Source organism: Amycolatopsis minnesotensis (assembly GCF_039529815.1).
Taxonomy (GTDB): Bacteria; Actinomycetota; Actinomycetes; order Mycobacteriales; family Pseudonocardiaceae; genus Amycolatopsis; species Amycolatopsis minnesotensis.
Map to the genome: position 1 here is coordinate 57,183 of NZ_BAAANN010000005.1, position 55,898 is coordinate 113,080.

Below are 55,898 nucleotides of genomic sequence, written 5' to 3' on the forward strand. Positions count from 1 at the left end.
TAACAGAATCATCCCGCGCGACGCTCCCTGCATCCGCGCCGCGCGTCAGTCGAGGGCATTCGAAAGGACCAACGATGAGAACCGGGAATCCAGGGCGCCGCCTCGCGTGCGCTGTGGCGGCGGTTTCCGCCTGCCTGCTCGCCACGACCACCGCGACCGCGACCGCCGCGCCGGCACCAGCGCAGCCGTCGGCCGAGCAGCCGTCCGAGGACAACCATGCCATGGGCGCGGCGATCGCGAAGCACGACGGCATCAGCCAGGCCTCAACCGCGGGCATCACGCCCGCTGCCGATCCCGCCATCGCGGCGAGCGTCGCCGGTATCGACGTGAGCGGCTACCAGGGCAACGTCAACTGGCAGTCGTACTGGAACGCCGGGAAGCGCTTCGCCTACGTGAAGGCGACCGAAGGCACCGGGTACCGCAACCCGTACTTCACCCAGCAGTACAACGGTTCCTACAACGTCGGGATGATCCGCGGCTCCTACCACTACGGGCGCCCCGACGTCTCCGGCGGCGCCGCGCAGGCCGACTACTTCGTCGCGCACGGCGGCGGCTGGTCGAAGGACGGCAAGACGCTGCCCGGCACGCTCGACATCGAGTGGGGCCCGAACAACGCCTGCTACGGGCTGAGCCAGGCCGCGATGGTGTCGTGGATCAAGGCGTTCAGCGATCAGTACCACAAGCGGACCAGCCGCTGGCCGGTGATCTACACGGCGACGAGCTGGTGGACCCAGTGCACCGGCAACAAGGGCGACTTCAGCTCGACCAACCCGCTGTGGGTCGCGCGCTACGCCTCCGCACCCGGCGCGCTGCCGTTCAAGTGGGGCTTCTACACCTTCTGGCAGTACAGCTCCTCGCCGATCGACCAGGACAGCTTCAACGGCTCGATCGACCGGCTGAAGGCACTGGCAACCGGCTGATTCCCACTGTCCACATCGGCCGGTCGAAAAGACCGGCCGATGTGGACGGACGGCGATCAGCTCAGGTGGCGCACCTCCCGCAGCGAATATGCCGTGACTGGTGCAGGTTCGCGGCCGTGGAACCACGGCCGCGGACAAGGGGTGCGGCCCGTCGCACCGCCGCCGGGTCACCCGGTCAGAGCAGGCCGAGCCCGCGCAAATCGTCCACGTACTTGCCGATGAGCCGCGCCGAGAGGTGCGGGATGTCCTTGTCCGGCCCGATCCCGGCGTCCCGCGTCGCGGCCCGGAACCGCTCGGCGGGGATGACGGACCCGCGGACCGGCTCGTCCGGCTGGCGGAAGGCGTGCAGCAGGGGCAGCAGCGAATGCCGCCGCTGGCGTTCCGGCAGCGCCCTGATCGCCGTCTCGAAGCGGGCGAACCAGTCGTCGTAGTCGTCGATCCGCTGGATCGGGTGTCCCGCCTCGGTCAGCCAGTCCACGAACACGTCGAGCGAAACGCCGTCGTCGTGCGGGTTCAGCACGTTGAACGTCCGATATCCGTCCACTGTGGACTCGCCGAGGGTGGCGACGGCCGCGGCGGTGAAATCGGCAGGCAGCCCGTCGTAGTGCGCGCGCAGCCGCTCGCCGTGCTCGTCGGTGCGGTAGAACGACCGCGGCGCGATCCCGGTGGCGACGAGGCTCAGCAGTAGGCGCGTGAACATGTCCGGCACGTTCAGCTGACCCGCGTACCGGCTGTGCGCCAGGATCATGTCGGACCGGAACGCCGCGACGGGCAGCCCGCACAGGTCGTGCGCCTCCCTGAGCAGGACTTCGCCGGCCCACTTGCTCGTCGCGTAGCCGTTCGCGTAGCTCTCGTCGATCCGCCGCGCCGGGCTGGCGGAGCGGATGTCGGCGTCCTCGTCGAGCGACGACGGCGAACCCTGCCCGCTGCCGACGGCGACCGTCGACAGGTAGGTGAACGGCTTGACCCGTCCGGTGATCGCCAGCCGGACCAGCTCGGCCGTCCCGACGACGTTGGGGCCGAAGAGCTGGTCGTAGGGCAGCACGTGGTTGACCAGCGCGGCCGGGTGCACGATCAGGTCGACCTCGGCGGCCAGCCGGTCCCAGATCCGCTCGTCGAGGCCGAGGTTCGGCTCACCGATATCGCCGGCGAGCACCTCCAGCCCGTTTTCGGCGAGGCTCCGGAAATGCCGGGACAGTTCCGCGTCGCCGGAGTCGAAGACCTCGTCGAGCCGTTTCCGCGCCGCGACGGCGTCGCTCCCCCGCACCACGCAGATCACCTTGCCGCCGACCGGCGCCAGCCGTTCCAGCCATTCGAGGCACAGGAAGCGGCCGAGGTAGCCGTTCGCGCCGGTCAGCAGCACGGTGCGCGCTTCGCCGCTCGCGTGCGGGATCGCCTTGGCCGCGGCGAGCGTCCCGGCGTCGATGAACTTGTCCAGCGTGAGGTCGCCCGCGGTCACCTCCGTGGCGCCTTCGCCGTGCACCGAGGCGAACGTCGGCCGCGCCGCGCCCGAATCGCGTGCCGCCGCGATGTGCTCCGCCACCCGCCGCAGATCGTTGGCGGGGCTGATCAGCACGCCCACCGGGACGTCGACCTCGAAGATCTCCCGCAGCAGGTTCGAAAACGAGAGCGCGGACAGGGAATCGCCGCCGAGTTCGGTGAAATGCACCCCCGGGCCGAGATCCGCCGTCGAGCAGCCCAGCACCGCGCGGGCGGCCCTGCCGACCGTTTCCAGCACCGGGCGGTCACGACCGGCTCGCCGGAGCGCGCGCAGTTCGTCGGCCTGCCCCGCGGCCAGTTCCTGGTACAGGCTTTCGAGCCGCTCACCGTAGCGGTCCTTGAGCCGCGGCCGCAGCAGCTTCTTCGCGTCCGAAAGCAGGCCGTCCTCGGTGGTGAACGGATTGGTCTCGAGCAGGAAGTCGCGCGGGATCTCGTACGAGTTCAGCTCGGCGTCCTTCGCGATCCGCTGCACCGACTCGCCGACCGACCGCTTGAGCGCGTCTTCGTCGCCGCCCGCGCGCTCGATCGCTTCCGGGGTCGGCACGACCACCGCGAGCAGGAACGAGCGCTCGCTGCTGCCGTAGACGAAGATCTGCCGGATCACCGGGCTGGCGGCGAACACGGCTTCCAGGTGCGAGACGGCCACGAATTCGCCCTGCGAAAGCTTCAGCACGTTCTTGCGGCGATCGACGTAGACGAGCCGGTCCGTCCCGATCTCGGCCATGATGTCGCCGGTCCGGTAATAGCCGTCTGAGTCGAAGATCTCGGCGGTGACCTCGGGGCGCCGGTAGTAGCCGGGAATGATGTTCTCGGTCTTCACCAGCAGCTCGCCCCGCGGATGCGGCGAGTCGGTGCGGAAGTAGCCCAGCTCCGGGACGTCGACCAGCTTGTAGTCGAGCACCGGCGGCCGCACCACGTGCGTGTCGAGCACGACGCCGCCCGCCTCCGTCGAGCCGTAGCCGTCGTGCAGCTCGACGTCCAAACAGGACTCCACGAAGGCGGTCATCTCGGCGGAAAGCGGTGCGGTGCCGCAGGTCGCCCGCACGACGCGGCCACCGAGGAACTCGTTCCGCAGGTCCGCTTTCACCTCCGCGCCGGCCGCGGCCCCCCTGCGGTCCAGCTCACCGGCGTACCGCTGGAAGAGCATGTCGCACACCCTCGGCACCAGGCTCAGCTCCGTCGGCCGGATGAGCGCGATGTCGTCGAAGAACGTGGACAGGTCACTGGTCGCGGCGAAGTACCCGGTGCCGCCGCGGGTGAGGCCGTTCAGCAGCGAAAGGCGCCCGGCGAGATGGCTCATCGGCATGTAGTTGAACCCGATGACCGGCATTTCGGAAATACCGGGCCACAGCCCGCCCCACACCTTGCGGACCAGCCGCTCGGTGTACATGGCGCCCTTGGGCGTGCCGGTGCTGCCCGAGGTGTAGATCAGCAGGGTCAGCGGGTCCTCGTCCTCGGCGGGGGCGAACAACGGCGCCTGCGGCAACGCCCTGCCTCGCTCGACCACGTCAGCCAGCGAATCGACGGCCACGGACGAGCCTGCTTCCGCGAGCCGCCGCCGCGCCGATTCGACCTTTTCGCGCTCGTCGTCGACCTCGTCGTGGTGGTCGAAGACGACCAGCCGTCGCAGCGACGTGCTCACCAACGCGATTTCCACCGCGGTGTCGAGCAGTTCCACGCTCGAGGCGAGAATCCGGGGCTCGGTTTCGGCGACGATCGGTTTCAGCTGCCCCGCCGAAGCGCTGGACTGCAGCGGCACGGAAACCGCGCCGAGGTGCACGCAGGCGAGGTCGAGGGTGAGGTAGTCGACACTCGTGAATCCCAGTATCCCGACGAATTCGCCCGCTTCGAGCGCATATCCCGGATCGTGGTGCCAGGTACCGGCGACGGCGCCGGCCCGCGCCCACAGCTCGCGGTAGGTGATGGTGCCGAACTCCGGCGCCAGCCGGAGGGAAGTACGTCCCGTGGCGGGATCCACCACCGGCTCCCGCACCCGTTCCCCCAGCGCGGGACGGTCGGCGTAGGCATCCATGACCGTCGCCACCATCCGCGCCAGCCCGCCGTTCTGCGCTTCCACCACCGCTTTGACCGAGGCGAGTGGTTTCGCCGCCCGAATCTGCGCGTCGCGTTCGGCCAATTCGTCGACGCGGCGTTGCTCGCGATTTTCGGGAATCTCGCCCGCCACGGTCTTTTCGCCATATTCAGGACGCGAACCAGTAGCCATTGATCAGCCCTCCGTAAATCACAACTGCGCACTCGCGCGCCGGGGACGTCGGCGGTCCCCGCGGTGAGACGATCGCTTAGATGCTTGTACTAACTAAAGATACCGTCAGTACGGCAACGCGGACAGTGACGAAGCTGTGAGTTACGCCGCAGTACGCAGTCGTACCGTCGCTCTCAGTACGCGAGACGCAGGACGAGCGCGGCAATGGCCAGCGCGCGGGCGAAGTCGACGACGGCCGCGGCGAGGTTCGCCGCGGCCGTCAGTCCGGTGATCACGAGATAGGCGGTATGGGTGGTCGCGCGCCACACCTCCGGCGTCCGGTCTTACCCCGGAGACACGGACGCGGACCCGGGATGGTGACCGCCCAGTGCGAAGTCACGGGGCTTCCCCTTGGACGCGCTCCAGCACGACGACGGGGACCTGCCTGCCGGCGGCCGCCTCGAACTCGGCGAACTTCGGGACGATCGCTACCTCGTTCGCCCAGAGCCGCTCGCGCTCGGCGCCCTGCGCGAGCCGAGCAACGACCGGCACTCTTTCCGCACCCGCCTCGACCGCGGCCCGCGGATTCGCCATGAGGTTGTGATACCAGGCCGGATGCCGCGGACTGCCACCATGGGTCCCGAAGATCGCCCAGCCGTCACCGACCGGCTGGAAGAACAACGGGCTGATCCGCTCGCGCCCGGTCGTGGCCCCGATGTGGTGCACCAGGATCAGCGACATTCCTCGCTCGTCGAACCCGGGCATCCGGGGCGGGACGGGACGCCCCGCGGCGAACTCCTCTTCGCTGCTCCAACGCACGTATCCGGCGTTCGCCCTGAACTCGGCGATGATCCGCTCGTTCCAGCCTGCGCCGTCGAGGGTCTCGGTTGCGGACGGGTCGGACATGACATCCCCTTTCGCTATACGGAGCACTTGCTCCGCAAAGTAGCACAGGGCGGAGCAAGTGCTCCGGATAAGGAGTACGCTCGGCCGCATGGCAGTGGCTGAACCGGAAAGCCCCACCCGGCGCCGCGCGCCGCGCGTGGACGCGATCCGCAACCGGGAAGCGATCGTCGAGGCCGCCACGGCCGTGCTGGCCGAGCAGGGCACCGCGGTGGACGTGCGCGAGATCGCCCGCCGCAGCGGAGTGGGCATGGGCACCCTGTACCGGCACTTCCCGAAGAAGGAAGACCTCGTCCACGAGGTCCTGCGCCAGGAGTTCACGGGCTGGGCGGAATCCGCGCGCCGGGAGGCGATCGGCGCCGAGGACCCCTGGGCGGCGCTGACCGGCTTCTACCAGCAGGCCCTCACCGGCTACGCCCGCCACCGCGCGATCATGGAGAACTTCGCGCTCGCCTGCTCGTCCCCCGATCTGGACGGCATCCGGCAGCTCCGCCTCGTCATCGAGGAGCTGTGCGCCCGCGCCACGGACCTGCTGCGTCCCGGCGTGACCACCGACGACCTGCTGCTCCTGCTGGTCTCACTGGGCCACGCCGTCCAGGTCACCGACGAGCACCACCCGCAGAGGTGGCACCGGCTGCTGCACATCTCCCTCGACGGCCTGCGCGCCGACCACCGCTCACCACTTCCCGCCGACGCCGCACCGGGCACAGACCGGAAACCCGATAGCGAAAGCCCGCCCGCCGTGCGGCGTCCGTCCACTCAGGACTCATCCGCCGCCCCGCGCAGTTCCCACGAACCGCGGCGCCGGAGGACGAACAGGTAGTAGGCGGCGAAGAGCACCGCGATCCCGGCGGTGATCGCGAGGCTGGGCCGTCCGACCTCGGGATCGGTGAAGTTCTGGTAGGCCACGTAAGCGATCGCCGCGATCGCGAGGAGCGGGGCCACCGGGAACAGCGGCATCCGGTAGGCGGCGTGCGCGGTCGAACCGTTGCGACGGCCCAACAGCACGGAAACGCAGAGCACCGCGTAGATCGCGATGAGCGTCGTGGAGGTGACGACGAGCAGGACCTGTTCGTCGGCGAAGCAGAACGCGGTGCCGATCGCCCCGGTCACCAGCGTCGCGATCCACGGGCTGCCGAAGCGCGGGTGGATCGCGGAAACCGCCTTGCTGATCGGTGCGGGCCAGGTGGTGTCGCGGCCGGTGCTGAAGATCATCCGCGCGGTCACCAGGATGATCGCGAGCACCGCGTTGAAGATCGCGACGGCGACGGCGAGGCTGACGATGTCGTTGACCGTCGATCCCGCGCGGTCGGTGATGAAGTGCTCCATCATGTTCGACGCGCCGAACAGGTCGGGCAGCGACGGCGAGCCCAGCAGCACGGCCGTCACCGGAACCAGTTCCGCCAGCACGGTGATGCCGAGCGCCCACAGCACGGTCTTGGCCACGCTGCGGTGCGCGTCATGGGTTTCCTCGCCGAGGTACACCGCCGCGCCATAGCCGTTGTAGGCGAACAACGCGACCGCGCTGGCGCCCGCGACCACCCCGAACGAAGCCGCGGCGACCGTGCCGCCCGCCCCCGCGGTGACCGGGTGCACCACCAGATCGGCCAGCGACCGCTGCGGGTTGACCAGTCCCAGCGCGCTCACCACGGCCAGCGCGATCAGCTCGATCGCCAGGAAGATCCCGGTGACCCAGGCGTTGAGCTTGATGTCGAAGACGGCGAGCACCGTCGCGACGACCACCGTGACGGCGGCGACCGTCGGCGCGTGCAGGCCGGGCAGCAGCACGGACAGGTAGGTGCCTACCCCCAGCGCGATCACCGCGATGATCAGCAACTGGCTGACCAGGAACAGGCCGAGCACCACGAAACCGGGCAGCCTGCCCGAGGTGCGGGCCACGATCGCGTACTCGCCCCCGCTGAGCGGGTAGGCCGAACCGAGCTCGGCGTAGACGAAGGCCATGAAGACGCCCACGACGGCGGCGATCACGAACGCGAGGAACGCGCCGGTACCCGCCTGCGTGATCACGCCCGGCGCGACGATGAACACCGAGGACGCGGGGGTGATGGCGGAGAGCGTGATGAACAGGGTCCCGACGAGCTTGAGGCCCCGGTTCAGGCGGGGGTGCCCGTCGTCCGCGCCCGGTAGCGGCGTGGGCTGGGCCGGCTTGCGATCGACCATGGTTGCGCCTCCTCAGCGTTGAGGATTATTTGACTGCACATCAAAGAACCAACTGTGTCCTACGTCAATACCTTTGGGGGTAACGGACTGATCTGGTTGCGTTTTCTGATCGTTGTGTAGAGAATCCGAAGCATGGCCAGACCCAGCAGGGCGCGGGAGAAGCGCGCGGACCTCGTCGCCGCCGCCCGTGACGTGGTGTTCCAGCGCGGGGTCGTCGACCTCCGCCTCCGCGACGTCGCCGAGCGCGCGGGGATGTCGACGGGTTCGGTGCTCTACTACTTCCCCGCGCTCGCCGACCTGCTGCGCGAAGTGCAGCGCGACGCCGTCGAACGGTTCTGCGTCGACCGCGAGGAGGCCGCCCGGCGCGAGCCCGATCCGCGGCGGCGCCTGCTCGGGATGATCCGCGCCGGCCTGCCCACCGGACGCGATGACGAACTCTGCGTCCTGCTCTACGAACTCGGTGCCTACGCGCGCCGCGACCCCGCCTACGCCGCCGAGCACATCCGGCTGTGCGAACGGCAGGTCGCGCTGTACGCCTCGGTCCTCGAAGCGGGTGCCGCGACCGGGGTGTTCACCCTGACCAGGGACGCCACCACCCTCGCCCGCACCTTCGTGATGCTCGAAGACGGCATGGGCCTGCACCTCACCCAGGCCGTGCCGACCCTCGACCGGCGGCAGGCCGAACGGCTGCTGCTGGCCGCCGCCTCGGACGCGACCGGTGTCGACCTGGAAGCGGTTCCAGGCACCACGGAAGGAGTTACCGGCGGATGACCCGCGCACGTGAACTGGGCCTGCCCCTGTCCGGCCGCACCGGCCCCGGCAATGCCATCACCGACGTACCCGGTGTGGAAGTCGGCTACACGACGCTGATCGAAGGCGACGCCGTCCGCACCGGGGTCACCGCGATCCTGCCCCGCGGCCGCGCGGGCTTCGAGGTCCCGTGCGCCGCGGGCTGGTCCTCCCTCAACGGCAACGGCGAGATGACCGGCACCGCCTGGTTGAGCGAAACCGGCTCCCTGCGGCTGCCGGTGCTGATCACCAACACCCACGCCGTCGGCCCCTGCCACCGCGGCGTGATCGACTGGGCCACCGCCGCGAGCCCGTCGATCGCGGAACAATGGCTGCTCCCCGTGGTCGCCGAAACCTGGGACGGCTACCTCAACGACATCAACGGCCCGCACGTCCAGCCGACCCACGCCGTCGCGGCCATCGAAGCCGCACACGGCGGCCCGATCGCCGAAGGATCGGTGGGCGGCGGCACCGGAATGAACTGCTACGCCTTCAAGGGCGGCAGCGGCACCTCCTCCAGGCTGGTCCGCTACGGCACCGACGAGTACACCGTCGGCGCCTTCGTCCAAGCCAACTTCGGCTCCCGCAAGGAACTCACCGTCTGCGGCGTCCCCGTCGGCGAAGCGCTGGCCGACGACAACCCGATGGAGAACACCGACTGGCGAACCCCACCGTCAGCGGGCTCGGTGATCGTCACCATCGCCACCGACGCCCCACTGCTGCCCCTGCAGTGCTCCGCACTGGCCCGCCGGGTCCCGCTGGGCCTTGCCCGCACCGGCACCACCGGCTCGCACTTCTCCGGCGACATCTTCCTGGCCTTCTCCACCGGAAACCCCGGCGCGCTCACCATCGGCTTCCCCGACGGCGAACCAGGATACGAGCAGCTCCGCTTCATCCCGTGGAGCCGCCTGGACGACCTCTTCGAAGCCGTCGTGCAATCCGTGGAAGAGGCCGTCCTGAACGCGCTGGTCGCCGCGGAACCGATGACCGGCCGCAACGGCCACCACTCCCCCGCCCTCCCCGTGGAACGCCTCCTCGGCCTGCTCGCGCGATAGGACCTTCCTCGGTGTAGTTGTGCCCGCTGGGTGTGGTGACCACGATCTGTCCATTGTGGCCGGTGGCGAACGTCCACCCGGTTTCGTTGCGCAGCAGGTCCTGGCGGCGGCACATCGGCCGGAGGCTGGCTTTGCCGGTGCCGCCGCCGTCGGACCAGGCTGTTGCGTGGTCGAGGTCGGTGAACCGGGCTGGCCGGGTCAAGGTGCATGATGATCGGGTTCACCACCCGCCGCAACGCCGAGGCGTTCCGCACTTCAAACCGCCCCACCAGCAACGAATCCACCTCACGAGCCAGCACCTCAGACGAACACGCGGTCGCATCAAACACCCGCGAGGCCGAATACTCGTCAATGAGCCCGCCTCCAGCGTGCAAGGCAAGTACGAGCTCAACGCGACAGCGAGCGCCGCCCTTCTCCCCGCCACCACCGAAGCCCTACGAACGAAAGCCGACCACCGTGTCCGGTCCGTGGGGAACTACCGCACCCCGAAGAGGACCCACCTCAATACAACCCATACCGATACTCGTGCTCCAGACGATCCCCCAACTCCCCCACCATCCCCCCGAAACTGGAAGCCATCTTCCCCGCACTCTCAGCCACGATCATCGCCGCCGTCTCGCCCCCCAACGTCATCGCCTCAGCCAGCCCCCGCCGATCCCCTTCCCACAGTTTCGCCCGGACAACCGCCTTCCCGCACTGGGAAAACACCTCCCGCACCCGCACCACGGTAGCGAGCACCGCAGGTTTCCCCTCCGCTCCCAGCATGGCCAGCAGCTCGGGGTCGTCGGAGAGGAACGCGTCCCCGTTGACCCGCACCGCCTCCCGCACACCCGGCACGAAGAACACCAGCCCGACGGCGGGATTGCGGCTGATGTTCTCGAAGGTGTCGGCGAGCTTGTTGCCAGGCCGATCCGGAACGGCCAGCGTCCACGGGTCCAGTATCCGCACCGATCCGGGCGGATCACCCTTGGGACTGTTGTCCAGCCGTCCCGACTCGTCGGTGGTGGCCACGCAGAAGAACGTGCTGTGCGCGATGAACCTGGCCACGAACTCGCCGATGAAGGACTGCTTCTTCTCGGCGATGAACGGCGACGGAAAGCCGATGATCTCCCGCACCCGCGCCAGGTCGACGGGCCGGTACTCGTCGGCGGCCGTCCTGGCGGGAACAGTTTCGGTACTCATGTCGATTCTCCTTGTCCCGTAACGATCAGACGTCGAGCACGAGCCGGCCACCGCACGCCCGCGAGACGCACGGGAACATGCGGTCGCCCGCGGCGCGGTCGTCCTCGGAGAGAATGTCGTCGCGATGCTCGGGGACGCCATCGAGCACGCGGACTTCGCACGTACCGCAAATCCCCTCACGACAAGAGCCCGCCACTGGCAACCCTCCGTCTTCGAGCGCGCTCAGCACACTGCGCTCGGCGGGCACGGTCACGGTCCGCTCGGATCGGGCGCACACCACTTCGATCTCGGCGTTGGGCAGAACCGGTTTCGCGCGCGCCTTGAACCGTTCGCCGTGCACGGTGCCGGGCCCCCAGTGCGCGGCGGCCTCCTCGACGGCGGTCAGCAGTGATTCCGGTCCGCACGCGTAAACCGCCGTACCCGGCCGTGGCCGGTCGAACCAGTCGCCGAGCGGAATCCGGCCGCCCTGGTCCTTGGGGTAGAGCCGAACCTGATCCCGGTAGTGGCGCAGTTCGTCGAGGAAGGCCATCGAGGCCGCCCCGCGCCCGCCGTACAGGAGCTGCCACGGCACTCCTTCGGCGGCGGCCTGCCGCACCATCGGCAGGATCGGTGTGATCCCGATCCCGCCCGCGACGAACAGGTACGCCTCGGCCGGGCCGAACTGGAAGTTGTCCCGCGGTCCGCGCACGCGCACCGGCTGCCCCGGCCGCAGGAACGCGTGCACGTATTCCGAACCGCCCCGGCTCGCCCGTTCCCGCAGGACGCCGATCCGGAAGCAGGACCGGTCTTCCGGTGTCCCGCACAGCGAATACTGCCGCGCGATCCCGGTGGGCAGCACCAGCTCGATGTGCGCACCAGGCCGCCACGGTGGCAGTTCGCCGCCGTCGGGTGCGCACAGCTCGACCGAGACCACGCCCGCGGCCTCCCAGCGCAACTGGCGAACCACCATCGAGAGCTCGGTGATCTTGGCGCCCGGCCGCACCGGAGCCGTACTCGTCATGACAACTCTCCAACTGTTAACAACGTTATCATCTACGAAAATCAATGTAGTGGTAACATCGTTAACGTGCAAACGAGAGCCAAGGGCAAGCGGACCGACGGCCCGGCGCGGGCGGAGACCGTGGCGCGCGCCGCGCTCGCGCTCGTCGACTCCGGCGGACTGGAGTCGCTGACGATGCGGCGGCTCGCGACCAGTCTCGACGTGCAGCTCCCGACGATCTACCGGTTGTTCGACGGCAAGCAGGCCCTGCTCGACGCGATGGCCGAGACGATTCTGTCCGGGGTGCCCGCCGAGATCGCCGTCGACGAGGACGCCGGCTGGGCGAAACGCGTCACAGCCTTCGCGCACGGACTGCGAAAGACCCTGCTGACCCAGCGCGACGGCGCCAGGATCGTCGGCGGCAACTACGCGGCCCAGCAGCACACCCACACGCTCGCCGAAACACTGCTGGGAGGTCTGCACGACGCGGGCTTCCCGGCGGAGAGCGCGATCTGGGCCGGCACCACGGTTTTCTGCTACGTGCTCGGCGAGGTGCTCGAACAGCAGGGCGCGACTGGCAACGAGGTCGAGGTGCTCGCCAATTCGTTGCGCGGCAACGATTTCCCCCGGCTAGCGAAGATGCCGGTCGAACAGTTCGTCGCCTTCGACGCGCGCTTCGAATTCGGCCTGCACGTCGTGGTGTCCGGGCTGCGCACCGCGCTCGCCGAACTCACCTGACCCGTCTCGTGGCCCCGGCCACATCGCGTCGATCTTCGTCAATCCCCGCCTTGACGTGAGGTTATGGTGGCGCGACCACCCCCATGACACGCCTTCCAAAGCACGCGAAGGCGACCCCGAGCACGACAGGCTGTTCCTTGACGACGTCTTCTCGCACTGCCGGGCGGTTTTCGCTGCCCTCTCCGAAGATCCTGCGCACCGAGGTCCTCGCCGGTCTCGTCGTCGCGCTGGCGCTGATCCCGGAGGCGATCTCGTTCTCGATCATCGCCGGGGTCGATCCGAGCGTCGGCCTGTTCGCGTCGTTCACCATGGCGGTGGTCATTTCCGTCGTGGGTGGCCGCCCGGCGATGATCTCGGCGGCAACGGGCGCCATCGCGCTCGTCGTCGCCCCGCTGGCCCGCGAACACGGTTTCGGGTACCTGATCGCGACGGTGATACTGGGCGGGCTCGTCCAGATCGCGCTCGGCGCACTCGGCGTCGCGCGGCTGATGCGGTTCGTCCCGCGCAGCGTGATGGTCGGCTTCGTCAACGCGCTGGCGATCCTGATCTTCCTCGCCCAGGTCCCGAACCTGATCGACGTGCCGTGGCCGGTGTACCCCCTGGTGGCGCTCGCGCTCGCGGTGATGGTGTTCTTCCCGCGCCTGACCAAGGTCGTCCCGGCGCCGCTCGCCTCGATCGTCGCGCTGACCGCGCTCACGATCGGCGCCGGGATCGCCGTGCCGACCGTCGGCGACAAGGGGAAGCTGCCGTCGTCCCTGCCGGTGCCCGGCCTGCCGGACGTCCCGTTCACCTTCCACACCCTCGGCGTGATCGCCCCGTACGCGCTCGCGTTCGCGCTGGTCGGGCTGATGGAATCGCTGATGACCGCGAAACTGGTCGACGACATCACCGACACCCGGTCCGGCAAGACCCGCGAATCGATCGGCCAGGGCGTGGCGAACATCGTCACCGGTTTCTTCGGCGGCATGGGCGGCTGCGCGATGATCGGGCAGACCATGATCAACGTCAAGACCGCGGGCGCCCGCACGCGCTTGTCCACGTTCCTGGCCGGGGCGTTCCTGATGGTGCTGTGCATCGCGTTCGGGCCGCTGGTGTCCAAGATCCCGATGGCCGCGCTGGTGGCGGTCATGGTGCTCGTGTCGGTCAGCACCTTCGACTGGCATTCGATCGCCCCCGCGACGCTCAAGCGCATGCCCGCAGGCGAAATCTCGGTCATGGTCATCACGGTGGCCGCCGTGGTGGCGACGGACAACCTCGCGGTCGGCGTGGTGGCGGGCACGATCACCGCGATGGTGATCTTCGCCAGGCGCGTCGCGCACCTGGTCACCGTCACCCCGCTCGTCGACCCCGGCGGCGACCGGGTCGTCTACACCGTGACCGGTGCGCTGTTCTTCGCGTCCAGCAACGATCTCGTCTCCCAGTTCGACTACGCGAACGATCCGGGCGAGGTGGTCGTCGACCTGTCCGCGGCGCACGTCTGGGACGCGTCCTCGGTAGCCGCGCTCGACGCGATCACGACCAAGTACGAAAGCCGGGGCAAGACGGTCGAGATCGTCGGCCTCAACACCCCCAGCGCTACCATGCACCGCAGGCTCTCCGGCGAACTCGCGGGCGGGCAGTAGGCCGGACGGCGCCTGGTCGAAGCACAATCGACCGTTCGGGTGGAGGCCGTTCTCCACCCGGAATACAGCCTGGACCTCACGACTTCCGCCCTTTCCCGCCATAGCGTCGTTCACGTCAACAGGAGCGACGACGAGGAGCAGGAAATGGCACAGGAAAACATCGCGGCGGGTCATCGGCTCCGGCTACCGGTGGCCATGTTGTGCTGGGACATCGGGCTTCCGGTGATCGCGTACTTCGCGGCGAAGCTGCTCGGCGCGAGCGCCTACACGGCGTTGCTGTCCGGCACGGTCGTCTCGGGTCTCCGCGTCGGGTGGGTGGCCCTGCGGCAGCGCCGCCTCGACCCGTTCGCGTCGTTCCTGCTCGTCCTGTTCGGCGCCGGTCTCCTGCTGACCTTCGTCACCGGGGACGCGCGGTTCGTGCTGGCGAAGGACGCCGCGGTGTCCCTCGCCGCGAGCCTGGTCATGCTCGGCAGTTGCCTGATCGGCAGGCCCATCGCCTACTACGCGGCGAAGCGCTTCGCCGCGTCGTCGGGGCGCACCGGGTTCGATCGGATGGCGAACACCGACGCCATGCGCACGCGCTGGTACCGGGTGACGCTCGTCTGGGGGTGCGGGTTGCTGGCCGACGCCGCGCTGCGCATCGCCTGCGTCTACCTGCTCCCGATCGACACCGCGGCCACCGCGTCCCAGGCGCTCATGCTGGTCGTCTGCGCGGCGCTGCTCATCTGGACGATCCGCTCCGCCAAGACGAAGTCCACTGTGGACGCGTGAATCAGGCGCCTGTCCCGCCAACGTGGGTGAGCAGCTCGCCGACGGGTTTCCGGCCGGTCGGCACGGCGGACCGGCCCACGACGGCGGGCCCGGGATGCCCGATCGCGACCGCATGCCTTGCCAGCCACGGCGGCGGGAACCCGGCCAGCCGCGCGGCTTCTCGCGCGTTGTCGTCGGGGTACAGCGTCACCGGGCAGGTCGCCAGCGCGCGGGCGTGCGCGCAGAGCAGGACCGACTGGCACACCCGGCCGAGGTCGAATTCCGTGTCGGCACCGGCACCGGGGTCGGACAGCAGCAGTAGTGCGGTCGGCGCGCTCGCCAGCGGCCGCGCGTACTGCCCGAGCTTGGCGAGCGCCTCGCGCAGGGCGGGGTCGGTCACCGCGGCGAACCGCCACGGCTGCCGGTTCCGCGCCGATCCCGTCCACCTGGCTTCGTCGACGATGGCTTCGATCTCGGCGCGCGGCACCGGAGTGCCGTCGAACGCGCGGATCGCCCGCAGCGTGGTGATCAACTCGGCCATCGAGCCATTTTCGCCCGGCCGCGGTACGGGAGGGGCGGCGGGGTCGATCCGTCCGGACGGGGGAATTCGGCCGCAGATTCCGATCTTTGTGGAACTGTGGGGAGATGCGACGGATCGTGCTCGCGGCGCTGGCCGCCGTACTGGTGTTCTCGGGTACCGCGGTCGCGGCGCCGCCTGGCCGGACCCCGGTCGTACTGTTCCCCGCCTTCCACCTCACCAAACTGGCGGTGACCGTCGACGGTCAGACGTCCGCACCGGGTTGCCCCGCCTCCGGCTCCTTCGAGGACTGGTACCAGAACGACCGGCCGAGCACGACGTTCTCCCAGGTCTGCCAGGACCGGTTGCGCACGCTGCGGTACGACGCGAACCCCGCGGTGCCGATGGCGGCGCGGTTCTCCGAGCAGCCCGGTGTCCACGTCCGGATCCGCGACTACGGCCGCACCACCAGCGCGCCGTATTACGAAGCGCTGTACCGCAAGCTCGAAGCGAACGGGTACCGGCGGGACCACGACATCCGCGTCGCCGGGTACGACTCCCGGCTCACCCCCGATCAGGACGATTTCCTCCGGCGCACCCGGCGGCTCGTCGAGGACACCTACCTCGCCAACGGCAACCGGCCGGTCCAGCTCGTCGGCCACTCCAACGGACCGATCTACGCGCAGTACCTGCTCACCCACTCCAGCCACTCCTGGCGGCGGAAGTACGTCCACGGCTTCACCCCGATCGCGGGCAACTTCCCCGGCCAGGGCCTGCTCTACCCGGTCCTGTTCACCGGACTGGACATGCAGGACTTCGGGTACCCGGTGCACGAGGAGAACGCGAGGAGCAGCGCGGAAATGTACCTGTCCGCGCCTTCGACGTACCTCAGCGCCGCCGATCCCGCGGTGTTCGGCGACCGCGAGGTCGTCGTCGAAGACGCCTCCACCGGCCGCGCCTACACCCCGCGCGATTACCGCGGGCTCTTCGCCGACGCGCACCTGCCCGTCGCCCGTGAGATCGCCGACCACTACCTCGGGTTCGTCGAGTTCGCCGATCCGCGGTCGTTCCCCGACGTCGACGTGCACGCGGAAAAGGGCTCCGGCGTCACGACCACCGTCGGCGCGCGGCTGCCGAACCTGACCGTGGGGCAGACCGCGAGCACTGCGCGGTTCCTGACCCGCGACGGAGACGGTAACCAGGAGGACCTCACCAACGACGCCGTGCTCGTCTGGAGGGGGATGCGGCATCATCGGTTCACGCTCAACGATAATCGTGGCGTTGACCATTTTTCCTTGGCTGCTGATCGGAATGTGCTCGATCGGCTGGTTGTTTTGTTGTTGACTCGGTGAGGGTGTTTCGGGGGCTCGGTGAGGGTTTCAAGCACGCCTGCGGCGCGCCGTGGGGAACTGTCGCTCCACGGTGCGGGTCGCGTCGTTGGTCACCAGCGACAGTTCCCCACGGAACGAATCTCTTTGGTCGCCTTGCTGTGCCGTTCCCGACGCATTGCCGGTCCCGTTAGCTGTTTGGCTTCCGTGTTGTTGTGGTCCCGTTGTGGCAAGCTGTGATATTTTGTGTACCTGATTGGATGACGGGAAGTGTTTTGCGGGGCGGTAGAATTGTGGCATGTCTACTGAAGACGAGTTTTATCGGGTTCGTATGCTTTCCGACTCTGCGGCTCGGCGGTTGCGGGTTATTCGGTATCAGCAGGCAATGCTGCTGCGCGAAATAGCGGAGATGGAGCAAGTGTCCTCACGAAGATCCACCGTGGGGCAGGTGGGGTTGCTGCATGCTGTGACGCACGCTGCGGCGGAGCGGAAGGTGGCGCTCGCTGACGCGTTGACCTCATACCTGCCCTGCACCCTGGCCGCGATGGAAGCAGGGCTCATTGACGAGTATGCGGCCTCCCGTGTTTTTGAGGCGACGGCGTGTGCGTCGGAGGGGGTGGCTGCTGAGGTTGACTCGTTGTTGGCGGGGAGGTTCGAGAATCGGAATCCGCCCGCACTGCGGAGGTTGGTCAACTCGTTGCTGATGCGGGTGGATCCTGAAGGGTATGAGCGGCGGCGTCAGGAGAAAGTGGCGGCGCGCCGGTTGGAGATCCGGCATGGGGATCACGGGTCGTCGACCCTGTTCGCGGAGTTGCCGTCGGATCGGGCGCAGGCGCTCTACGCCGCCTGTGACCGGGACGCGCTGGCGAAGAAGCGGCAAGGTGCCAAGCGCACCATGGATCAATTGCGTTTGGATGCGCTGGTCGAACGCTGCCTGGGTAGTCACGGGTGTGCGGGGAAGCCGAAAGCGCAGATCTTCGTGCACATCGACCTGCGGACTTTGCTGGGGCTGCGGGACAATCCGGGCGAGCTGACGGGGTGTGGTGACATCTCACCGGAGATGGCGCGGGCGATCGCGTTCGACGCCGACTCGGTCTGGAACCGGATCATCGACGAACCCCTGACCGGCCTGCCCGTCGACCTCGGCCGGGAAAACTACCGGCCACCCAGCGCCATGCGGAAGTACCTCCACGTCACCCACCGGACCTGCAGCATGCCCGGCTGCACCCGGCCCGCCCAGTACACCGACCTCGACCACGCACAGGCTTGGAAAGACGGCGGCCGAACCGACAAAGCCAACATGCGGCCGCTCTGCCGAGTCCACCACGTACTGCGCGACGAACCGGGGTGGCAGTTCGCCACCGGTGCCGACGGCGTACTCACCGTCACCGCACCCAACGGGCGCAGCTACACCGACGAACCCCCACCCACGGATTCGTATGAAGATCGCGTCAGGCGTTCAGGCGTTCCAGCAGGACGACGGTGACCGTGTCGCCGACCTCCTTGCCGATGCGCTTGCGGAGGTCGGCTTTCACCGGCAGCTTGTGCGTGCCGTCGCCCAGCGCCATGAAGGAGCTTTCGAACGCCTCGCCGTCGATCGTGCCGCGCACCTTGACCAGGCCGCGGGTGCCGAAGAAGGCCGCCGACTCCGGCCAGACCAGGTAGGTCCAGCCGCCCTTGGCAGGGCTCTTGCGCAAGGCGGCGGTGAACTGCTTGTCCATGTCGGTGCTCCTGTCCCCAAGTGAAGTGATCCGAACCGTACGCGCACGGGCGCGCCGTGGTTCGCCGAACGCGGCAACGGCGCGAAAAATCCGGTTACGAACAGCGACCTCGTCCGTACACTCCACCTCCATGGGTCATCTGGAAGCCGCGCACGTCGACTACGACCTGCCCGACGGGCGGGTCTTGCTGGGCGACGTCTCGTTCCGCGTCGGCGACGGCGCGGTCGTCGCGCTGGTGGGGCCCAACGGTGCCGGGAAGACGACGTTGCTGCGGCTGCTGGCCGGTGAGCTGCGCCCGCACGGGGGCACCGTGACCGTTTCGGGCGGGCTGGGCGTGATGGCGCAGTTCGTCGGGTCGGTGCGGGACGAGCGGACGGTGCGGGACTTGCTGGTTTCCGTTGCACCGCAACGAATCCGCGATGCGGCCACGGCGGTCGACGCGGCCGAAGAGCTGATCATGACGGTCGACGACGAACCGGCGCAGATGCGGTACGCGCAGGCGTTGAGCGACTGGGCCGAGGTGCGGGGGTACGAGGCGGAGACGGGCTGGGACGTCTGCACGACGGCCGCGCTCGGCGTGCCGTACGAGAAAGCGCAATGGCGTCTCGTGCGGACGCTGAGCGGCGGCGAGCAGAAGCGGCTGGTGCTCGAGGCGCTGCTGCGCGGCCCCGACGAGGTCCTGCTGCTCGACGAGCCGGACAACTTCCTCGACGTACCGGGCAAGCGCTGGCTGGAGGAACGGCTGCGGGAGACGCGCAAAACCGTGCTGTTCGTCTCGCACGATCGCGAGCTGCTGGCGCGGGCGGCCGAGAAGATCGTCAGCGTCGAACCCGGCCCGGCGGGCAGTGACGCGTGGGTGCACGGCGGCGGCTTCGGCACGTACCACGAAGCGCGCCGGGAGCGCTTCGCCCGCTACGAAGAGCTGCAACGGCGCTGGGCGGAAAAGCACGCCCAGCTGAAGCGGCTCGTACTCGACCTGCAGCAGTACGCCGCGCGCAGCGACGAGATGGCGTCGCGCTACCGGGCGGCGAAGACGCGGCTGCGCAAGTTCGAAGAGGCGGGCCCGCCGCCCCAGCCGCCGCGCCCGCAGGACATCAGGATGCGGCTGCGGGGCGGCCGGACCGGGGTGCGGGCGTTCACCTGCGAACGGCTCGAACTCACCGGGCTGATGAAACCCTTCTCGCTGGAGATCTTCTTCGGCGAGCGCGTCGCGGTGCTCGGGTCCAACGGCTCCGGCAAGTCGCATTTCCTGCGCCTGCTCGCCGGGCAGGACGTCGCGCACACCGGCGCGTGGAAGTCCGGCGCGCGCGTCGTCCCCGGGCACTTCGCGCAGACGCACGCGCATCCGAAGCTGCTCGGGCGGACGCTGGTGGAGATCCTCTGGACCGAGCACGCGAGGGACCGTGGCGCCGCGATGTCGGTGCTGCGCCGGTACGAGCTGGAGCAGCAGGGCGATCAGCGGTTCGACAAGCTGTCCGGCGGCCAGCAGGCCCGCTTCCAGATCCTGCTGCTGGAACTGGGCGGTACCACGGCGCTGCTGCTGGACGAGCCGACCGACAACCTCGACCTCGAATCGGCGGAGGCGCTGCAGGACGGCCTCGAAGCCTACGAGGGCACGGTCATCGCGGTGACCCACGACCGCTGGTTCGCGAAGTCGTTCGACCGGTACCTGGTCTTCGGCTCGGACGGCGTGGTGCGCGAAACACCGGACCCGGTCTGGGACGAACGCCGAGTAGCCCGCGCACGCTGAATCGCCCTACCCGCCATGCCCCGATCAGCGCTCGTCGGACGGGAGCTCGGCGCCGCAGCGCTCGCAGCGCGGTGAGTTTCCCTCGGCGAACCGGCCGCACTCGGGGCACACGCGGTCGAGCCAGCAGACCGGGTCGCCGCCCTGCGGTGCTTCCTCGCCGGGTTCCACCCGGGTACCTTAACAAGGCAGGCACAGGAAGAGGGCCGATGCCTTGCGCGGCGCCGAAAACCCGTACTGGACCACCGACGTCGCCAGGAATCCCGGCCCGGCGGCACACTCGTGGAGGTCGAAGCCCGGATAGTCCACTTCGGACTCGCGGGGCGACGCGACCGCCGCGAGGACAGCGGCGGCCGCGCCTGGAAACCCGGTCAGCCGAAGGAAACCGGGATGAACACGTCGGCGGTGCGGTCGGATGCCGCGAAGTGGTCCCGGCGCGACACGATCGCACAGGTCACCGCGGGGTCGGCGCAGTCGAGGCCGGTGCCGGTCTTCGCGATCCTGATCTTCGCGCTGAAGGTTCCGTTCGCGGCGATCGGGGTGGCGGCGCTGCCGCCGATCGGGTTGTTGGTGACCCAGGCGGACGGGCCGACGCTGGTGCCGCCCTGTCCGTCGCCGCCGGCGCACGGGCTGGGCTTGGTGCCGTAGCCGTAGTCCTCCGGCACGGCGCAGAGTGCGACGTAGTAGCCCTTCGCCGGGTCGTACCCGGCACCGGTCACGGTGATCGTCTCCCCCGCCGGAGCGAGTCCGGTGGCATTGGAGGCGGACAGGGTGAGCCCGTTGTGGGTGGCGTCGCCCGGCGCGGCGAGCGCGGGCGTGGCGAGTGCCGTGGCAGCGGTGGCCGCGACGACGGTGACGAGGGCAGCGCGAAGCAGGGTCGATCTGTTCGACATTGCGGGGAATTCCCTTCGGTCACAACAAGATAACAGCATTAGGCAAGGCTTACCTATGCGTGATCAATATGGTTAGCCTTGCCTAATGTTGTCAAGGGGGATGTGCACCACCGTGAGCGCGCTGCTGCTGACGGCGGCGCTCGCGGGATGTGCCGGACCGGGGGCCGCCACGGGGGACTCGGCGAGCGGGCCGCGGCGCCCGCTCGCCGAGCTGGCCCCGCTCGCCGATCCGCGGGCGCAGACCGGGCCGGGCACGGCCTCGCTCCCCGACGCGGACATCACCGGCGCGCCGGCACCGGCGCAGCACTTGCCGGTGACGGTCACCGACCACCAGGGCACGCGGGTCACCATCGGCGACACCAGCCGCATCCTCGCCCTCGACCGGCCAGGCACGCTGGCCGCGACGGTCTTCAGCCTCGGGCTCGGCGACCGGGTCGTCGGCAGGGACGTCTCGACGGGGTTCCCGTCGGCGCGGAAACTGCCGCTGGTCACCAGGAACGGCCACCAGCTCAACGCCGAAGCGGTCCTCGCGCTGCATCCGTCGGTCGTGCTGACCGACACCACGCTCGGGCCGTGGGACGTCCTGCTGCAACTGCGCGACGCCGGGATCCCGGTGGTGGTCCTGGACGCCAAGCGCACCATGGGCAACGTCGGCGCGCTCGTCCACGACGTCGCCGCCGCGCTCGGCGCGCCCGAAGCGGGTGACCGGCTCGCAACGCGCCTCGACAGCGAGATCACCGCGAAAAAGGCCGAAATAGCAAGGCTCGCGCCCACCGACCCGGCACGCAGGCTGCGCATCGCGTTCCTGTACCTGCGCGGCCAGTCCGGGGTCTACTACCTGTTCGGCAAGGGCTCCGGCGCGGACTCCCTGATCGACGGGCTCAACGGCACCGACGTGGCGACGGAGGCCGGTGTCGAGGGCATGCGACCGGTCAACCCGGAAGCGCTCGCGAAGGCGAAGCCGGACGTCATCCTCATGATGACCAAGGGCATGGAGTCCGTCGGCGGCGTCGACGGCGCGCTGCGGGTCCCCGGGGTCGCGCAGACCCCCGCCGGGCAGCACCGGCGGTTCGTCGACATGGACGACAGCCAGATCCTCGGTTTCGGGCCGCGCACCGCGGGTGTGCTCGACGCGCTCGCCCGCGTGCTGTACGCGCCCGAGGTCACCGGATGACCCGCACGGTCAAGGTGACCGCGCTCTTCACCGTGCTCGCTGCGGGAACCGTGCTGGTGTGCCTCGTCTCGGCCGGCATGGGCCAGTACGACATCGACCTCGGCGACGTCGCCGGTTCGGTGCTGCACCGGCTGGGGCTCGGGTCCCCGCTCGCCGACCCGTTCGCCGAATCCACCCTGTGGCAGGTCCGGTTCCCCCGGGTGGTGCTCGGGCTGCTCGTCGGCGGTGTGCTCGGCGTGGCGGGCGCGCTCATGCAGGGCGTGTTCGGCAACCCGCTGGCCGAACCCGCGGTGGTCGGCGTCTCCTCGGGGGCCGCGGTCGGCGCGAGTCTGTCCATTGTGTCCGGTGCGACGTTCCTCGGCTCCTTCTCCACGCCCGCACTGGGTTTCGCGGGTGGGCTGGTCACCACGATGGGGGTCTACGCGCTGGCGCGCTCGCGCGGCCGGTCCGAAGTGGTCACGCTGATCCTCACCGGGGTCGCGGTCAACGCGGTGGCGAGCGCTGTCATCGCGTTCACCCTGTTCGCGGGGGACCAGGCCGCGCGCGAGCAGATCGTGTTCTGGCAGCTGGGTTCGCTGGCCTCGGCGCGATGGCCCTACGTCGTCACGCTCCTGCCGCTCGCGGTCGCCGGGGTCGTCGTCGCCCTCGTGCTCTCGCGCAGGCTGGACCTCCTCGCGCTCGGCGAACGACAGGCACGGCACCTCGGCGTCAACGTCGAAGCGCTCCGGCTCACCGCGATCGTCGCGGTCGCCCTGATGGTCTCCGCCGCGGTGTCGTACTCCGGCATCATCGGGTTCGTCGGGCTGATCGTGCCGCACGGCATCCGGATGCTCGTCGGGCCGGGCCACCGCGTCCTGATCCCGGCCTCGCTGCTCGCGGGCGCGTTGCTGCTGAGCGCGGCCGATCTCGCGGCGCGCACCCTGTTCGACTACGCGGACCTGCCGATCGGCATCCTCACCGCGATCGTGGGCGGGCCGTTCTTCTTCTGGCTCCTGCTGCGCACCCGGCGCCGGTCGGGAGGCTGGGCATGACGGTGTTCACGCGCCGGACCCCGCGACCCGTCCCGAAGACGGCCGCGAGCGCCGAACTGTCCGATGTGTCCTTCGCGGTGTCGGGAAAGTCCTTGCTGCGCAAGGTATCGTTCGAAGTGCGTTCCGGTGAGGTGCTCGCGCTGGTGGGGCCGAACGGGGCAGGGAAGTCGACCGCGCTCGCCGTGCTCGCCGGCGACCTCACCCCGGACAGCGGCGAAGCGCGGATAGCGGGCGAAGCGGTGCCTCGATGGTCCACTGTGGACCTCGCACGGCTGCGCGCGGTGCTGCCGCAGCAGAACGCGGTGTCGTTCCCGTTCACCGTCGGCGACGTGGTCAGGATGGGCAGGGCGCCGTGGGCCGGCACCGACGCCGAAGCGGGCGACGACGAGGTGGTGGCGCGGGCGCTCGCCGCGACCGGGATGACGGAGTTCGCCGGACGCCGCCTCACCACGCTGTCCGGTGGTGAACAGGCGCGTGCCGCGCTTTCCCGCGTGCTCGCCCAGGACACCGGGGTGCTGCTGCTCGACGAGCCGACCGCGGCGCTCGACCTGCGGCACACCGAGGACGTCCTGCGCATCGCGTCCGCGCGGGCCGGGGACGGGAACGCCGTACTGGTGGTCCTGCACGATCTCGGCCTCGCCGCGGCGCACGCCGACCGGGTGGTGGTGCTCGACCGCGGCGAGGTCGTCGCCACCGGGCCACCCGGCGAAGTGCTGACCGAATCGTTGCTGACCGAGGTCTACCGGCATCCGATCGAGGTGTTCGCCCACCCCCGCACCGGAAAGCCCGTCGTCCTGCCCCATCGACCTGCTGAGGAGAGCTGATGCGAAGAACGCTAGCGAGCGCGGTTGCGGTGCTCGCCGCGATGATGGTGGCGCCGGTGCCCGCGGAAGCGGCGGGCGCCCGCGTGGCGGTTTCCCCCGCCACCGCCGATCCGCAGTACGCGACCGTGCTCACCGTGCGGGGCTCCGGGTTCCAGTCGGTCCCCAAGGGGTTCGGCGGGATCTACCTCCTGTTCGGCTGGGTCGCCGACGGCGGGTGGCAGCCGAGCAAGGGCGGCGCTTCCGGTGCGACGTACCGGTACGTGCCGGACAAGGAAGCCAAGGACAACCGCGGTTTCCAGCGCTTCATCGCCTTCCCGGGCGGCGACACCGCGTCCTCGGCGAACGGCGGCACGATCGCCGCGGACGGCTCGTGGCAAGCACAGATCGTGGTGCCGGGCGCCCGGTTCAAGGCGACCGACCGCAACGGCGCCGCCGTCGACGTGGACTGCCTTGCGACGCGGTGCGGCCTGATCACCGTCGGCGCGCACGGAGTCGTCAACGCCACCAACGAAACCTTCACCCCGGTGACGTTCGCGGTCCCGAAGCCGAAGCCGGCGCCCGCCGCGCCGCCGGTCGCCCCGCCTCCGCCGCCGCCTCCGACCAGCGCGCCGCCGCAGCCGACGCCGTCGCAGTCCCCCTCCCCCGTGCCCACGACGACCGCGCCGGTGACGGCCGATCACGCCGCGGCAGCCGACGTCAAGCCCGCCGCTTCGGCCGAATCTTCCACCGGCGTGTGGTGGCTCATCGGAATCGCGGCCGTGGTCGTGCTCGCCGCTGTCGGCACGCCGTTGGTGCTGCGCCGTCGCCGCGCGGGTGTTTCCCCTGACAGCCAGGAAAAGGAGTAGTCGTGCGCTGGAGAAGACGGTGCGCCGCACTGGTCGCGGCGGTACTGGCCGTGGGGCTTTCGGTTCCGCCCGCGCTGGCCGCGGAGCCGGTGTTCATCCCGAAGGTGACCGTGACGCCCAGCGCGGACCTCGATCCCGCCGGCACCGCGATCACCGTCAAGGGCACCGGGTTCTACCCCGAGGCCAATGGCGGCAGGGGTTTCGGGCTGCGGGTCGGCCCGGACAAGCCCGACGTCCGCGACCGCACCGGCACCGGTTTCCAGGTGAGCAGGCTGATCACGAAGGAGCCGAAGGGCACGCAGATCCGGCTCAACCCCGATGGGAGCTGGGAGTTCACCGCCACGGTCAAGGCGGAGTACACCTCGCTCGGCACCACCTACAGCGCGAAGACCACGCCGTTCAGCGTGTACGTGTTCGGCTGGGACACCCCGGACGGCGCGTGGGACCGCACGACACCGCTGAAGTTCGCCGGTATCGGCGATCCCGGGCCGGAACCGACCGGCTCGGCCGGCCTGCACTGGGGTCTCAAGCAGGGCTGGCGAAGCTACATCGAAAAGTTCCACGGCACCATCACCCCGTCGAACGGCACCAAGCTCGACCAGGACCCGCCCGCCGCCAAGCCCTTCCCGTACGCGTGGCCGTATCAGAAGTCCACTTGGGACGGTCAGAAGGGGACAGTGGCGTTCGGCGGCCGCGTCGACTACGCACTGGAACCGCACATGATCTGGGCGTTCGGCTTCGCGGACCCGAAGGTCACCCTGGCCGGCGACGGCACGGGCACCATCTCCGGCACCGTGAACTACGCGTTCTACGGCACGAAGACCGCGCCGAAAGATGTCCGGCCACCGTCCGATGTGGTCTTCGGGTCGGTCAAGGTCAAGGGAAATCCGAGGCAGGACAAGGAAAACGTGGTCGTCGACTTCGAATCGGCGAAGTTCACCGATGCCGGTGCCGCCGCGTTCGCCGGCTTCTACCACGCGGGCGACGACCTCGACCTCGGCTCGCTCGTCTTCCCCGGCAAGGCGGGCCCACCGGTCACCACCCCGCCCACCGGCACCCCACCGGTGACCACGCCAGCCCCGTCCGCTCCTGGACCTGACCCGGCCTGTGTGCTGACACCGGGCAGCGTGCGCAAGGGAAACCTGGTGTGGGGCTTCAAGAAGAGCTTCCGCCAGTACGTCGGCACCGGGCTCGGCGGCACCGCGACCGGGAACTCGATCACCGCGGCCGACGGCGCCGAGATCACCGGCATCGACGAGGTGGCGGTCCAGGGCAGGCCGAACCCCGCCGGGATCCCGACGGGCGCCTACCGGTTCGGGTTCGGCACGGCCGAGTACGCCTCGCCCGGCGAGTTCACCGCCGGGTTCCGGGGGACGGTCACCTTCGGCTACCCGTCGCACTTCTTCACGCTCGTGTTGCGGAACCCGAAGGTCGTGGTCTCGGGCGGCAAGGGCACGCTCTACGCCGACGTCGAGCTGAAAACGACGACCGGCTCCCCTTCGCCGCCGGTGAGCAAACCGGGAGTCGCGCTGGCGAACCTGGATCTCGCGACCGCGAAGAAGACCGACGGCGAAGGCACCCTCGAAGTCTCGGCGATCAAGGCGACGCTGACGAGTTCGGAAGCGTTCGCCGGGTTCTACCAGGCCGGGGACGTCCTCGACGAAGCGACGGTGACACTGGGCGCGGGCTGTTCGAACCTGCCGGGCGCGGGCGGTGGCGCCTCGGGCGGGCAGGGCGGTGGCGCCGCCGGACCCGACCTGGTGCCCGAGGTCGCGTTCCGGCCGGGAAACCTCGCCTCGACCGGTGCCACCCTCGCCCCGCTGTACTGGGCCGCGCTACTGCTGGCCGCCGGAGGAACGCTCGTGCTCGTCTCACGACGCCCACGCCGCTCCTGACTCATCGGCAACGGCGCCGGCGAAGCCCTGGCGAAGCCCCGAAGGCGTCCACCAGGGGAACACCAGCCATCGCCTACGCGTAGTGGTAGTCGGTCACCGGGAAGTGGGTGGCCTGGTGATGGGTGGCCAGCGTGGAATTCGGGCGCAGCAAAGCGGCTTCGCCGTGCTGGTTGAAGTAGTAGCTGCGGGCGGACGAGCAGTCGCCGACGTAGAAGACGGAGTCGCCGAGGCGGCCCGTGACCGCGTCGAGGAAGTCGTCGTTGGCGCGGTCGGTCACCTCGAACGTGGTGGCGCCGCGGCGGCGCAGTTCGCCGAAGAGCCGGTCGATGTGCTTCATCTGCGCCTCGATCGTGGTGAAGTACGACAGCCCGCTGTAGGAGTACGGGCTGTTGAGGGAGAGCAGGTTCGGGAACCGCGGGACGGAAATCCCCTCGTAGGCCTGGAACCTGTTTTCCCGCCACCACTTCCCGAGGTTCCGGCCCTCGCGCCCGATGATCTCGATGGCGGGGAAGTTGGTGTCCCACAGGTCGAACCCGGTCGCGAGCAGCAGGGTGTCGATCTCGGCCGACCCGCCGTCGGAGGTGACGATCCGATCCGGTTCGACGCGGGCGATCGGCGAGGTCTCCAGGTGCACGTGTGGACTGTTGAATGTGGACAGATAGGTGTTGGAGAAGGTGGGGCGCTTGCAGCCGAACGAATAACCGGGGGTCAGTTTCCGCCGTACGACGGGATCCTTGACCTGGCGGCGCAGGTGCGCCCGCGCCAGCAGTTCCGCGCCCCGGTTCGTGACGCGCGCCTGCCGGTAGCGCAGCACACCGACCACCATCAGCATCTCCAGCAGGCTGGTGCTGACCACCCTGGCGAGGCGCTGGGTGGCCGGGACCCGCGCGAACAGCCGCCGGACCGGTGGCGGGATCCGCAGGTCCGGCTTCGGCGCGACCCAGATCGGGGTGCGCTGGTAGACGGTGAGCTCGGCCGCCTTCTTCGCGACCTTCGGCACGAGCTGGACCGCGGTCGCGCCGGTGCCGATGATCGCCGCCCGGCACCCGGTGAGGTCGTGGGAGTCGTCCCAGTCCGTCGTGTGGACGACCTTGCCCGCGAAGGTCTCGATACCGGGGATGTCGGGCATCTTGGGCTGTGAAAGGAAGCCGGTCGCGGTCACCAGGTAGCGCGCGGTGATCGTCTCCCCGTTCTCGACGCGCACTTCCCACTGCTGGGCTTCGTCGTCCCACCGGGCACCCCCGACGACGACGTTGAAGCGCATGTGGCGGCGGAGGTCGTACTTGTCCGCGACGTGCTCGGCGTACGCCTTGAGTTCGGCGCCGGGCGCGAACAGCCGCGACCAGTGCGGGTTGGGCTCGAACGAGTACGAGTAGGTCACCGAGGCGATGTCGACGGCGAGCCCCGGATAGCGGTTTATGTGCCAGGTCCCGCCGAGGTCGTCCTCGCGGTCGAGGATCACGAGATCGTCGATGCCGAGCCGTTTGAGCTGGATCGCGGCCCCCATCCCGCCGAACCCCGCCCCGACGATGACCGCCTCGAACCGCGGCGCCATGCGCGAACCTCCCTGGTCATCGGCTCCCGGCGTGCCGAAAACCGATAAACTGTGCCGTACACGAAGTACGCTAGAGTTTCTCGATTGGTCGCGCAAGGAGTGCGACCGGGCCCGCGGCGTAATCTGAGGCGGTGACCGTGACCTCGCTCAGCGATCTCAACACGCCACGGCTGCCCAGCGGGCGCCATCGCCTCACGAAGGGTGACGTGGTGGCGTCACAGCGGGGGCGCTTGATCGTGGCGCTGCTGGAAGCCGCGGCGAACAAGGGGTACCCGGCGACGACGATCGGGGACGTCGTGGAGCGGGCCGGGGTGTCGCGCAAGACGTTCTACGAGCACTTTTCGTCTAAGGAGCACTGCTTCCAGGCCGGGTTCACCATCACCGCCGAGGTCGTCATCGGCCAGCTCGAAGCGGCCGCGGCCGCGCCGCACGAGGACTGGCGCGCGCTGGTTCGCGCAACGGTCCAGGCGTATGTGGACGCGCTGGCCGCCGAGCCCGCGGCTGCCCGCGCCCTGCACATCGAAACCCTGTCCGCGGGGGCGACGGTGCTCGACCAGCGCGAGGCGATGCTGCGGTTGTTCGCGGATCTCCTGCGGCAAGCCTGCCGCGAAGCACGGGGCGGGACCTGGCCCGAGCCGCCGGTCGAATGGTTCCGCTTCGCCATCGGGGGTATCGACGACCGGATCCGCGAGTGCCTGCGGGGGCCCGGTGCGGACGCCCTTCCCGCGCTCGGCCCGATGCTCGCGGACTGCGCGCTGGCGCTGCTGCGCGGCTGAGCCGCTATTCCGCGGACCTCCGACGACGAACGGCCACCGCGGCCACCAGACCGAGCGCGCCGATACCGGCCAGCGGCCATGCCCAGAGCCGCCGCATGCCGATCGCGTCGTCGCACGCCCAGGCGTAGATCGCGCCGGGGCCGCCCAGTTCCGGGCGGTTGCCGGTCAGCTCGGCGTCGAGTTCCCTGGCTTTCGCGAACAGGTTCGCCTGGCTGTCGTCCGGGGCGAAGGCACTGCCGCAGCGGACGACGAGACCGCGGCCGTCCGGTGCCGCGGTGATCGTGCTCGCGAGCGCGATGATGCCGGTGACCAGCAACGCCGTCGCGACGAGACCGGCGAGCAGACGCGGAACCACAGGACTTGCCTCCGTCCTCCCGGCCGGCTGGTTCACCGGCACCGCCCATTGTGGCCGCTCGGGCAGGCACTTGGCGACCAGTGGCACCACCCTGCCATCGGTCCATAGTGGACTTCGACGACCGGTTCCGCCGTTGTGGGACCAGCCCCGGCGTCCGGGACGCAGGGTGAGGCTTCCGTGATCGGGTCACCGGGACTCGCGACCCGGTTCCCGAGCACGCTGAACTTCGTCGACTACGGCGACGACGAGCTGGTCGAACTGTTCGTGCTGATGGCGCGCCGGGCCGGTTTCACGCTCGGCGACGGCGTGCTGGAACGGGTGCGCAAGCTGGTGACGCGGATGCCCCGCTCGGCCGGGTTCGGCAACGGCTGCAGGAACCTAAGCGGTCTTCTCGCGGCGTTCGAGCCGGACGCAGCACTGCCCGGCGGCCGGGGCGAGCCGCGCGCGCACCCCGTGCGCGCCGATACCGTCGAGGACGCCTTCGAGCAGGCTCAGCGTCATCCCGCACACGAGTTCGGTGTGCGCCAGCGCCAGCCGGTGGAACGGGCAGTTCCCCAGCACCACGTCGCCGTCCTCGGCCCGCGGCTCGAACCCGTGCTCCTCCAGTACGCACCGGACGGCTTCGGCGCCTCGCGCGGTGCGCAGGGCGGCCTCCCCCAGCCGATGCCCGAGCGCCCCGGCCTGCTCGGCCAGCACCGACCGCGGCGCCCGCCCCGACTCGTCCGCCGTTTCGAGCGCCGACGCCAGCAGGTGCGCGGCGAGGTCGTAGTGGCGGTCCGGCAGCGACACCGTCACCTGCCGGGACGAGCGCCGGTAGAGCTTGGCCGGCCGCCCCGCGCCGGGACCGCTGCGCCCGGTGCGGCGCCCGAAGGTGACTTCGAGCAGGCGCTCCCCCACCAGCTTGTCGAGGTGGAACGCCACCGTCGGCCGCGGCACACCGGTGGCCGCGGCGACCTCGTCCCGCCCCACCGGCGCCGCCTGCCGCGCCACGTAGTCGTAGAGCCGCCTGCGGGTGGGCTCGTCGAGCGCCGCCACCGCCGACACGGCCGGAGGTTCTGTCATACCCGCCACTCTAAAACAAACATTGATTGACGAAAATCGTGCACAACTTCTAAAGTCGGCCCGAGCTTCTTGAGAACCCGAACGTGAGGACCCGCCCGATGAGTGTCGAGAACCTGGAAGAAGCCGCCCCACCGGCGCGACATCTCGGCGTGGTCCACGACCGGGGCACGGTAGACCTGCCCGCCGCCAGGCGAGCCGTCGCGGACCTCCTGGTCGCACTCGGCAAGGACCCGTCGTCCGAGCACCTGGCCGACACCCCGCGCAGGGTCGCGAACTCCTACGCGGAACTGCTCACCCCACGCGAGTTCCAACTGACCACCTTCCCCAACGACGAGGCGTACGACGAACTCGTGGTGGCGAAGAGCATCCCCGTCCAGTCCCTGTGCGAGCACCACCTGCTGCCGTTCCACGGTGTCGCGCACGTCGGCTACCTCCCCGGCGAACGCATCCTCGGCCTCTCCAAGCTCGCGCGGGTCGTCGAGCTCTTCGCGCGCGACCTCCAGGTCCAGGAACGCCTGACCAAGCAGGTCGCGGACTGGCTGCAGGAACACCTGGCACCCCGTGGCGTCGGCGTCGTGATCGAAGCCGAGCACATGTGCATGTCACTGCGCGGCGTCCAGGCCTCCGGCGCCCGCACGGTCACCTCCGCCCTGCACGGCCTGCTCCGCGAGGACCGTGACACCCGCCAGGAGTTCTTCGCCGTCAGCGGAATCAGCGCGTCCTGAACCCGAGGAAGACCCCTCGGTGCAAGTGCGGCCACTGGGCGCAGTGACCACGATCTGTCCATTGTGGCCTGTTGCGAACGTTTACCCGGTTTCGTTGCGTAGCAGGTGATGGTTCGGCACATCGGCCGGAGGTTGGCTTTGCCGGTGCCGCCGCCGTCGGACCGGGCTGTTGCGTGGTCGAGGTCGGTGAACTGGGCTGGCCGGTCGCAGCCCGGCATGAAACACGTCCGGTACCAGCACTTTCCCGGCAGCCTTACGAAATCCACGCGCACCAAGCCCCGCCAACGCCACGCGACCACCACACAGGCCGAAGCGTCCCGACCACCGCCGCAGGCGTGCCGTAAACCCGCACCGCACCGCCAAAAAAGGTCAACGCAACCGAGAATGCAACGCCTGCATCCGCTCATCAAGCTGCGCGGCGATCCGAGCCGTAGACGCCAGCTCATCCGCGAAATCCGCAGGAACCTGATCGTCGTACTTGTAAAAGAGCTTATGCTCCAAGGTAGCCCAGAAATCCATCGCGATCGTACGGAGCTGAACCTCGACCTTGACGTGCTCGACCCGAGAAGACAGAAACACCGGAATCCGCACGATCAGATGCAAACTGCGATACCCGTTGGCCTTCGGCTCGGCGATGTAGTCCTTGCTCAGCAACAACTCCACGTCGTGCTGCCCGCTCAGCATTTCCGCGACCCGGTACACGTCGGAGACGAACGGGCAGATCACCCGCACCCCGGCGATGTCGTCGAGGTGCTCAGCGATCGTGTCGAGGCTCACGTCGAAACCTTTGCGGCGCAGCTTCGCGGTGATCGCCTCCGGCCGCTTGACCCGGCTGGTGACGTGCTCGATCGGGTCGTGCCGGTGCACGAAGTCGAACTCCTCGCTGAGGATGCGCAGCTTCGTCAGCAGTTCTTCGACGGCGAACTTGTAGACGAGGAGAAACCGCGAAAGCTGGCGGTACAGCTCGATCACGGGCTCCTCCAGCCGCTGGCCGAGCACCTCGGCCGACGCGCCGCGCACCACCAGATCGGCCCGCGAGTTCTCGTTCATCGCCTGTTTCCATACGCCCACGGACAGTTCTTCCACCAAGGGTAACGAGGATATCAACGCCGAAGTTCCCCGCCATCCCGGTGTCCATTTTGGTCTCGCGGCGCAAGATCGACTCAGCATCCGCTCAGCAAGCCCTGCCTATCGTCACCCCATGGTCACCGCCCCTCCTCGACGCAGACCCGCCGGACGGTCACCGATGACCGCGTGGCTGTCCAGGCCGCTGGCCTCGTTCCACCTGCTGCTCGCGCTCTGCGGGCTGCTCACCGTGCTCGGCGTGATCATGGTGCTCTCCGCGTCCGCGGTGTCCTCCTACGACGCGCAGACCGGATCCGGGGTGTACGCGCAGTTCCGGAAGCACCTGATGTTCGTGGCCATCGGCGCGGTGGCGTGCTGGATCGGCCTGCGGGTCCCGCTCCGGCGGATCAGGCGGCTTTCACCGTCGGCGATGCTGGTGTGCCTCGGCGCGCTGGTACTGGTGCTCACCCCGCTGGGCGCCAGCGCGGACGGCGCGCAGCGGTGGTTTTCGCTCGGCCCGTTCTCGGTGCAGCCCGTCGAGCTGGCCAAGGTCGCGCTCACCCTGTGGGGCGCGCACATCCTGGTGCTCAAGGCCGACGTGCTGCACCACTGGCGGCACCTGCTGGTCCCGGTCGTCCCCACCGCGCTGGTGCTGGTCGCGCTCGTGATGGCCCAGCCCAACCTCAGCGGCACGATCACGCTCGGTGTGGTCGTGCTGGCGCTGCTGTGGTTCGCCGGTGCCCCGAAGCGGCTCTTCGTGGTGGTCTTCCTCGCCGGTGGTGCCGGCATGCTGACGCTGGCACTGACCGCGGAGTACCGGCTCGCGCGCGTGCTGTCCTTCCTGTCACCGGATCCCGACGGCGCGGGCAGCTCCTACCAGGCGACGCAGGCGCAGTACGCGCTCGCCGACGGCGGCCTGTTCGGCGTCGGTCTCGGTTCCGGGCAGTCGAAGTGGCAGTACCTGCCCAACGTGCACAACGACTTCATCTTCGCGCTCATCGGGGAGGAACTCGGCTTCCTCGGCTGCGTCGTGGTCCTCGCCCTGTTCGGCGGGCTGGCGATCGTCGGGCTCCGCATCGCCACCCGCAACCTCGACCCGTGGATCCGGATGGTCGCGGGCACCTCGACCGTGTTCCTCACCGTCCAGGCCGCCATCAACATCGGTTACGTCGTCGGCCTGCTGCCGGTGACCGGTGTGACGCTGCCACTGGTCTCCTACGGCGGGACCTCGCTGGTCGTCACCATGCTGCTGGTGGGCATCCTCGCCAACGCCGCGCGCCACGAACCCGAGGCCGTCGTGGCACTGCGCTCGACCGGCCCCGGCAGGCTCGGGCGCCTGCTGCGGCTGCCCGCCCCGGAGCCGTACCACCCGCCGTTGAAGCAGCCCCTCCAAAGGGGAACTGCCCGTAAGGGCGGGCTTGCGGGTGATCCCGGTCAGGGCAGGGGATCGGTCCGCAGCAGGCCGTAGACCACGTCGTCCCGCCACTCGCCGTCACGCCAGATGGCACCACGCGTGACACCTTCGCGCAGGAAGCCGGCCTTTTCCAGCGCCTTCCGCTCGGCCACGTTGGCGACGTCGGTACAGGCCTCGACGCGGTGCAGCGTGGTGTGCGCGAACAGGTAGCGCGCGGTCAGCAGGTGCGCACGCGTGCCGTGCCCCCTGCCACGGGCTGCGGGGAGCAGCGCGATCCCCATGTTCCAGCAGTGCGATCTCGGGCCGGACGTCCGCCGCCACCACGACACGAAGCCGAGCCGCTCGTCGCCCGCGACCACCATCAGCATGCCCCCGTCCTCGCCGAGCATGCGGTTTTCCGCCCACCGCCGCCGGAACCGCCCCAGGTCCCACCAGCCGAACCACCCGTACTCCCCCGCGGCGCCCTGATCCTCGGTCAGGCTTTCCAGTACGTCCAGATCGTCCTCGCGCACCGGCCGCAGCGCCGTCTCCTCGTCCATCCCGCGATGATGCCCGAACGGAGCCGCCTCCGCACCGTCCATTATGGATCTTTGGCCGGGCTCGGCGGCGGCTCAGTGAGCCAGGGCGGCAGATCGGCCACGGGGTCCGCCGGTCGCCGCGACCGGCAGCGCCGCGCGGTAGGCGAACGCGGGCGGGAGGTTCGGCCACACCAGCGGGCCGCGTTCGAGCACCCCGAAGCTCGCGCGCAACGACGCGGCGAACCGGCGCGCGGGCGGGGTCCACGCGGTGTGCGAGTAGGCGAAGGTGGTGAACCTGCCCTCGGCGCGCAGCACGCTGGTGATCTGGCCGAGGACCCGGCGTTGCAGGTGCCCGGGCATCGCGGTCCACGGCAGACCGGACACCACCGCGTCGATGGGGCCGTCGACGTGGTCCGCCAGCACTTCCGCGGAGCCTTCGACGACGGTCACCGGCAGACCCGCGTACCGGGCGCGGAGATCGGCGGCGAGCCTCGGGTTGACCTCGACCGCGACGAGCCTGGCGCCGGGAGCCAGCCTGCGCAGCACGGCGTCGGTGAAAACACCAGTGCCCGGCCCGAGTTCGACGACGGTGCGCGCCCGCTCCAGCCCGATGCCGGTGGTCATGGCCTCCGCCAGCCTCGGCGAACTCGGGGCGATCGCGCCGGTGCGAAAGGGGTGGCGGAGGAACTCACTGATGATCGACATGCCCAAGACGGTAAATCCGGCGGGGCGGCCGCGCATCCGTCACCCCGACCGGTCTGCTCCTCCCGCGGTACGAGCCGGCGCCCTCCCGTGGGACGACACACGTTCACCGTCGGGAGGTGCGCCGACTCGTTCCGTGGTCTCGCGCCCGCGCGGGTCGCGAACCCGCTGCTACGACTGGCTTTCACCGTACCGGCGCCATCGCCGGGTTCGCGGTGCGCCATCTTCGCAGGCAAGACATTTTGGACGGTTCGATGGTTCCAGGCTCCTGTTAGGACCGTCCACACGCGAGCTTCACAACCGGCCGACCACGCTGTCCGGGTGGACCCGCACCGTCACGATCGGCACCGCGCCGTGGCGGGCCGCGGCCTCCGGGTTGTGGTCGCGATAGGACATTCCGGTGTACTTCACCGCGAGCCGGTCGCGCAGTTCTTCGGTGCCGTCCGCGCGCATCGTCGCGGTGCCGTGGATCGCGGCGTAGGTGTACGGCGCGTCGGACGGGCTGACCAGCACGCTGACCCTCGGGTCGCGGCGGAGGTTGCGCTCCTTGCGGCTGCCCTCGGCGACGAAGAACAGCACGTCGTCGCCGTCGCGGTCCACCCACACCACGGACTGGTGCGGCCTGCCGTCCGGCTGGAGCGTGGCGACCGTGCCGAACACCGGGGAATCGAGCACCCGGCGCAGCCGTGCCCGCGACACACCCGGCTCCGCGCTGGCCACGCCGCCAAGCAGGCGGGTCGTCTCGGCGAACAGCCGCGCGGCCGCGTCCTCGTCGAACGCCGGTCCCCGTACGTCGAGCTTCCCGTCCGGCGTAATGGCCGTCAGCGGCTCCCCGCGCGGCTCGGCCAGGATGGCGAGGATCGGCTCGATCGCTTCCGCTACCGGTTTCGCGTGCGCGCGCATCGCCTCGATCGCCGCGGCGGTTCCAGCGTCGTACTCCCCCGAGAAACCCGTGTTCACCACGCCGGGGTGCACCAGCGCATAGCGCACCTTCGGCGCCGTCCGCCGCCGCGCGAACCCGACCCCGAGCAGGTCGTTGAGCTGACCGCCCTGCGTGAGCACGCGGGACGCCTCGAAGTGCGGCTCGGTGCCGAGGCCGTCCCAGCGGATCGCCCCGGTCCCGCTGCCCGGCCCGGCGACATTGACGATCACCGGCCGGTCGGCCGCACCCAGCAGGTCGAGCATTTCGTGGCTCAGCACGAACCGGCTCAGGTAGTACAGCGCGAAGGTGTGCTCGAACCCTTCGGCGGTCACCGCGCGAGACGAGCGGTAGTGGCGCGCGCACAGCACCAGCGCGTCCACCTCGGTGAACTCGGCGCGGATCTCGTCGATCGCCCTCCTGGTCCCGGAAACCAGGCTCAGCTCGGCGGGCACGAACCGCGCGCGCTCCGCGGCCCCGAGCGCCGCCGCGGCGGCGAGGACGGCGTCGCCCTTCGCCTGGTCACGGCCGATCACCACCACGCGGTCACCGCGGGCGAGCCGATCGAGCGCCAGTGCCTTCCCGATGCCGTCCGTGCCACCTGTCACCACGATGGTGGACACTCCATCAACTAGACTCATGAGTTCAATCTAATAAACTCCTCAGTCTCGTGCAACGGGCGAACACCTCCGCGCCGCCGGGTCATCCGTCCATTTAGGACGCGATGGAGAACCGCGCAGACAGACGTCGCCGCCGGAACCCTTGGCAGGTCAAGGGTTCCGGCGGCGACGATTCTGCTTACGGGTCAGCCGACCTGCAGGTCGATGCAGGAGTAGAAGGCGTTCCCGGTGTCCGCGATGTTCCAGATGGCCAGCACCTTCTGCTTTCCGGTGTGCCCGCCGAGGTTCACCTGGTGCGTGACCGTGGCAGGCGGCTGCTGGTTGTTGCCGCTGATGTCGGCGACCTTCTGGCCGCCGATGTAGTACTCGTAGTTCGTGGTGCGGTGGCGCGCGGTGAACGTCCAGGTGAACGTCGCCGTGGTGCCGGTGGGAGTGGCCTTCCAGCCCTTGTTGTCGTCGTTGAGCTCGGCGAACTGCGCGAGGCCGCCGTTGCAGCTGCGCAGGCCCTTCGGGCCCTCGACGCTCTGCGGCTCGTACTTGATCTGGCCGCACGGCACGACGCCCTTCGCGCACTGCGCCTGCCTGCTGGCAGGCGAGTTGACGTAGCCGTGCGCACTGGCGATACCGGTCGGGCCGACCAGGACGATCACGGGGGCTGCTGCTGCACCGATAAGCGCCGCGACGAGCTTACGGTTCGTTTTCATACCAGCTCCTCAGTCACAAGGTTCCCGCATCCGGGCACACCGGATCAGCGGCGCAGAGCCGCTACGGGAAGTGAGGTTCGGGTGAGGTGGGGATTGTGGTCTAGACCATAGCGCGCGCGTCCGAGGATGGTCAAGAGATCGCAAAGTGCCCGGCCGGTTTGGTGACCTGCCGACGAACCGGGTGCACGCCCCGACCTGGTGTTACGCCGATACGGACGGGCACCGTGCCAGAAGCCGGCGCCGCGGGGCGTGAAAAGTGCGATTCCCTTGCCCGGCCCCGAAGGACACGTTCCGGACGGGTGAATTTTCACAATGTGCGGCAGGGCAATTCTCGTGCCCCAAAGGCTCCATTCGGAGCTGCGCACTCGCCTCCCGCACCGTGCGACCCGATCCCCGGCCTGGTGCCACACCGGGCGGGGCTGGGACAGTGGAGACCGACCCCTGGGGAGGACGCGTATGAAGATCCTGGTCACCGGCGCCACCGCGAACATCGGCCGGAAGGTAGTGGACCACCTGCTCGCACTGGGCGCGCGGGACATCCGCGCGCTGACGAACAATCCCGGCAGGGCCGCACTGCCCGAAGGGGTCGAAGTGGCCGAAGGATACCTTCGTCGGGTTGACACACTGCCCGCCGCGTTCGAGGGTGTCGACCGGATGTACCTGGCGCCGACACCGGACACGGTCACCGAGGTGCTGGCACTGGCCCGTGCCGCCGGGGTGCGCCACGTCGTGGACCTCTCCGGCGAGCCGGAGGGCTGGTGGGGCAAGGTCACCACCGCGGTCGAAGCGAGCGGGCTCACGTGGACGCACCTGTGGCCGGCCGACTTCATGGAGAACACGGCGTTCTGGGCGAAGCAGATCAAGGAAACCGGCGCCGTGCGGGAACCCTATCCCGGCGCCACGAGTGCGCCGATCGCGATGGCCGACATCGCGGCGGTGGCGGCGACGGCACTGACCTCGCCGATCGACGAGCAGGCGGGCCGGGCTTACCCGCTCGCCGGGCCGGAAGCGCTGAGCCGCGGCGAACTGCTCCGCCTGCTCGGCCGAGCGCTCGGCAGGGAGATCCCGTTCATCGAAGTGAGCCAAGAAGAAGCCGTCGAGGCGCTCACTCCCAGCCTTGGCGACAACGCGGGCTGGTACGTGCGCCGGGTGCTGGCCACGACCGCCGAGACACCGGGCGTCGCGTCCACCGCGGTCGAGGAGATCACCGGGCGGCAGCCGACGACCTTCGCGCAGTGGGCTGCCGAGCACGCCGCGGAGTTCACCGGGAGCTGAGACGGGCAGCCGCCCGTGCGGGAACGCGGGTTCCCGCACGGGCGACTGTCCTTTTCGGACTCCCCCGGGTCACTTGAAGGCGCCGCCCCCGAACCGCCGGACGGCCTGGTACACCACGTCCGACGCGCCGAAGCACGGCTGGCGGAGCGGGTTGAAGTGCGAGTACCTGCCGCAACGGTCGTCCATGTCGCTGTGCAGCTTCTTGTCGATCGCCGCCCGCAGGGCCGACCGGTCCGCCCAGCCGGTCCCCTTGCCGACCGGGATCCGGTGGTTGTTGCGGTAGCCGAAGTCGTGCCGGACGCACTGGTCGGTGAACCACGCGTCGACGATCTGCTTTCCGCTGTACGGGCCGATCTTCACTTCCTTCGGGACCGAGCACTTGTCGGTGTTCCAGTTGTACGGACCCGGTTTGCTCGCGCTGACCTTGAGGAAGTCGTCGAGGCTGTACTCGAACATCAGGTCCTTGGCGCTCGGCGCACCGGCCGCCGATGCCGGCACGGCGACGGAACACACCACGGCCGCCGCGGTGCACACCACGACGGCGGCCCGGCGTGCGATCGAGTTCTTCATGCGGGATCGTCCCCTTGTCGGTTCTCCGGCATCCGGAGCACATTGTGACACTTCAATGCCATATGTCACAAGTGACGATAGCGGGCACGTCCCTTGAGCAGGGGGCAGCACAGCGCGGCGACCGCCAGCACGGCCGCGGAAACGAGCAAGCTCACCCGCATCGCGGTCACGTACCCCGCCGCGAACGCCTCGTAGCCGAGGTGGTCGGACAAGGCCGTGTCCGCCGCGGTCAGACCTGGTGGCGCCGTCGGCGGACCGAACCGGCCACCTCCGGCCACTGAACCGGCCACCTCCGGCCACTGCGGACTCGACGAACCCGGAACGCAGCGGGGCAGGCAACCGGGCCGCCCGCGAGCTGGGCCGGCTACCCGGGATCGGCGCGTGGCAGCCCGACCTCCACCCGCAAACCCCCTTCGCGACCGGGGGTAGCCGAGACCGTGCCGTCGTGCGCCGCCGCGATCGAACGCACGATGGACAGGCCGAGGCCGACGCCGTCGCGGTGGCTCATGCGGTCCGCCGTGAGCCGCCGGAACGGCTGGAACAGCGCCGCGACCGACTCGGCGGGCACCCGCTGGCCGGAGTTGCGCACCAGCAGCGCGGGCTCGTCGGCGACCACCACCTCGACCCAGCCGCCCGGCTCGTTGTACTTGATCGCGTTGAGCACCAGGTTGCCGATCAGCCGTTCCAGCAGCACCGGATCGGCGGGCACCGTCCTGGCGGCCAGATTCCGGCGCAGGATGAGATCGTGCTCGGCGAGCCGTTCGGCGTGCGCGGTCAGCACGGAGTCGACCAGCTCGTCCAGGCGCACCGGCACCGTGCCGGGCAGGCCGCGATCGGCCTCGGCGAGGACCAGCAGGCCCTCGATCAGCCGTTCGTTGCGTTCGTTGACGGCCAGCAGCTGCGCGGCGAGCCGGTTGACCTCCGCGTCCTTGCCGTCACCGGTGACCACCGCGACTTCGAGCAGGGTCCGCTGCACCGCGAGCGGGGTGCGCAGCTCGTGCGAAGCGTTCGCGGCGAACCGGCGCTGCCCGTCGAAGGCGAGTGCCACCCGGTCCATCAGCCCGTTGACCGCGACCGCGAGACTCCGCAGCGGCCCCTCCAGGTCCTCCGGGCGCATGCGCTGGCCCAGGTTCTGCGGCCCGAGCTGGTTGATGGTCGTGGTGAGATCGGGCAACGGCCGCAGCACCCACCGCCGCACGAACCGCCGCGCCCACCAGAGCACCACGGCCAGCGCGATCAGCGCCGCCAGCCGCAGGAACATGGGCGGGCTGGCGTGCGCGCAGCTGACCCCCCGCGGGCAGAAGTCGCGGTAGACGAACGTGCCGAGAACCGCCTGGAGTGCTTCGACGACCGGGACGGCCAGTGCCAGGCCGCACACCACGCCGCCGAGGACCGCCAGTTCGACCCTGCCGTGCAGCGAAGCGAGAGACCGCCTCAGGTACCGAGACGGTAGCCAGCGCCGGGCACGGTGAAGATCACCGCCGGTTCGCCGAGCTTGCGCCGCAGCGTCATCACCGTCACCCGCACCGTGTTCGTGAACGGATCGGCGTGTTCGTCCCATGCCTTCTCCAGCAGTTCTTCCGTGCTGACGACCCGTCCCTCGGCGCGCATCAGCACCTCGAGCACGGCGAATTCCTTGGGCGACAACGCCAGCGGTCTACCGTCGCGCGAGGCGAACCGCCTGGGCGGGTCAAGCCGCACGCCCGCCCGGTCGAGCGTCGGTGGCAGCGCGGGAAGCGCGCGCCTTGCCAGCGCGTGCACCCTGGCGACCAGTTCGGCGAAGGCGAAGGGCTTGGTCAGGTAGTCGTCCGCCCCGAGGCCGAGCCCGTCCACGCGGTCCCGGATCCCGGCCGCGGCGGTCAGCATGATCACCCGGGTCTCCCCGCCGTCGGCGGCGACCTTCCGGCAGACCTCGTCGCCGTGCACCAGCGGCAGGTCGCGGTCGAGGACCACCACGTCGTACCGGTTGACCGCGACGCGTTCGAGCGCGGCGTCGCCGTCGTAGCAGACGTCCACCGCCATTCCCAGGTGCCGCAGCCCTTCGGCGACGGAGTCGGCGAGCAGCTCTTCGTCCTCGGCTACCAGAATTCGCATCAGGCTCCAGCATTGTTTTCCCGGACATCCCGACCTGTCGGGCCCATTGTCGTCACCGGCCCGATAAAGGCCGGATAAAGGCCGACCTTAACGGGCGGCGACCGCGCGCTCCGTAAACAGGCCGCATGTCTTGGGCCGGAAGGAACACCCTGGTCGGCGCGGTCGGGTCCGTGCTGGCCGCCCTCGGTGCGTTCGGGGCGGGCGCGACCCTGCTGCACGATCCCGTGTTGTCCGGAACACCGCTGGCCGTGTGGCGCTACGGGCACGGGAGAATGGCCGCCACCGCCGTGCTCTACCTCGGCCTGGCCATGTTGCTGCTGGCTTGGGTCCGGTTAGGACAGTCCACACGAGCGGGCAGGGTTTGCCGGCGGGACGTGGTGCGGGCGATATGGGCGTGGTCCGCGCCGTTGCTGCTGGCCCCGCCGTTGTTCAGCACCGATCTCTACCACTACCTCGCGCAGGGCGTGGTCGCGCACGCGGGATTCGATCCCTACACGACCGCCCCCGCCGACCTGTCCGGCCCGGTGATCGACAACGCGAGCGGGCAGTGGCAGGCGATGCCGTCACCGTACGGCCCGTTGTTCGTACTGCTCATGAAGAGCGTGGTGGCCGCGACCGGCGGCGCTCTCGTGCCGGCCACCCTGCTGGCCAGACTGGTGCTGGTCACCGGGCTCGCCTTGCTGTGCCGCGCGCTGCCCGCACTGTGCCGCCACCTCGGCGCGCGGCCGGAGTGCGCGCTGTGGATCGGGGTGGCGAACCCGTTGGTGCTGCTGTACCTGGTGTCCGGTGGTCACAACGACCTGTTGATGGCCGGGCTGCTGGCCGCGGGGACGGCGCTGGTGCTCGACCGCGCCCCGGTGCGGGGCTTCGCGCTGGTGGCGATGGCCGCGGCGGTGAAGGCGACCGCGGCGGTGGCGCTGCCGTTCCTGGTCTGGGTGGTGGCGGCGGACCTGGTCAGGGAAGGAGGTCCGGCGTGGCGCGCCTTCGGCCGCGCGGTGGCGCTCGGACTGTCCACTGTGACCGTCGCGTTCGGACTGTGCACCGTGGTCGCCGGCGTCGATCTCGGGTGGATCCGCACGATGGGCGGAAACGCGATCCTCGATCCACTGCTGTCCGTGCCGACCGCGCTCGGCAGGCTCGCCGGTCTGCTCAGCGGCACCGGCCCCGCTGAGCTGCTCGCGGGATTCCGGCTGGCAGGCTGGATCGCGCTCGCCGGGCTCGTCGCGTGGCTGTGGTGGCGTGCCAGAACCGGTGGCGCCACGGCGGTCCGGTGCGCGGCGGCGGCGCTGCTGGCCACCGCGCTGCTCACCCCGGTCTCGCTGCCCTGGTACTTCACCTGGCCACTGGTGCTCGGTGCGGCGGCCCCCTGGCCCGCCTCCCGTGTCGCCGCCGCCGCGGGCTTGTCGGCGTGGCTCGTGCTGAGCTCGCATCCCGACGGGAAGACCCTGCTGCCGCCATGGGGGTTCGCCGTGCTGGCGGTGGCGTCGATCGCGGTCGGCGTACTGACCCGCGGTATCTCTCGGCCACGGCACCTGCTCAATCGGGAACGGAATCCGCCGTCGAGAGCTGGTGCCCCGCCGGCACGTCCGCCGGAGCCAGGTCGTGCCGGAGATGGACGAACTCCACGCGCTGCCAGCGACCTCGTTCGCTCACCGAGCCGGGGTCGACCCTGATCCCGGCGACGACCTCGGGTGCCACCGCGGTGCAGTCGACCCGGAACCGCCGATCGAGACGGCCGCCCTGCCCGGCGCCGGTCCGCGACGGCCGCCACGGGTGCTCGTCGCCGGCCGCGCTGAACAGCCCGGCGAGCCCTTCCACCTCGTCGGGATCGTCGATGCGGACGACGCCGACCACGCCCAGTTTCCCGCTCCGCGCCGAATACCGGCCGAGGACGAGTTCCGACGGCCAGTCGAGCGACGGGTTGACGCCGCCCACGATCGCCGTCGTGGCGCGCAGCCTGGCGTCCGCCTCCCGCTGCCGTTGACGGCCCTCGCGGTTCTCCGACCACTGCGCGCGAAGGCCGGGACCGGTGCGGACCGGCCGCGCGCGCCAGATCCTCCGCGCCTGCCACGCCGCGGCCGCGGCCGACACCACGCCCAGTCCGAAAAGGACGAACATGAAAACGGGGCTGCCCTCCTCCGCGCTGTCCCGCAGCTCCTCGTAGGTGCGGACCGAACTGCCCGAACCGGACACCACGTGGCAGCGATCGCCGGGGCCCATCACCTTGCCGTCGCAGGTGACGGCCTTGTCGCCAGCCGGATCGGGCAGGAAGCCGGTCCCCTGCACGACCAGATATCCCGAGAGCAGCGCGAAGAAGACCACCGCGACCACCCGCGGCCACCACCAGCTGCCCTGATCTCGCCGCACGTCGCCCGTCCTCCATGATCGTCACCGCCGGTACCGGCCGTACCGTACGCGGACCACCTTGAAGAAACCTTGATCCGTCCATCCACACCGGACGATGCCAGCCAGGCCGCGGAGTTACGATCTTGCCCTCACGCGCGATCCGGGGAGCACCAGCATGACCAACCCGAACTGGCCGGGACACCAGGGACAGCCGTGGCCCCACGGCCCGCAGCAGCAGGGGCAGCCGCAGTGGCAGCAACCGCACCCTGGGCACCAGCAGTGGCAGCAGCAGCCCCACCCGTACCAGCGGCAGCCGCAGTTCCCGCCGCAACCGCCGCCACCACGGCGGCGGCGCGGCCCGGTCATCGCGATCGCCGCGGCCGTCGTGGTCGTCATCGCCGCGACCGCGGTGACGCTGGTGCTGACGCTCGGCGACAAGGACGACGGCGGGCAGCAGGCCGCCGCGCCCGGTGAGACCAGTTCGGAGTACACCGCCCCCGCCGACGGATCCGGTTACGACACCGCGGACTGGGACCAGCCGCTCCCGCTGCCGATCGGCGAGAACCGCTGCGCGTGGCAGAAGGACGTCGTCCAGGAGATCGGCGCGCTCGGCGGCGGGGTCACCGACTTCAAGGACAACACGTCGGGCTGCCAGTTCCTGCTCGGCGACGGCAACACGATCATCCAGGTGCGCGCGACCGGGCCGTACGACCGCATCAGCCAGGAAACCGGGGTGCTCGAACCGGCCCAGTTCGCTGGCGTGCCCGGCCGCGTGTACGCGTTCACCTACTCCAAGCACACCGGGTGCAGCGCGCTGCTGGCGAGCCGGTCGGTCGCGGTTCCCGCGGTCGACATCTCGACCAAGGACAAGGGCGGCGACCAGAAGCAGCACTGCGAACTCGCGAAGAAGGCCATGGAGGTCGTCGCCAAGAAGTACGTGCCCCTCGCGGGCGGCACCCCCGCGAGCGGCGCGGTCCAGGAGGTGCCCGCGAAGGCGTTCGAGGGCAAGACCGCCTGCGATCTCGCCAAGGCCGGCGCCGTCTACCTCGGCGTCGAGTCCGACAGCGCCAAGGAGGGCACCGACCCGCTCGGCAGCACCTGCACGCTCGACGGCGCCACCACCACCGCGAGCGCGAAGCTGACCAAGAGCACCACCCTCGACGGCGTGCCGCCGGTGCCCGGCGCGAAGGCGACGAACTCGAAGCTCGGCTCGTACCCGCTCCGCATGGAGCAGGAACCGGCCAAGTGCACGCTCAGCCTCGACTACGGCGGCGGGCACGTCTTCCAGCTCAGCATGGGCCCCAAGGACGGGAAGCCGGTGAACATCACCTGCCAGGCAGGCCGGGTGGCGATGGCCGTGGGCCTGGTCAACCAGCTCATGACGGCGTCCTACCAGTAGCCGCCCCGGTGGGATCCGGCTCGCCTACTGCCCTCCGTGACCGGTACAAGCGCGTCGTCGGCGCGAGCCCGCACAGCTACCGCGCCACCTTCCGGGCCGGACTGTCCACACGGGACGGTCAGTTCGCTCCGCGTGGCGATTCCCATGCCGTGAAGGTGACCTTCGGGGCGTCTGGGTCCCCGAAGGCCACCTTCGGGGTACGGCCTCCCGCGCGAGGGGTTCCTTGGGGAATCTAAGTCCCCGAAAGTCACCGTGATGATGCGCGCGTCGATTCCGGTGAGATGGGTGGCGGGGCGTGGAGCCACCCGGGGCTCGGTCCCCGAAGGGCACCTTCGGGGCATCTGACGCCGCGATCTCGCCCCTCGCGATGCGCGGCATGGTGATGCTGATGCCCTGAAGGTGCCCTTCGCGGCGTCAGATTCCCTCAAGGGCACCTTCAGGGCTCCACCCCGGAACCGAGAGCAGCCTCCACGACGGCCACATCCGCGACATGCACGTCCCTGAGGCCTCTTTCGGGGCAAGAGCGCGAGAACAAGAACGAGGCGCGAGCCGCGAAACCCCAGCGCATTCCCTGAAGGTGCCCTTCGCGGCGTCAGATTCCCCGAAGGCCACCTTCGGGGAATGCGCAGCGGGCCCAACCTTGGCCTCTACAGGAGCGTCCTTCAGGGCATGGCCGGTGCACCGAAGGCCCGGCTCAGCCGCGAAGCAGATCGGCGACGGTGGCGATACCCGCTTCGATCGCGCGGACCGGAGTGTTGCCGAAGCCGAGCACGAGCCGGGGGGCGAACTTTCCCGGCGTGCGGCGCATTTTCGCCATGCCGTAGAGCCCGACTCCGCGACGGCGCGCCTCCTCGATCAGCTGGTCCTCGTCGGCGCATTCCGGCAGGTGCAGCACGGCGTGGAAACCCGCCGCGAGACCGGTGACGCGCAGACCGGGAACGTGCTCGGCCAGTGCGGCGAGCAGTGCCTGGCGCCGCGCCGCGTACTCGGCGCGGGCACGCCGCAGATGCCGGTCGTAGCGCCCGGATTCGACGAGCGTGGCCAGTGCGAGCTGGTCGAGGCCGGGGCTGCTGCGGTCGGCGAGGAGCTTCCCTCGGGCCAGCGCGGGCAGCAGCCGGTCCGGCGCGACCAGCCAGCCCAGCCGCAGGGTCGGCGCGAGCGACTTGCTGACCGTGCCCAGCGAGACGACCCGGTCGGGCGCGAGTCCCTGCAGCGAGCCGACCGGATCGCGGTCGTAGCGGAACTCGGCGTCGTAGTCGTCCTCGATGATGACGCCGTCGCGTTCGCGCGCCCACGCGATCAGCTCCTGCCGCCGGTGCCCGGCGAGCACCACGCCGGTGGGCCATTGGTGCGCGGGCGTCACGAGCACGGCGCGCGCCCCGCTGCGGTCGAGCGCGCCGACGTCGAGACCGTCTTCATCGACCTCGACCGGGATCGCGCCCATCCCGGAGGCGGCCGCCAGTTCGGTCATCGAGCCGCCGGGTCCGGGGTCCTCGAAGGCGAGCGCGTCGATGCCGTCGGCGGCCAGTGCCCGCACGACCAGTCCCAGTGCCTGCGCCATCCCGGCGCAGACGATGATCCCGTCCGCGGTGGCCGCGACCGCCCGCACGCGCCCGAGGTAGCCCGCGAGGACCTCGCGCAGCCGCCGCTCGCCGACCGCGTCCCCGTAGTCGAACGCGGAGTTCGGGCTCGTACGGCAGACCTCCTTGATGGCCCACGCCCAGTCCTCCCTCGGCGCCAGGCCCAGATCGGGGACACCGGACCGGAAGTCGGCGACCGCGAGCCGCGGCGGCGTTTCGCGAACCGGGCGCGGCGGCGACGCGCCGGTGCGGACGGTCGCGGTGGCGGCCACCCGCGTGGCCGATCCGGCACGGCTGGTCAGGTACCCCTCCGCCTGTAGCTGCGCGTAGCAGTCCTGGACGAGGCCACGGGACAGGCCGAGCGCGCGGGACAGTTCGCGTGAGGACGGCAGGCGCTCGTTTTCGCCGAGGCGGCCACTTCGGATGGCGTCGCGCAACTGGTCTTCGAGCTGCGAGCGCAGCCCGGCACCACTGGTCCGGTCGATCGTGACGAACAGCTCCGGACCCGAACCGGCCCACTCCACAGGCATGGAACTGGACCTTACCCGTGATCCGGTTCGCTTCTAGCGTCATTCCCATGACTTGCGACGCCCTCCCCCAGCCCGCGGTTCTCGAAACGCCGCGCACCAAGCTGCTCTCCCGCGCGCTGCTGCTGCGCTTCGTGTCGATCATCGGTTCGTCGATCGGCTTCTACCTGCCCCTGTCGGTGGTGCCGATGTTCGCGAAGGAGACCGGTTCGGAAAGCGGCGCCGGTCTCGCGACGGTCGCCCTGCTGCTGGCCACCGTGGCGTGCGAACTGGTGACGCCCCGGCTCATCACCAGGATCGGCTACCGGTGGGCGCTGGCCGTCGGGCTCGTCCTGCTCGGCGCGCCGACCGCGCTGCTGACGTTCTGCGACAGCGCTTGGATGATCGTCGGGGTCAGCGTGGTCCGCGGCGCCGGGTTCGCCATCGCGGTGGTCGCGGGCGGCGCAGTCACGGCCGCGCTGATCCCGGCCGACCGGCGTGGCGAAGGGCTCGCGCTCGTCGGGCTGGTCGGCGGGGTGCCCGGTCTCCTCGCGTTGCCCGCCGGTGTCTGGGCGGCGGCGCACTGGGGGTACGCGCCGGTGTTCGCGGTGACGGCGGCGGCCACCCTGCTCGCCCTGCTGTCCATTTCCGGCCTGCCGCGCCGCGCCGCCACGGCCGGACCCGATGGCCGCCACGGCGTGCTCGCCGCGCTCCGCAACCCGGTACTCACCCGCCCGGCGACGGTCTTCGCGGCCGCTTCCGTGGCGATCGGCGTGTTCGTCACGTTCCTCCCGCTCGCGCTCACCGGCCAGCCGTCGTGGGTCGCCGCCGCGGCGCTGCTCGCCCAGCCCGCCGCGTCCACGCTTTCCCGTCTCGTCGCCGGACGGCTCGGCGACAAGTGGGGCCCCGCCCGGCTGATCGGGCCCGGCCTGGTGGTGGCCGTCGCGGGCATGGCCACCCTCGCCGTCACCGGTTCGCCGTCCATGGTCATCGGCGGGGCGCTGGTGTTCGGGGCCGGGTTCGGCGTGCTGCAGAACGCGACGCTGGTGCTGATGTACGCCCGGGTGCCCGCCGGTGGCGAAGGCGCGGTGAGCGCGATCTGGAACGCCGCCTACGACCTCGGCATGGCGGGTGGCGCGCTCGGCGCAGGCCTTCTCGTCGCCCCGATCGGCTACCCCGCGACCTTCGTGCTCGCCGCCGTCGTGCTGGTCCCCGCGCTCGCCGTGGTCCGCCGCGACCGCGGTTCCGCCGAGAACTGACCGTGGCGAAGGCCTGCGCCCGCGGCGCCACCTACCGGCCGAAGGCGGCGGCGCGCTGTGTGCCAGGCCACATCCGGGAATGATCGCGGCCGCCGCGCGCTGAACCCGGTACGGAGCCCGCCATCGTCCACAGAGGAGAGACATGTCCGCCACCCCGACCGAGACGGCGCAGCCCGAGCTGGTGCCCGCACTCGACGACTTCGACTTCGAACTCACCGACGGCGCGGCCTGCCGCATCGACGACCCGGACTGCGAAGCCTGCCAGTAAAGCCGGTCAGGCGAGCTCGTCGCGGAGCGCGTTTCGCGGCAGCTCGCGCGACCGAGGGCGACGGGTCGTCGAGAAGCTGGGCGACGGACTCGCGGCCCGCCGCGTCCAGCCCCCACGTCGTCATGGCAACCGGTGGGGGCGTTCGGTGCGCACGACGATCAGCGCCGCCGCCTTCAGCACCACGACCCCGGCGCCTGACCGCGGTTACCTGCGCCAGGTCACGTTCCGGGACGGCTTGTCCTCGTACGGGCTCTTCGAGTACGCGACCGAGACGACCGGGTCGGCGGCCACCCCGAACATGAGGTCGCAGGTCTCGTACTTCGCGCCCTTGACCGAGAAGTCCTTCGGCGCGAAGTCGTTGTCGGTGCAGCCAGGCACGTCGGTCTTGGCGCCGATGCCGAAGACGGTGCCGGGGAAACCACCGCTCTTCGTGGTCGCCCACAACGACGGCGCCTGCACCTCCGCGAGGTTCACGCCGTCCACATTGGTCAGTACTTTGTGGACGAAGAAGAACATCTTGCCGCGTAGCTGCTTCTTGTCCTCGTCCTTGAGCTTGAGGTTGTCGATGTCCGCGTCGGCGGCCTTCACCACGTCGACGGTCACGGAGATCCCGAGCAGGCCCTTCGCGTACGTGCTGTTGAACGGGACCACCGCCTGCTCGCCGAACTTGAGCTTGGTGCCCGGCTTCGTCGTGGCGTCGGTGAGCTCCAGTGCCGGGCTGGTGGTCAGGTACGGCTTGTCCGGGGTGGTGGTCACCGGCGCCGAGGGCGGGGCGCTGGTCAGCGGCACCGTCGCGCTCTGCCTGCCGTTCGGGGGCTGGGGTTCCGCGTCGGCCGAGCACCCCGCGAGTGCGAGGGCGAGCGCGGTCACGGCAAGGGCGGAGTGGCGTCTTCGATACTGGTTCATGAGGTCCTCTGTGCTCTCGGGTTCAACCGACCTTAAAGGACCCGAGAGCGATGTCGACCCGGATCCCGCCGAACGGGCCGCGATCTTCCTCGCCTGCGCCGATCGGCACCGAGCACATCGCGGTTTCGCCGACCTACACCGCTACACCCGCACCACCACGCACGCCTACCCGCTCATCGCGATCGACCGCACCGAGCCGGTCGTGCTCACCGACCTGGCCCGCCGCCGCGCCGCGCTGACCAGAGCCACACCCGCTAAGTAGCTCACCAGCCCGGTGCCGTCGTGGTGCCGCGCCGCAGGCGGTAGGCGTTGTCCGCGTACGGTCTCGTGAACCGGTAGACCGTCCTCATCGGAGTGCCCGGGTCGGTGTCGAGCACGGTGTACAGCCGGGTGATCGTCGAGGAGCGGAGCTGCGGGCCGAGCAGCCCGCCGACTCCCGGCGTCCACGTGCCGCCGGAGGTGGCGGCGTGCTCGCTCTCGTCGGGGCCGAACCCGAAACCGACGGCGTACGACACCGGCGACACGATGCCGTCCGCGAGCACCGGCTGCCCCTGGCAGGGGTAGAGCCAGGTGAGCTGCCAGTCGACGAGGGTCCTGCCGTCGCGGGGCAGGGCACTGCCGACCGGGACGACCTGCCGCGCGGTGGGCATCGCGAACGAGAGCCAGTTCCGGGTCACCTCGGCGGTCAGCCGGAAGGCGACCGCGCCCGGTGGCAGGTTCTCGCCACGGCTGATCGACACGTCACGCCAGCCGATGTCGTCCTCGGCGGCGCTGAACTCGGTGGTGGCGACCACTTCGCCGGACGCCGTCGCGAACTCGGCGGTCAGGCTGTTGCCGTCGCCGGTCTGACCGCTCACGGTGGTCATGAGCTGGTTCCTCGCGGACAGGCCGGACGGCAGCTTCAGCCAGGGTGAGGTGAACCGCGCCGGGCGACCGGACTCATCGGGCACGTTGCCGTAGACCTCGGCGGTGGCGGGTCCCGGCTCCGGCGGGCTGGCCGAATACCAGACGTTCCGCTCGAACCCGTCCGTCACGGGGGCGCCGGAAGCCACTTCGACCGGGCGGGCGGAATCCGGGTCGGCGACCCGCAGCACCCGCGCCTCGCCGCACTGGGCGGCGAGCGGGTCGCGCACCGCGTCGGCCCAAGGCGACCAGGTGTGCCAGGTGCGCGCGGTCGCGACGCCGAAACCGCCGACGAGGAAACCCAGTTCCGCCACCAGGAAGCACGCGACGACGAGGGTCGCGGCGGACATCGGCGCGAAGGCGCCGCGACGTCTTCGCAGCAAGAACGCACCCGCGACGACGAGCCCTGTGACCACAATGGACACCGTGCCGGGCAGAAGCGGTTGCCCGGCAAGGGGAACGCCGGGCAGCACGTCGTCGGCCCAGACGTTGCGGCCCGCACCGGAAAGCAGGACCCAGCCAGCGGCGCCGGTCAACAGCAGCGTCCCGAGCACCGCCGTCCACCGGCCGTCGCCGACCAGCCGCCGCACCAGGCCCGGCCCGGCGAGTGCGGACCAGGTCAGGAAGATCGTCGCCACGCCGGCGAACGCGCCGAAGTGCCAGGTCCACTTGGACGGCGTGAGCACGAGGAGGCCGAGGCCGAGCGCGCAGGTCCAGCCGGTGAGCCACAGCGCCCACGGCAGCGGCCGCCGCCTGCGTCGGGCGCGCACGCACAGCACGACGAAGAACGGGAGGACGAGCAGCAGCAACAACACCGGTGTGCGCAGGGCGAAGTTGCCGAGCGAGTTGCCGCCGAGCAGGGACCGGTAGCGGTCGAACTCGTCGTGCAGCGGATCCGGTGGCCCGGTTTCGAGCCCGCCGCCGAAGGACGAACTGCCGCGGAGGAAGTCGGCGAGCGTCCCGTCGGCGAATCCGGCGAACGCGGAGACGGCGGCGCAGGACAGCACGCACACCACCGTGGCGGCCGCGACCGCGCCCGATCGGGCGGTGCGCCGGACCAGCTTCACCGCCGCACCCGCGCCGAGTGCCAGTGGCAGCACCACGAGCACGCCCGCGGTGTGCGCGATCAACCCGAGCGAGGCCGCACCGACGGCGAGACCGAGGTACGCCACGCGCTGACGACGCCTCGCGGCGAGCACGGCGGCGACGGTGACCGTCAGGCACGCCGCGACCGACGCCTCCTGCCGGGTCCCGAGCCCGAACGGCAGCCACCAGGCGAGGAACAGCAGCGCGGGGACGAACATCCGCCGTCCGCGCGCCACCTCGGCGACCGCACCGCGCACCGCGAGCCAGGTGACGATCCCGAACAGCAGCGACGGCGCGCGGAGCAGCACCGGGGCGTTGCCGAGTTCCAGCCACCACGAATAGAGCCGCAACAGCCAGGTGAACGGGACGTAGGAATTGTTGTGGTACATGTAGTAGTTGCCGAAATAACCCGCGTGTTGGTGATTCTCGGCCATGGCGTACATCCAGCCGTCGTCACTCGTCCTCGGCGCGAGGAACAGCCACGCGACCAGCGCGGCACCCACGAGCACGTCGGGGGTGCCGATCCGGAAGCGGCGTTTCCGGCGGGGATTCTTCCGCCGGTGCAGCGCGAGCAGACAGGCCGCGGCGGTGACGGCGCTGATCGCGACCATCCCGAGCAGCACGAGCTTCAGCGGTGCCGGCGAGTTCGCGAACCGGTCGTCGACCCGCACCGTGACGTCGAGATCGGGACCGGGCAGGGCGGTGATCGACGTGACGAGCGCGTCGACGTCGGGCATCGCCGAAGTGCCCAGCCGCTGCCCGTCCCTGGTGTAGACGAGGTGGCCGTCCACCGCGCCGATCTCGTACCGGCACGAACTCGCCGGGACCCGGTCCCGGAACAGCACCGTGGTACCGAGGAACGCGGTGAGCATGCCGTTCTCGGCGGTGATCCGCAGCCCCTCGGCGCGCTCGGGCTGGTCCGGATCGGTGGTGGCGAGTACGACGCGGGAAGCGCGATCGGCTTCGGTGGCGGCGGCCGCATCGACCGCACGGCAGGAGAACGCGGCCTTCAGGTCGAGCGGCTTCCCCGCCTCGAGCGAAAGGAGCGTGGACTCGGGCGCGGTGGCCACGAGCGGCCAGCTGACCGACGGGTCGTTCACCTCGACCGGAGCCACCGGCAGCGCGAGCGCACCGAGAATGGTGAGCGCACCGGCGCAGCAGGCGACCGCCGTCAGCCACCTCCGGCGGACGCGGGCGCGCACCGGTACCGGAGTTGTCGGCGTACGGCTTTCCAGCACAGCGGGCAGCGCGGGGATAGCCCCTCCCCAAGAGACAAGTGGTGTCCCCGCAAAGATAGAGCTTTTCGGGAAAGTCGATAACCCCTATCGAATCGCCCGGACGTCCCGCACAATTGCCCGATCGGCCCGCGCGGCAGGAAAGGCACTGGCATTCCGCCAGAAGACCGGGTGATCCGATCGCCCCGGCTACACCGAAAGCACCAACCCCTTGCCGCCGAAGGGAACGGCCCGTGTCCCGGTCACCGAGAAAAGTGCACCGGGACACGGGCCGCCCGCTAAGGAATGACCCGGTTCCTCAGGTTGTTGGGGTAGGGGCCAGCGCCGTGGACGCCGAGTTCGTGCGCCAGGTCGAAGTTGTAGAAGGGGTGCACGGAGAAGTACCCCTGCAGGTTCTGGCCGCCGAAGCAGACCGGGTCCGCCCCGTTCGGCGAGTTGGGGCCGTTGCAGAGGCTCAGCGTGGGATAGCGGAAGGAGCCGAGCGGGCGGAAACCGCCACCCGGCCCGGGGAAGGGCAGGTAGCCGTTCACGCCACCGGGGTCACCCGGCCAGTTCGACTCCTCCTTCTGCCGCCGCCCGTCCGCGAGCAGGATGCCCTGGATGTTCCGGTCCGGTGGCTCGGTCTCCAGCACGTTCCCCGCGATGAGGGCACCTTCGCTGAACCCGGCGATGATCACCCTCGTGTTCAGGTCGCACCCGGAAGTGACGTACAGGTTGTAGAGCGCGGTCCGGAGATTGGCGACCCCGATGTCGACGTTGCTCCACAGGTTCACGTCGGGCTGCGCGTTCGGGTAGGGAATGCGCACCGGGTTGGCGCCCTCGGGCGCGGTGGTGGCGTTGAGCATCCCCTCCGCGCCGCCGTCGGTGTACCCCGGAACCACGAACATGACCGGGCCGCACGGTTGCGCGGCGTGCGCCGACGGCGCGGGCCCGATGGTCAAACCGGCGGCGGCGGCGAAGGACAGGGCGAACGCCGTGACCCATCGTCGTCGCCGCGCACCGAATCTGGTCGTCACGTCTTCTCCTCACTGTGCGTCCCCAGCTGGCGGCGCGACGGTAGCGGCCGTCGATGAAGCCTCGATGAAAGCGCGGACCAGTTGACGCAACCATTCAGTTGCCATAATGTGGCAATCAATCGGTTGCTACTTAGTGGAGGGTGTCATGGGTCTTCCCGAGCACGAACGAACCGCGCTGCCTGCCGTGGTCGACCGCGCCACCTGGCAGTCCCGCCGGGACGAGCTGCTGGCCAGGGAAAAGGCGCACACCCGCGAAGGGGACGCGATCGCGGCGGCACGCAGGCGGCTGCCGATGGTGGAGGTGGACCCGGCCACCGCGCTGACCGGACCGCACGGGCCGGTCACGCTGCTGGACGTGTTCGAGGGCCGCAGCAAGCTGATCGCGTACTTCCACATGTGGCACGCCGATCATCCCGCCGCGGCCCAGTGCGAGGGCTGCACGTTCTACAACGGACAGGTCCGCGAACTGTCCTATCTGCACTCCCGCGACGTCACCTACGCGACGCTCTGCCACGGCCCCTACGACGAAAGCGTCCGCTATCGCGACTTCATGGGCTGGGACGTGCCCTGGTACTCGATGCGGGGTTCCGCCGACGCGCTGTTCGCCGATCGGTACCCGTTCATGCTGGCGTGCTACCTGCGGCACGGGGAAAGGGTGTTCGAAACCTATTCGACCAGCGGCCGGGCGGTCGAGGTGATGGCACCGACCTACGGGCTGCTGGACCTGACCGTGCACGGCAGGCAGGAAAGCTGGGAGGACTCCCCCGCGGGCTGGCCGCAACCGTGGCCGGTCGACGGCGAGCTGCTCCGCACCGGCGGGCGTCCGACGGCCCAGTGGTCGCGGCTGGAATCCGGGCGCGCCGACGAACTGAGCCGTTAGCCGCACTTTCCGCGCGGACCGATGAGTTTCGCTTCGAGTTCAGGTCACACCGAGGGACATAGCATCCACCGGAGGGTGTGCCCGGACGGCCGAGCACACCCCAGTGACCCGAGGAGCGACATGGCAGACCACGAACCGGACACCGCGCTGGGACCGTTCTCGTCTCCCGAAGCACAAGCGACTCCGTGGGCATCGGCGTTGGCGATCCTCGGCGAGGCGGAGGTGTTCTGGCTTTCCACCGTGCGGCCCGACGGGCGACCGCACGTGACGCCGTTGCTGGCGGCTTGGACCTTGGACGGCCTGTGCTTCACCACGGGTGCCCAGGAGCGGAAGGCGCAGAACCTCGGGCCCAATCCCCGCTGCGTGCTGACGACGGGCACGAACGCCTTGACCGGTGTGGACGTCGTGCTCGAGGGCGTCGCGTCCGTGGTGGACGAGCGTTCCGAACGCGTACGGGCCGTCGCGGACTTCGAGCGGAAGTACGGCGCGCACCTGACCAGCCCCGAAGGGACCTGGTACGGGCTGGGCCAAGCCGTCATCGACGGCGGCATCAGGCTGTACCGGGTCGCGCCTGCCGTCGGATTCGCCTTCGGCAAGCTGCCGACGGCCAGCCAGACCCGCTACACGTGGCCGAGCCGGTGACGACGGCGTCCACGTTGCAGCACAAGGTCCAAGCCGTGCTCGGCGAACTCGTCGGCGCCGGAGCCGAAACCGGTTTGCAGGTTGCCGTGCACCACCGCGGCGCCCTCGTCGCCGACGCCGTCGCCGGTGTCGCCGACAGCCGCACCGGGCGCGGGATGACCCCGGAGACCCCGGTCTTCAGCTTCTCGGCAGGCAAGGTCATGACCTCGCTGATCGCGCACCTGCTCGTCCGGACCGGTGCCGTCGGATACGACACGCCGGTGGCCGAGCTGTGGCCGGAGTTCGGTGCCCGCGGCAAGGCGGCCACGACCCTCCGGCACGTGCTCACGCACTCGGCGGGTGTGCCCGCGATGCCTCGCGGCATCGGCCCCGCCGACCTGGCCGACTGGTCACGGGTCTGCGCCGCGATCGCCGACGCCGAACCCCGGTGGCGGCCAGGGAGCAAAACGGGGTACCACTCGTTCACCTTTGGCTTCCTCGTCGGCGAGATCGCGCGCCGGGCCACCGGCAAACCGATGCGGCAGCTCTTGCACGAGTGGGTCGCCGCGCCCCTCGGCCTCGAAGGTGACCTGTACTTCGGTGTGCCCCGGACCGAGCTGGCCCGGCTGGCACGGCTCGAAGACGCCACGCCGCCGGTCGCCCCACCCGAGGACGACGGCATCCTCGCGCCGTGGGAACGGCACCCGACCGCGGCCATGGGCAACAGCCACGAGATCCTGCA

Annotated in this window: 52 protein-coding genes (1 of these 52 only partly in view); 27 read left to right on the forward strand and 25 right to left on the reverse strand. The window is 70.1% G+C overall.

All coding sequences use genetic code 11. The features are described 5' to 3' along the window. Positions 1 to 74 precede the first annotated feature (74 nt). Positions 75 to 920, forward strand: coding sequence for a lysozyme (locus ABD256_RS07610; protein WP_344414998.1), 846 nt, complete (start codon positions 75 to 77; stop codon positions 918 to 920). A 175-nt stretch (positions 921 to 1,095) separates the two neighbouring features. On the opposite strand, the gene car is transcribed toward ABD256_RS07610, so the two are convergent. Together car and ABD256_RS07620 are read right to left on the reverse strand one after the other, a co-directional pair. Beyond that, complete coding sequence (car, locus tag ABD256_RS07615; RefSeq protein ID WP_344415000.1) at positions 1,096 to 4,605, reverse strand: carboxylic acid reductase; 3,510 nt, start codon at positions 4,603 to 4,605, stop codon at positions 1,096 to 1,098. A 414-nt stretch (positions 4,606 to 5,019) separates the two neighbouring features. Further along, positions 5,020 to 5,529, reverse strand: a complete 510-nt coding sequence (locus tag ABD256_RS07620) for a nitroreductase/quinone reductase family protein (RefSeq protein WP_344415002.1) — start codon at positions 5,527 to 5,529, stop codon at positions 5,020 to 5,022. 88 nt (positions 5,530 to 5,617) lie between these two features. Here ABD256_RS07620 and ABD256_RS07625 point away from each other — a divergent pair, with 88 nt between their 5' ends. Next, positions 5,618 to 6,349: a TetR/AcrR family transcriptional regulator gene (locus ABD256_RS07625; RefSeq protein ID WP_344415004.1), complete on the forward strand. Its 732-nt coding sequence runs from the start codon at positions 5,618 to 5,620 to the stop codon at positions 6,347 to 6,349. Here the strand turns inward: ABD256_RS07625 and ABD256_RS07630 are convergent. Beyond that, entirely contained in the window at positions 6,286 to 7,707 is a 1,422-nt protein-coding gene (locus ABD256_RS07630; protein WP_344415006.1) for an APC family permease, read from the reverse strand. The genes ABD256_RS07625 and ABD256_RS07630 overlap by 64 nt on opposite strands. Before the next feature lie 132 nt (positions 7,708 to 7,839). Between ABD256_RS07630 and ABD256_RS07635 the strand changes: the two genes are divergently transcribed. Continuing rightward, entirely contained in the window at positions 7,840 to 8,478 is a 639-nt protein-coding gene (locus ABD256_RS07635) for a TetR/AcrR family transcriptional regulator (protein ID WP_344415008.1), read from the forward strand. Continuing rightward, positions 8,475 to 9,551 (forward strand): DmpA family aminopeptidase, encoded by a 1,077-nt coding sequence (locus ABD256_RS07640; protein WP_344415010.1) that lies wholly within the window; start codon positions 8,475 to 8,477, stop codon positions 9,549 to 9,551. Before ABD256_RS07635 ends, ABD256_RS07640 begins: the two co-directional genes overlap by 4 nt. A gap of 501 nt (positions 9,552 to 10,052) precedes the next feature. Here the strand turns inward: ABD256_RS07640 and ABD256_RS07645 are convergent. Both ABD256_RS07645 and ABD256_RS07650 read right to left on the reverse strand, forming a co-directional pair. Further along, the gene (locus ABD256_RS07645; RefSeq protein ID WP_344415012.1) at positions 10,053 to 10,733 is read right to left on the reverse strand and encodes an MSMEG_1061 family FMN-dependent PPOX-type flavoprotein; all 681 of its coding nucleotides are present in this window, start codon (positions 10,731 to 10,733) and stop codon (positions 10,053 to 10,055) included. 25 nt (positions 10,734 to 10,758) lie between these two features. Then, the gene (locus ABD256_RS07650) at positions 10,759 to 11,733 is read right to left on the reverse strand and encodes a PDR/VanB family oxidoreductase (protein WP_344415014.1); all 975 of its coding nucleotides are present in this window, start codon (positions 11,731 to 11,733) and stop codon (positions 10,759 to 10,761) included. 66 nt (positions 11,734 to 11,799) lie between these two features. On the opposite strand from ABD256_RS07650, the gene ABD256_RS07655 reads away from it, so the two are divergent. The 3 genes from ABD256_RS07655 (at position 11,800) to ABD256_RS07665 (ending at position 14,843) form a co-directional block, all read left to right on the forward strand. After that, positions 11,800 to 12,450 (forward strand): TetR/AcrR family transcriptional regulator C-terminal domain-containing protein, encoded by a 651-nt coding sequence (locus ABD256_RS07655; protein WP_344415016.1) that lies wholly within the window; start codon positions 11,800 to 11,802, stop codon positions 12,448 to 12,450. Between the two features lie 137 nt (positions 12,451 to 12,587). Beyond that, entirely contained in the window at positions 12,588 to 14,072 is a 1,485-nt protein-coding gene (locus ABD256_RS07660; RefSeq protein ID WP_344415018.1) for a SulP family inorganic anion transporter, read from the forward strand. Positions 14,073 to 14,216: 144 nt separating this feature from the next. Beyond that, complete coding sequence (locus ABD256_RS07665) at positions 14,217 to 14,843, forward strand: VC0807 family protein (protein ID WP_344415021.1); 627 nt, start codon at positions 14,217 to 14,219, stop codon at positions 14,841 to 14,843. A 1-nt stretch (position 14,844) separates the two neighbouring features. Here the strand turns inward: ABD256_RS07665 and ABD256_RS07670 are convergent, their stop codons facing one another. Further along, positions 14,845 to 15,363: a nitroreductase family protein gene (locus ABD256_RS07670; RefSeq protein ID WP_344415023.1), complete on the reverse strand. Its 519-nt coding sequence runs from the start codon at positions 15,361 to 15,363 to the stop codon at positions 14,845 to 14,847. A gap of 104 nt (positions 15,364 to 15,467) precedes the next feature. On the opposite strand from ABD256_RS07670, the gene ABD256_RS07675 reads away from it, so the two are divergent. Then, a complete protein-coding gene (locus ABD256_RS07675; RefSeq protein WP_344415025.1) occupies positions 15,468 to 16,691 on the forward strand; it encodes a lipase/acyltransferase domain-containing protein in 1,224 nt (407 codons plus the stop codon). 274 nt (positions 16,692 to 16,965) lie between these two features. Beyond that, positions 16,966 to 18,153 (forward strand): HNH endonuclease signature motif containing protein, encoded by a 1,188-nt coding sequence (locus tag ABD256_RS07680; protein WP_344415027.1) that lies wholly within the window; start codon positions 16,966 to 16,968, stop codon positions 18,151 to 18,153. Here the strand turns inward: ABD256_RS07680 and ABD256_RS07685 are convergent. Continuing rightward, positions 18,119 to 18,388 (reverse strand): DUF1905 domain-containing protein, encoded by a 270-nt coding sequence (locus tag ABD256_RS07685; protein ID WP_344415029.1) that lies wholly within the window; start codon positions 18,386 to 18,388, stop codon positions 18,119 to 18,121. The two genes, ABD256_RS07680 and ABD256_RS07685, sit on opposite strands and share 35 nt — an antisense overlap. A 130-nt stretch (positions 18,389 to 18,518) precedes the next feature. Between ABD256_RS07685 and ABD256_RS07690 the strand changes: the two genes are divergently transcribed. Then, entirely contained in the window at positions 18,519 to 20,138 is a 1,620-nt protein-coding gene (locus ABD256_RS07690; RefSeq protein WP_344415031.1) for an ABC-F family ATP-binding cassette domain-containing protein, read from the forward strand. A 24-nt stretch (positions 20,139 to 20,162) separates the two neighbouring features. Here the strand turns inward: ABD256_RS07690 and ABD256_RS07695 are convergent, their stop codons facing one another. Together ABD256_RS07695 and ABD256_RS07700 are read right to left on the reverse strand one after the other, a co-directional pair. Further along, positions 20,163 to 20,306, reverse strand: coding sequence for a hypothetical protein (locus ABD256_RS07695; protein WP_344415033.1), 144 nt, complete (start codon positions 20,304 to 20,306; stop codon positions 20,163 to 20,165). A 200-nt stretch (positions 20,307 to 20,506) separates the two neighbouring features. Further along, positions 20,507 to 21,028, reverse strand: coding sequence for a hypothetical protein (locus ABD256_RS07700; protein ID WP_344415036.1), 522 nt, complete (start codon positions 21,026 to 21,028; stop codon positions 20,507 to 20,509). A gap of 100 nt (positions 21,029 to 21,128) precedes the next feature. On the opposite strand from ABD256_RS07700, the gene ABD256_RS07705 reads away from it, so the two are divergent. From ABD256_RS07705 to ABD256_RS07725, 5 genes are read left to right on the forward strand one after another with little or no spacing between them, the layout of a single operon-like run. After that, on the forward strand, positions 21,129 to 22,202 hold the full coding sequence (locus ABD256_RS07705) for a heme/hemin ABC transporter substrate-binding protein (protein WP_344415038.1): 1,074 nt from the start codon (positions 21,129 to 21,131) through the stop codon (positions 22,200 to 22,202). Beyond that, positions 22,199 to 23,233 (forward strand): FecCD family ABC transporter permease, encoded by a 1,035-nt coding sequence (locus tag ABD256_RS07710; RefSeq protein WP_344415040.1) that lies wholly within the window; start codon positions 22,199 to 22,201, stop codon positions 23,231 to 23,233. Before ABD256_RS07705 ends, ABD256_RS07710 begins: the two co-directional genes overlap by 4 nt. Continuing rightward, positions 23,230 to 24,057 carry a heme ABC transporter ATP-binding protein gene (locus tag ABD256_RS07715; RefSeq protein ID WP_344415042.1) on the forward strand — a complete coding sequence of 276 codons (828 nt, stop codon included), beginning with the start codon at positions 23,230 to 23,232 and terminating at the stop codon, positions 24,055 to 24,057. Before ABD256_RS07710 ends, ABD256_RS07715 begins: the two co-directional genes overlap by 4 nt. Next, positions 24,057 to 24,902, forward strand: a complete 846-nt coding sequence (locus ABD256_RS07720) for a hypothetical protein (RefSeq protein ID WP_344415044.1) — start codon at positions 24,057 to 24,059, stop codon at positions 24,900 to 24,902. Before ABD256_RS07715 ends, ABD256_RS07720 begins: the two co-directional genes overlap by 1 nt. Before the next feature lie 2 nt (positions 24,903 to 24,904). After that, positions 24,905 to 26,797 carry an HtaA domain-containing protein gene (locus tag ABD256_RS07725; RefSeq protein ID WP_344415047.1) on the forward strand — a complete coding sequence of 631 codons (1,893 nt, stop codon included), beginning with the start codon at positions 24,905 to 24,907 and terminating at the stop codon, positions 26,795 to 26,797. Positions 26,798 to 26,870: 73 nt separating this feature from the next. Here the strand turns inward: ABD256_RS07725 and ABD256_RS07730 are convergent, their stop codons facing one another. After that, a complete protein-coding gene (locus ABD256_RS07730) occupies positions 26,871 to 28,352 on the reverse strand; it encodes a flavin-containing monooxygenase (protein WP_344415049.1) in 1,482 nt (493 codons plus the stop codon). A 131-nt stretch (positions 28,353 to 28,483) separates the two neighbouring features. On the opposite strand from ABD256_RS07730, the gene ABD256_RS07735 reads away from it, so the two are divergent. Next, positions 28,484 to 29,128, forward strand: coding sequence for a TetR/AcrR family transcriptional regulator (locus ABD256_RS07735; protein ID WP_344415051.1), 645 nt, complete (start codon positions 28,484 to 28,486; stop codon positions 29,126 to 29,128). Positions 29,129 to 29,132: 4 nt separating this feature from the next. On the opposite strand, the gene ABD256_RS07740 is transcribed toward ABD256_RS07735, so the two are convergent. Further along, entirely contained in the window at positions 29,133 to 29,483 is a 351-nt protein-coding gene (locus ABD256_RS07740) for a hypothetical protein (RefSeq protein WP_344415053.1), read from the reverse strand. Between the two features lie 378 nt (positions 29,484 to 29,861). Continuing rightward, positions 29,862 to 30,545 (reverse strand): helix-turn-helix transcriptional regulator, encoded by a 684-nt coding sequence (locus ABD256_RS07745; protein WP_344415055.1) that lies wholly within the window; start codon positions 30,543 to 30,545, stop codon positions 29,862 to 29,864. 98 nt (positions 30,546 to 30,643) lie between these two features. Here ABD256_RS07745 and folE point away from each other — a divergent pair, with 98 nt between their 5' ends. Then, a complete protein-coding gene (folE, locus tag ABD256_RS07750; RefSeq protein ID WP_344415057.1) occupies positions 30,644 to 31,270 on the forward strand; it encodes a GTP cyclohydrolase I FolE in 627 nt (208 codons plus the stop codon). Between the two features lie 369 nt (positions 31,271 to 31,639). Here folE and ABD256_RS07755 read toward each other — a convergent pair whose 3' ends face one another. Further along, complete coding sequence (locus ABD256_RS07755; RefSeq protein ID WP_344415059.1) at positions 31,640 to 32,359, reverse strand: GTP pyrophosphokinase; 720 nt, start codon at positions 32,357 to 32,359, stop codon at positions 31,640 to 31,642. 157 nt (positions 32,360 to 32,516) lie between these two features. Between ABD256_RS07755 and ftsW the strand changes: the two genes are divergently transcribed. Further along, entirely contained in the window at positions 32,517 to 33,803 is a 1,287-nt protein-coding gene (gene ftsW / locus ABD256_RS07760) for a putative lipid II flippase FtsW (RefSeq protein ID WP_425546399.1), read from the forward strand. On the opposite strand, the gene ABD256_RS07765 is transcribed toward ftsW, so the two are convergent. From ABD256_RS07765 to ABD256_RS07780, 4 genes are all read right to left on the reverse strand, one after another. After that, a complete protein-coding gene (locus ABD256_RS07765) occupies positions 33,770 to 34,288 on the reverse strand; it encodes a GNAT family N-acetyltransferase (RefSeq protein WP_425546400.1) in 519 nt (172 codons plus the stop codon). The two genes, ftsW and ABD256_RS07765, sit on opposite strands and share 34 nt — an antisense overlap. Positions 34,289 to 34,360: 72 nt before the next feature. Continuing rightward, a complete protein-coding gene (locus tag ABD256_RS07770) occupies positions 34,361 to 34,972 on the reverse strand; it encodes a class I SAM-dependent methyltransferase (RefSeq protein ID WP_344415061.1) in 612 nt (203 codons plus the stop codon). Positions 34,973 to 35,263: 291 nt separating this feature from the next. Beyond that, complete coding sequence (locus ABD256_RS07775; RefSeq protein ID WP_344415063.1) at positions 35,264 to 36,529, reverse strand: TIGR03618 family F420-dependent PPOX class oxidoreductase; 1,266 nt, start codon at positions 36,527 to 36,529, stop codon at positions 35,264 to 35,266. Between the two features lie 164 nt (positions 36,530 to 36,693). Beyond that, entirely contained in the window at positions 36,694 to 37,212 is a 519-nt protein-coding gene (locus tag ABD256_RS07780) for a lytic polysaccharide monooxygenase auxiliary activity family 9 protein (protein ID WP_344415065.1), read from the reverse strand. Between the two features lie 456 nt (positions 37,213 to 37,668). Between ABD256_RS07780 and ABD256_RS07785 the strand changes: the two genes are divergently transcribed. Beyond that, the gene (locus ABD256_RS07785; protein ID WP_344415067.1) at positions 37,669 to 38,487 is read left to right on the forward strand and encodes an NAD(P)H-binding protein; all 819 of its coding nucleotides are present in this window, start codon (positions 37,669 to 37,671) and stop codon (positions 38,485 to 38,487) included. 69 nt (positions 38,488 to 38,556) lie between these two features. On the opposite strand, the gene ABD256_RS07790 is transcribed toward ABD256_RS07785, so the two are convergent. The 4 genes from ABD256_RS07790 to ABD256_RS07805 form a co-directional block, all read right to left on the reverse strand. Further along, complete coding sequence (locus ABD256_RS07790; RefSeq protein ID WP_344415069.1) at positions 38,557 to 39,057, reverse strand: phospholipase A2; 501 nt, start codon at positions 39,055 to 39,057, stop codon at positions 38,557 to 38,559. A gap of 65 nt (positions 39,058 to 39,122) precedes the next feature. Further along, complete coding sequence (locus ABD256_RS07795; protein WP_344415071.1) at positions 39,123 to 39,335, reverse strand: hypothetical protein; 213 nt, start codon at positions 39,333 to 39,335, stop codon at positions 39,123 to 39,125. Positions 39,336 to 39,421: 86 nt separating this feature from the next. Further along, positions 39,422 to 40,438, reverse strand: coding sequence for a sensor histidine kinase (locus tag ABD256_RS07800; RefSeq protein ID WP_344415073.1), 1,017 nt, complete (start codon positions 40,436 to 40,438; stop codon positions 39,422 to 39,424). A 53-nt stretch (positions 40,439 to 40,491) separates the two neighbouring features. Beyond that, positions 40,492 to 41,151, reverse strand: a complete 660-nt coding sequence (locus ABD256_RS07805; protein WP_344415075.1) for a response regulator transcription factor — start codon at positions 41,149 to 41,151, stop codon at positions 40,492 to 40,494. A 125-nt stretch (positions 41,152 to 41,276) separates the two neighbouring features. Between ABD256_RS07805 and mptB the strand changes: the two genes are divergently transcribed. Next, on the forward strand, positions 41,277 to 42,824 hold the full coding sequence (gene mptB / locus ABD256_RS07810) for a polyprenol phosphomannose-dependent alpha 1,6 mannosyltransferase MptB (protein WP_344415077.1): 1,548 nt from the start codon (positions 41,277 to 41,279) through the stop codon (positions 42,822 to 42,824). Positions 42,825 to 43,672: 848 nt separating this feature from the next. Next, a complete protein-coding gene (locus tag ABD256_RS07815; protein WP_344415079.1) occupies positions 43,673 to 44,896 on the forward strand; it encodes a hypothetical protein in 1,224 nt (407 codons plus the stop codon). Between the two features lie 694 nt (positions 44,897 to 45,590). Here the strand turns inward: ABD256_RS07815 and pdxR are convergent. Further along, on the reverse strand, positions 45,591 to 47,006 hold the full coding sequence (pdxR, locus tag ABD256_RS07820; protein ID WP_344415081.1) for a MocR-like pyridoxine biosynthesis transcription factor PdxR: 1,416 nt from the start codon (positions 47,004 to 47,006) through the stop codon (positions 45,591 to 45,593). Positions 47,007 to 47,053: 47 nt separating this feature from the next. On the opposite strand from pdxR, the gene ABD256_RS07825 reads away from it, so the two are divergent. Together ABD256_RS07825 and ABD256_RS07830 are read left to right on the forward strand one after the other, a co-directional pair. After that, complete coding sequence (locus ABD256_RS07825; protein WP_344415083.1) at positions 47,054 to 48,241, forward strand: MFS transporter; 1,188 nt, start codon at positions 47,054 to 47,056, stop codon at positions 48,239 to 48,241. A 142-nt stretch (positions 48,242 to 48,383) separates the two neighbouring features. Continuing rightward, on the forward strand, positions 48,384 to 48,509 hold the full coding sequence (locus tag ABD256_RS07830; RefSeq protein WP_256451419.1) for a hypothetical protein: 126 nt from the start codon (positions 48,384 to 48,386) through the stop codon (positions 48,507 to 48,509). A gap of 204 nt (positions 48,510 to 48,713) precedes the next feature. On the opposite strand, the gene ABD256_RS07835 is transcribed toward ABD256_RS07830, so the two are convergent. Beyond that, complete coding sequence (locus ABD256_RS07835; protein ID WP_344415088.1) at positions 48,714 to 49,415, reverse strand: hypothetical protein; 702 nt, start codon at positions 49,413 to 49,415, stop codon at positions 48,714 to 48,716. On the opposite strand from ABD256_RS07835, the gene ABD256_RS07840 reads away from it, so the two are divergent. Further along, positions 49,414 to 49,677 (forward strand): hypothetical protein, encoded by a 264-nt coding sequence (locus tag ABD256_RS07840; protein WP_344415090.1) that lies wholly within the window; start codon positions 49,414 to 49,416, stop codon positions 49,675 to 49,677. The two genes, ABD256_RS07835 and ABD256_RS07840, sit on opposite strands and share 2 nt — an antisense overlap. Position 49,678: 1 nt before the next feature. Here the strand turns inward: ABD256_RS07840 and ABD256_RS07845 are convergent, their stop codons facing one another. Continuing rightward, entirely contained in the window at positions 49,679 to 52,642 is a 2,964-nt protein-coding gene (locus ABD256_RS07845) for an arabinosyltransferase domain-containing protein (RefSeq protein WP_344415092.1), read from the reverse strand. Positions 52,643 to 52,917: 275 nt separating this feature from the next. Then, positions 52,918 to 53,655, reverse strand: a complete 738-nt coding sequence (locus ABD256_RS07850; RefSeq protein WP_344415094.1) for a hypothetical protein — start codon at positions 53,653 to 53,655, stop codon at positions 52,918 to 52,920. 145 nt (positions 53,656 to 53,800) lie between these two features. On the opposite strand from ABD256_RS07850, the gene ABD256_RS07855 reads away from it, so the two are divergent. The 3 genes from ABD256_RS07855 to ABD256_RS07865 form a co-directional block, all read left to right on the forward strand. After that, positions 53,801 to 54,535, forward strand: coding sequence for a DUF899 family protein (locus tag ABD256_RS07855; protein ID WP_344415096.1), 735 nt, complete (start codon positions 53,801 to 53,803; stop codon positions 54,533 to 54,535). A gap of 120 nt (positions 54,536 to 54,655) precedes the next feature. Continuing rightward, on the forward strand, positions 54,656 to 55,177 hold the full coding sequence (locus tag ABD256_RS07860; protein ID WP_344415098.1) for a pyridoxamine 5'-phosphate oxidase family protein: 522 nt from the start codon (positions 54,656 to 54,658) through the stop codon (positions 55,175 to 55,177). Further along, positions 55,162 to 55,898: the 5' portion of a serine hydrolase domain-containing protein gene (locus ABD256_RS07865; RefSeq protein ID WP_344415100.1), read on the forward strand. The gene runs 364 nt beyond the window's last position; 737 of the gene's 1,101 nt are visible here — the first part of the coding sequence; its start codon is at positions 55,162 to 55,164; its stop codon lies off the right edge, out of view. The genes ABD256_RS07860 and ABD256_RS07865 overlap by 16 nt, the downstream gene beginning before the upstream one ends.

Coding starts and splice junctions, on each gene's coding strand:
- ABD256_RS07610 (WP_344414998.1), top strand. CDS start 75: ATGAGAACCGGGAATCCAGGGCGCCGCCTCGCGTGCGCTGTGGCGGCG.
- ABD256_RS07620 (WP_344415002.1), bottom strand. CDS start 5,529: ATGTCCGACCCGTCCGCAACCGAGACCCTCGACGGCGCAGGCTGGAAC.
- ABD256_RS07625 (WP_344415004.1), top strand. CDS start 5,618: ATGGCAGTGGCTGAACCGGAAAGCCCCACCCGGCGCCGCGCGCCGCGC.
- ABD256_RS07630 (WP_344415006.1), bottom strand. CDS start 7,707: ATGGTCGATCGCAAGCCGGCCCAGCCCACGCCGCTACCGGGCGCGGAC.
- ABD256_RS07635 (WP_344415008.1), top strand. CDS start 7,840: ATGGCCAGACCCAGCAGGGCGCGGGAGAAGCGCGCGGACCTCGTCGCC.
- ABD256_RS07640 (WP_344415010.1), top strand. CDS start 8,475: ATGACCCGCGCACGTGAACTGGGCCTGCCCCTGTCCGGCCGCACCGGC.
- ABD256_RS07645 (WP_344415012.1), bottom strand. CDS start 10,733: ATGAGTACCGAAACTGTTCCCGCCAGGACGGCCGCCGACGAGTACCGG.
- ABD256_RS07650 (WP_344415014.1), bottom strand. CDS start 11,733: ATGACGAGTACGGCTCCGGTGCGGCCGGGCGCCAAGATCACCGAGCTC.
- ABD256_RS07665 (WP_344415021.1), top strand. CDS start 14,217: ATGGCACAGGAAAACATCGCGGCGGGTCATCGGCTCCGGCTACCGGTG.
- ABD256_RS07670 (WP_344415023.1), bottom strand. CDS start 15,363: ATGGCCGAGTTGATCACCACGCTGCGGGCGATCCGCGCGTTCGACGGC.
- ABD256_RS07675 (WP_344415025.1), top strand. CDS start 15,468: ATGCGACGGATCGTGCTCGCGGCGCTGGCCGCCGTACTGGTGTTCTCG.
- ABD256_RS07680 (WP_344415027.1), top strand. CDS start 16,966: ATGTCTACTGAAGACGAGTTTTATCGGGTTCGTATGCTTTCCGACTCT.
- ABD256_RS07685 (WP_344415029.1), bottom strand. CDS start 18,388: ATGGACAAGCAGTTCACCGCCGCCTTGCGCAAGAGCCCTGCCAAGGGC.
- ABD256_RS07690 (WP_344415031.1), top strand. CDS start 18,519: ATGGGTCATCTGGAAGCCGCGCACGTCGACTACGACCTGCCCGACGGG.
- ABD256_RS07700 (WP_344415036.1), bottom strand. CDS start 21,028: ATGTCGAACAGATCGACCCTGCTTCGCGCTGCCCTCGTCACCGTCGTC.
- ABD256_RS07705 (WP_344415038.1), top strand. CDS start 21,129: ATGTGCACCACCGTGAGCGCGCTGCTGCTGACGGCGGCGCTCGCGGGA.
- ABD256_RS07710 (WP_344415040.1), top strand. CDS start 22,199: ATGACCCGCACGGTCAAGGTGACCGCGCTCTTCACCGTGCTCGCTGCG.
- ABD256_RS07715 (WP_344415042.1), top strand. CDS start 23,230: ATGACGGTGTTCACGCGCCGGACCCCGCGACCCGTCCCGAAGACGGCC.
- ABD256_RS07720 (WP_344415044.1), top strand. CDS start 24,057: ATGCGAAGAACGCTAGCGAGCGCGGTTGCGGTGCTCGCCGCGATGATG.
- ABD256_RS07730 (WP_344415049.1), bottom strand. CDS start 28,352: ATGGCGCCGCGGTTCGAGGCGGTCATCGTCGGGGCGGGGTTCGGCGGG.
- ABD256_RS07745 (WP_344415055.1), bottom strand. CDS start 30,545: ATGACAGAACCTCCGGCCGTGTCGGCGGTGGCGGCGCTCGACGAGCCC.
- folE (WP_344415057.1), top strand. CDS start 30,644: ATGAGTGTCGAGAACCTGGAAGAAGCCGCCCCACCGGCGCGACATCTC.
- ftsW (WP_425546399.1), top strand. CDS start 32,517: ATGACCGCGTGGCTGTCCAGGCCGCTGGCCTCGTTCCACCTGCTGCTC.
- ABD256_RS07765 (WP_425546400.1), bottom strand. CDS start 34,288: ATGGACGAGGAGACGGCGCTGCGGCCGGTGCGCGAGGACGATCTGGAC.
- ABD256_RS07770 (WP_344415061.1), bottom strand. CDS start 34,972: ATGTCGATCATCAGTGAGTTCCTCCGCCACCCCTTTCGCACCGGCGCG.
- ABD256_RS07775 (WP_344415063.1), bottom strand. CDS start 36,529: ATGAGTCTAGTTGATGGAGTGTCCACCATCGTGGTGACAGGTGGCACG.
- ABD256_RS07780 (WP_344415065.1), bottom strand. CDS start 37,212: ATGAAAACGAACCGTAAGCTCGTCGCGGCGCTTATCGGTGCAGCAGCA.
- ABD256_RS07785 (WP_344415067.1), top strand. CDS start 37,669: ATGAAGATCCTGGTCACCGGCGCCACCGCGAACATCGGCCGGAAGGTA.
- ABD256_RS07790 (WP_344415069.1), bottom strand. CDS start 39,057: ATGAAGAACTCGATCGCACGCCGGGCCGCCGTCGTGGTGTGCACCGCG.
- ABD256_RS07805 (WP_344415075.1), bottom strand. CDS start 41,151: ATGCGAATTCTGGTAGCCGAGGACGAAGAGCTGCTCGCCGACTCCGTC.
- mptB (WP_344415077.1), top strand. CDS start 41,277: ATGTCTTGGGCCGGAAGGAACACCCTGGTCGGCGCGGTCGGGTCCGTG.
- ABD256_RS07815 (WP_344415079.1), top strand. CDS start 43,673: ATGACCAACCCGAACTGGCCGGGACACCAGGGACAGCCGTGGCCCCAC.
- pdxR (WP_344415081.1), bottom strand. CDS start 47,006: ATGCCTGTGGAGTGGGCCGGTTCGGGTCCGGAGCTGTTCGTCACGATC.
- ABD256_RS07825 (WP_344415083.1), top strand. CDS start 47,054: ATGACTTGCGACGCCCTCCCCCAGCCCGCGGTTCTCGAAACGCCGCGC.
- ABD256_RS07830 (WP_256451419.1), top strand. CDS start 48,384: ATGTCCGCCACCCCGACCGAGACGGCGCAGCCCGAGCTGGTGCCCGCA.
- ABD256_RS07840 (WP_344415090.1), top strand. CDS start 49,414: ATGAGGTCCTCTGTGCTCTCGGGTTCAACCGACCTTAAAGGACCCGAG.
- ABD256_RS07835 (WP_344415088.1), bottom strand. CDS start 49,415: ATGAACCAGTATCGAAGACGCCACTCCGCCCTTGCCGTGACCGCGCTC.
- ABD256_RS07855 (WP_344415096.1), top strand. CDS start 53,801: ATGGGTCTTCCCGAGCACGAACGAACCGCGCTGCCTGCCGTGGTCGAC.
- ABD256_RS07860 (WP_344415098.1), top strand. CDS start 54,656: ATGGCAGACCACGAACCGGACACCGCGCTGGGACCGTTCTCGTCTCCC.